The sequence below is a fragment of the Caballeronia sp. PC1 genome (genome assembly GCF_021353155.1).
GTDB classification, from domain to species: Bacteria; Pseudomonadota; Gammaproteobacteria; order Burkholderiales; family Burkholderiaceae; genus Caballeronia; species Caballeronia cordobensis.
The window spans coordinates 797,491-854,751 of sequence record NZ_JAJUBH010000003.1 but is presented as its reverse complement, the minus strand read 5'-3'; the positions used below and the strand labels follow the sequence as shown (position 1 = coordinate 854,751).

Annotated in this window: 49 protein-coding genes (1 of these 49 only partly in view); 15 read left to right on the top strand and 34 right to left on the bottom strand. The window is 63.5% G+C overall.

Annotated elements, in window-relative coordinates:
* Nucleotides 1-389: 389 nt before the first annotated feature.
* The gene (gene dcm, locus LY284_RS28605; RefSeq protein WP_144403625.1) at nt 390-1,730 is read left to right on the top strand and encodes a DNA (cytosine-5-)-methyltransferase; all 1,341 of its coding nucleotides are present in this window, start codon (nt 390-392) and stop codon (nt 1,728-1,730) included.
* 1,874 nt (nt 1,731-3,604) lie between these two features.
* Nucleotides 3,605-4,963, top strand: a complete 1,359-nt coding sequence (locus LY284_RS28595; protein ID WP_008348921.1) for a type II toxin-antitoxin system HipA family toxin — start codon at nt 3,605-3,607, stop codon at nt 4,961-4,963.
* Nucleotides 4,964-5,075: 112 nt separating this feature from the next.
* Here the strand turns inward: LY284_RS28595 and LY284_RS28590 are convergent, their stop codons facing one another.
* Together LY284_RS28590 and LY284_RS28585 are read right to left on the bottom strand one after the other, a co-directional pair.
* The gene (locus tag LY284_RS28590; RefSeq protein WP_144403626.1) at nt 5,076-5,345 is read right to left on the bottom strand and encodes a hypothetical protein; all 270 of its coding nucleotides are present in this window, start codon (nt 5,343-5,345) and stop codon (nt 5,076-5,078) included.
* Between the two features lie 677 nt (nt 5,346-6,022).
* Nucleotides 6,023-9,805, bottom strand: a complete 3,783-nt coding sequence (locus LY284_RS28585; protein WP_008348924.1) for a hypothetical protein — start codon at nt 9,803-9,805, stop codon at nt 6,023-6,025.
* Between the two features lie 1,051 nt (nt 9,806-10,856).
* Between LY284_RS28585 and LY284_RS28580 the strand changes: the two genes are divergently transcribed.
* Nucleotides 10,857-11,243: an ester cyclase gene (locus tag LY284_RS28580; RefSeq protein ID WP_233391049.1), complete on the top strand. Its 387-nt coding sequence runs from the start codon at nt 10,857-10,859 to the stop codon at nt 11,241-11,243.
* A gap of 16 nt (nt 11,244-11,259) precedes the next feature.
* Here LY284_RS28580 and LY284_RS28575 read toward each other — a convergent pair whose 3' ends face one another.
* The 5 genes from LY284_RS28575 to LY284_RS28555 form a co-directional block, all read right to left on the bottom strand.
* The gene (locus LY284_RS28575; RefSeq protein ID WP_233389586.1) at nt 11,260-11,625 is read right to left on the bottom strand and encodes a response regulator; all 366 of its coding nucleotides are present in this window, start codon (nt 11,623-11,625) and stop codon (nt 11,260-11,262) included.
* 66 nt (nt 11,626-11,691) lie between these two features.
* The gene (locus LY284_RS28570) at nt 11,692-12,141 is read right to left on the bottom strand and encodes a hypothetical protein (protein WP_233389584.1); all 450 of its coding nucleotides are present in this window, start codon (nt 12,139-12,141) and stop codon (nt 11,692-11,694) included.
* An 83-nt stretch (nt 12,142-12,224) separates the two neighbouring features.
* Nucleotides 12,225-12,953 carry a methyl-accepting chemotaxis protein gene (locus LY284_RS28565; RefSeq protein WP_233389582.1) on the bottom strand — a complete coding sequence of 243 codons (729 nt, stop codon included), beginning with the start codon at nt 12,951-12,953 and terminating at the stop codon, nt 12,225-12,227.
* Between the two features lie 14 nt (nt 12,954-12,967).
* Complete coding sequence (locus LY284_RS28560) at nt 12,968-15,190, bottom strand: ATP-binding protein (protein WP_233389579.1); 2,223 nt, start codon at nt 15,188-15,190, stop codon at nt 12,968-12,970.
* Nucleotides 15,191-15,423: 233 nt separating this feature from the next.
* A complete protein-coding gene (locus tag LY284_RS28555; protein ID WP_014252751.1) occupies nt 15,424-16,119 on the bottom strand; it encodes a CBS domain-containing protein in 696 nt (231 codons plus the stop codon).
* 245 nt (nt 16,120-16,364) lie between these two features.
* Here LY284_RS28555 and LY284_RS28550 point away from each other — a divergent pair, with 245 nt between their 5' ends.
* Together LY284_RS28550 and LY284_RS28545 are read left to right on the top strand one after the other, a co-directional pair.
* Nucleotides 16,365-17,471: a PAS domain-containing sensor histidine kinase gene (locus LY284_RS28550; RefSeq protein WP_233389578.1), complete on the top strand. Its 1,107-nt coding sequence runs from the start codon at nt 16,365-16,367 to the stop codon at nt 17,469-17,471.
* Between the two features lie 69 nt (nt 17,472-17,540).
* Nucleotides 17,541-18,020 (top strand): universal stress protein, encoded by a 480-nt coding sequence (locus LY284_RS28545; protein WP_014252753.1) that lies wholly within the window; start codon nt 17,541-17,543, stop codon nt 18,018-18,020.
* Nucleotides 18,021-18,149: 129 nt separating this feature from the next.
* Here LY284_RS28545 and LY284_RS28540 read toward each other — a convergent pair whose 3' ends face one another.
* Genes LY284_RS28540 through LY284_RS28530 form a run of 3 tightly spaced genes read right to left on the bottom strand, consistent with a single transcriptional unit; the run spans nt 18,150 to nt 20,186 of the window.
* Nucleotides 18,150-18,590, bottom strand: a complete 441-nt coding sequence (locus tag LY284_RS28540; protein WP_233389577.1) for a universal stress protein — start codon at nt 18,588-18,590, stop codon at nt 18,150-18,152.
* Nucleotides 18,591-18,617: 27 nt separating this feature from the next.
* The gene (locus LY284_RS28535; RefSeq protein ID WP_233389576.1) at nt 18,618-19,124 is read right to left on the bottom strand and encodes an NAD(P)H-dependent oxidoreductase; all 507 of its coding nucleotides are present in this window, start codon (nt 19,122-19,124) and stop codon (nt 18,618-18,620) included.
* A gap of 21 nt (nt 19,125-19,145) precedes the next feature.
* Nucleotides 19,146-20,186, bottom strand: coding sequence for a zinc-dependent alcohol dehydrogenase family protein (locus tag LY284_RS28530; RefSeq protein ID WP_077161172.1), 1,041 nt, complete (start codon nt 20,184-20,186; stop codon nt 19,146-19,148).
* 187 nt (nt 20,187-20,373) lie between these two features.
* Here LY284_RS28530 and LY284_RS28525 point away from each other — a divergent pair, with 187 nt between their 5' ends.
* Nucleotides 20,374-21,213 carry a universal stress protein gene (locus LY284_RS28525; RefSeq protein WP_233389575.1) on the top strand — a complete coding sequence of 280 codons (840 nt, stop codon included), beginning with the start codon at nt 20,374-20,376 and terminating at the stop codon, nt 21,211-21,213.
* A gap of 32 nt (nt 21,214-21,245) precedes the next feature.
* On the opposite strand, the gene LY284_RS28520 is transcribed toward LY284_RS28525, so the two are convergent.
* The 3 genes from LY284_RS28520 to LY284_RS28510 form a co-directional block, all read right to left on the bottom strand.
* The gene (locus LY284_RS28520) at nt 21,246-22,337 is read right to left on the bottom strand and encodes a nitronate monooxygenase family protein (protein WP_233389574.1); all 1,092 of its coding nucleotides are present in this window, start codon (nt 22,335-22,337) and stop codon (nt 21,246-21,248) included.
* Nucleotides 22,338-22,393: 56 nt separating this feature from the next.
* On the bottom strand, nt 22,394-23,308 hold the full coding sequence (locus LY284_RS28515) for a LysR family transcriptional regulator (RefSeq protein ID WP_014252758.1): 915 nt from the start codon (nt 23,306-23,308) through the stop codon (nt 22,394-22,396).
* 179 nt (nt 23,309-23,487) lie between these two features.
* Nucleotides 23,488-25,002, bottom strand: a complete 1,515-nt coding sequence (locus LY284_RS28510; protein WP_045461592.1) for a CoA-acylating methylmalonate-semialdehyde dehydrogenase — start codon at nt 25,000-25,002, stop codon at nt 23,488-23,490.
* Nucleotides 25,003-25,112: 110 nt separating this feature from the next.
* Between LY284_RS28510 and LY284_RS28505 the strand changes: the two genes are divergently transcribed.
* On the top strand, nt 25,113-26,060 hold the full coding sequence (locus LY284_RS28505; RefSeq protein WP_014252760.1) for a LysR family transcriptional regulator: 948 nt from the start codon (nt 25,113-25,115) through the stop codon (nt 26,058-26,060).
* Between the two features lie 52 nt (nt 26,061-26,112).
* On the opposite strand, the gene LY284_RS28500 is transcribed toward LY284_RS28505, so the two are convergent.
* Nucleotides 26,113-26,424 carry a DUF4148 domain-containing protein gene (locus tag LY284_RS28500; protein WP_045462409.1) on the bottom strand — a complete coding sequence of 104 codons (312 nt, stop codon included), beginning with the start codon at nt 26,422-26,424 and terminating at the stop codon, nt 26,113-26,115.
* 265 nt (nt 26,425-26,689) lie between these two features.
* Here LY284_RS28500 and LY284_RS28495 point away from each other — a divergent pair, with 265 nt between their 5' ends.
* Nucleotides 26,690-27,922 carry an NAD(P)/FAD-dependent oxidoreductase gene (locus LY284_RS28495; protein ID WP_233389572.1) on the top strand — a complete coding sequence of 411 codons (1,233 nt, stop codon included), beginning with the start codon at nt 26,690-26,692 and terminating at the stop codon, nt 27,920-27,922.
* 26 nt (nt 27,923-27,948) lie between these two features.
* On the opposite strand, the gene LY284_RS28490 is transcribed toward LY284_RS28495, so the two are convergent.
* Together LY284_RS28490 and LY284_RS28485 are read right to left on the bottom strand one after the other, a co-directional pair.
* Entirely contained in the window at nt 27,949-28,851 is a 903-nt protein-coding gene (locus LY284_RS28490) for a fructose bisphosphate aldolase (RefSeq protein WP_233389570.1), read from the bottom strand.
* A gap of 193 nt (nt 28,852-29,044) precedes the next feature.
* Complete coding sequence (locus LY284_RS28485) at nt 29,045-29,470, bottom strand: hypothetical protein (RefSeq protein WP_233389566.1); 426 nt, start codon at nt 29,468-29,470, stop codon at nt 29,045-29,047.
* A gap of 330 nt (nt 29,471-29,800) precedes the next feature.
* Here LY284_RS28485 and LY284_RS28480 point away from each other — a divergent pair, with 330 nt between their 5' ends.
* The gene (locus tag LY284_RS28480; protein WP_233389565.1) at nt 29,801-31,453 is read left to right on the top strand and encodes a D-alanyl-D-alanine carboxypeptidase/D-alanyl-D-alanine-endopeptidase; all 1,653 of its coding nucleotides are present in this window, start codon (nt 29,801-29,803) and stop codon (nt 31,451-31,453) included.
* A gap of 3 nt (nt 31,454-31,456) precedes the next feature.
* Here LY284_RS28480 and LY284_RS28475 read toward each other — a convergent pair whose 3' ends face one another.
* On the bottom strand, nt 31,457-32,326 hold the full coding sequence (locus LY284_RS28475; protein ID WP_233389563.1) for an alpha/beta fold hydrolase: 870 nt from the start codon (nt 32,324-32,326) through the stop codon (nt 31,457-31,459).
* Nucleotides 32,327-32,441: 115 nt separating this feature from the next.
* Between LY284_RS28475 and LY284_RS28470 the strand changes: the two genes are divergently transcribed.
* A complete protein-coding gene (locus LY284_RS28470) occupies nt 32,442-33,290 on the top strand; it encodes a LysR substrate-binding domain-containing protein (RefSeq protein ID WP_175582561.1) in 849 nt (282 codons plus the stop codon).
* Here the strand turns inward: LY284_RS28470 and LY284_RS28465 are convergent.
* From LY284_RS28465 to LY284_RS28455, 3 genes are all read right to left on the bottom strand, one after another.
* Complete coding sequence (locus tag LY284_RS28465; RefSeq protein WP_233389561.1) at nt 33,268-34,341, bottom strand: phytoene/squalene synthase family protein; 1,074 nt, start codon at nt 34,339-34,341, stop codon at nt 33,268-33,270. The genes LY284_RS28470 and LY284_RS28465 overlap by 23 nt on opposite strands.
* Nucleotides 34,342-34,420: 79 nt before the next feature.
* On the bottom strand, nt 34,421-35,125 hold the full coding sequence (locus LY284_RS28460) for a DUF899 family protein (protein WP_233389559.1): 705 nt from the start codon (nt 35,123-35,125) through the stop codon (nt 34,421-34,423).
* Nucleotides 35,126-35,152: 27 nt separating this feature from the next.
* Complete coding sequence (locus LY284_RS28455; protein ID WP_233389556.1) at nt 35,153-35,812, bottom strand: glutathione S-transferase family protein; 660 nt, start codon at nt 35,810-35,812, stop codon at nt 35,153-35,155.
* Nucleotides 35,813-36,060: 248 nt separating this feature from the next.
* Between LY284_RS28455 and LY284_RS28450 the strand changes: the two genes are divergently transcribed.
* Nucleotides 36,061-36,573: a response regulator gene (locus LY284_RS28450; RefSeq protein WP_233389554.1), complete on the top strand. Its 513-nt coding sequence runs from the start codon at nt 36,061-36,063 to the stop codon at nt 36,571-36,573.
* Here the strand turns inward: LY284_RS28450 and LY284_RS28445 are convergent.
* The gene (locus LY284_RS28445; RefSeq protein ID WP_041733482.1) at nt 36,557-36,799 is read right to left on the bottom strand and encodes a hypothetical protein; all 243 of its coding nucleotides are present in this window, start codon (nt 36,797-36,799) and stop codon (nt 36,557-36,559) included. The genes LY284_RS28450 and LY284_RS28445 overlap by 17 nt on opposite strands.
* Nucleotides 36,800-37,101: 302 nt before the next feature.
* On the opposite strand from LY284_RS28445, the gene LY284_RS28440 reads away from it, so the two are divergent.
* On the top strand, nt 37,102-37,809 hold the full coding sequence (locus LY284_RS28440; protein WP_014252772.1) for an MgtC/SapB family protein: 708 nt from the start codon (nt 37,102-37,104) through the stop codon (nt 37,807-37,809).
* Here LY284_RS28440 and LY284_RS28435 read toward each other — a convergent pair whose 3' ends face one another.
* Nucleotides 37,810-38,514 (bottom strand): glutathione S-transferase family protein, encoded by a 705-nt coding sequence (locus LY284_RS28435; protein WP_233389552.1) that lies wholly within the window; start codon nt 38,512-38,514, stop codon nt 37,810-37,812. It lies immediately after the preceding gene.
* A 90-nt stretch (nt 38,515-38,604) separates the two neighbouring features.
* On the opposite strand from LY284_RS28435, the gene nudC reads away from it, so the two are divergent.
* The gene (gene nudC, locus LY284_RS28430) at nt 38,605-39,531 is read left to right on the top strand and encodes an NAD(+) diphosphatase (protein WP_233389550.1); all 927 of its coding nucleotides are present in this window, start codon (nt 38,605-38,607) and stop codon (nt 39,529-39,531) included.
* Between the two features lie 45 nt (nt 39,532-39,576).
* A complete protein-coding gene (locus LY284_RS28425; RefSeq protein WP_233389548.1) occupies nt 39,577-40,143 on the top strand; it encodes a histidine phosphatase family protein in 567 nt (188 codons plus the stop codon).
* A gap of 663 nt (nt 40,144-40,806) precedes the next feature.
* Here LY284_RS28425 and araD read toward each other — a convergent pair.
* From araD to LY284_RS28380, 8 genes are all read right to left on the bottom strand, one after another.
* The gene (gene araD / locus LY284_RS28420) at nt 40,807-42,504 is read right to left on the bottom strand and encodes an L-arabinonate dehydratase (RefSeq protein ID WP_233389546.1); all 1,698 of its coding nucleotides are present in this window, start codon (nt 42,502-42,504) and stop codon (nt 40,807-40,809) included.
* Nucleotides 42,505-42,586: 82 nt separating this feature from the next.
* Entirely contained in the window at nt 42,587-43,252 is a 666-nt protein-coding gene (locus LY284_RS28415; RefSeq protein ID WP_053571661.1) for a MarC family protein, read from the bottom strand.
* A gap of 98 nt (nt 43,253-43,350) precedes the next feature.
* Complete coding sequence (locus LY284_RS28410; RefSeq protein ID WP_231927976.1) at nt 43,351-43,719, bottom strand: hypothetical protein; 369 nt, start codon at nt 43,717-43,719, stop codon at nt 43,351-43,353.
* Between the two features lie 49 nt (nt 43,720-43,768).
* On the bottom strand, nt 43,769-44,527 hold the full coding sequence (locus tag LY284_RS28405) for a flagellar brake protein (RefSeq protein ID WP_233389542.1): 759 nt from the start codon (nt 44,525-44,527) through the stop codon (nt 43,769-43,771).
* A gap of 232 nt (nt 44,528-44,759) precedes the next feature.
* Nucleotides 44,760-45,740: a hypothetical protein gene (locus LY284_RS28400; RefSeq protein WP_233389540.1), complete on the bottom strand. Its 981-nt coding sequence runs from the start codon at nt 45,738-45,740 to the stop codon at nt 44,760-44,762.
* 268 nt (nt 45,741-46,008) lie between these two features.
* Complete coding sequence (locus LY284_RS38975) at nt 46,009-47,097, bottom strand: alpha/beta fold hydrolase (protein WP_375294315.1); 1,089 nt, start codon at nt 47,095-47,097, stop codon at nt 46,009-46,011.
* A gap of 110 nt (nt 47,098-47,207) precedes the next feature.
* Complete coding sequence (locus tag LY284_RS28385; protein WP_233389538.1) at nt 47,208-48,551, bottom strand: hypothetical protein; 1,344 nt, start codon at nt 48,549-48,551, stop codon at nt 47,208-47,210.
* Between the two features lie 156 nt (nt 48,552-48,707).
* The gene (locus tag LY284_RS28380; protein WP_233389536.1) at nt 48,708-49,340 is read right to left on the bottom strand and encodes a TetR/AcrR family transcriptional regulator; all 633 of its coding nucleotides are present in this window, start codon (nt 49,338-49,340) and stop codon (nt 48,708-48,710) included.
* Nucleotides 49,341-49,522: 182 nt separating this feature from the next.
* On the opposite strand from LY284_RS28380, the gene LY284_RS28375 reads away from it, so the two are divergent.
* Nucleotides 49,523-49,789 carry a hypothetical protein gene (locus tag LY284_RS28375; protein WP_233389534.1) on the top strand — a complete coding sequence of 89 codons (267 nt, stop codon included), beginning with the start codon at nt 49,523-49,525 and terminating at the stop codon, nt 49,787-49,789.
* A gap of 30 nt (nt 49,790-49,819) precedes the next feature.
* On the opposite strand, the gene LY284_RS28370 is transcribed toward LY284_RS28375, so the two are convergent.
* The 4 genes in view from LY284_RS28370 to LY284_RS28355 are tightly spaced (each overlapping or abutting the next) and all read right to left on the bottom strand, a layout consistent with a single transcriptional unit that may run on beyond the window.
* A complete protein-coding gene (locus tag LY284_RS28370; protein WP_233389532.1) occupies nt 49,820-50,677 on the bottom strand; it encodes a hypothetical protein in 858 nt (285 codons plus the stop codon).
* Nucleotides 50,677-53,049 (bottom strand): bacteriophage N4 adsorption protein A, encoded by a 2,373-nt coding sequence (locus tag LY284_RS28365; RefSeq protein ID WP_233389529.1) that lies wholly within the window; start codon nt 53,047-53,049, stop codon nt 50,677-50,679. Before LY284_RS28365 ends, LY284_RS28370 begins: the two co-directional genes overlap by 1 nt.
* A complete protein-coding gene (locus LY284_RS28360; RefSeq protein ID WP_233389527.1) occupies nt 53,046-55,223 on the bottom strand; it encodes a glycosyl transferase family protein in 2,178 nt (725 codons plus the stop codon). The genes LY284_RS28365 and LY284_RS28360 overlap by 4 nt, the downstream gene beginning before the upstream one ends.
* On the bottom strand, nt 55,223-57,261 hold the 3' portion of the coding sequence (locus LY284_RS28355) for a cellulose biosynthesis cyclic di-GMP-binding regulatory protein BcsB (RefSeq protein WP_233389525.1). It continues 199 nt past the right edge of the window; 2,039 of the gene's 2,238 nt are visible here — the last part of the coding sequence; the start codon falls outside the window, past its right edge; it ends in the stop codon at nt 55,223-55,225. The genes LY284_RS28360 and LY284_RS28355 overlap by 1 nt, the downstream gene beginning before the upstream one ends.

Here is a 57,261-nt window from a genome sequence, read left to right as displayed (position 1 = left end):
GTAGCTTTGTGCGGTCACCTAAGTAGTGCTCTCCGTAACGATAGATACGAAGAACTTCGCCGCTGCCAACGGTCCCTCGAGGGAGTCGAGCAACAAAGGATTCCACCGGCAGCCTACCGTTGCACCGAAATCTGAAAGCACATAAACAGCGGCAAGAGCGCCGTCCACCTGCTCACGGATCAGTGCCGCCTCGACGTAGTCGACCGCGATTGAGCCGGTTCACATCGTCACCCGACGTCGAAGCCGCATGCGCAGCGCCTAAAGCTGCTGCGCGGCCGGCGTTTCTCCAATTCTCACCAGTGAAAACCTAAAACCAGCAGCGCGCTGACGACTTGGAGCGTTTAAACACCGCTCCCTTAACTGGACACCTCCCCAACTTTGGAAAAACGGTGTCTTCAGTTAATTCTTCAATTCGTCTCAATACAATGGAACTCTTTGCAGGTGTCGGCGGCTTTAGACTCGGTCTCGAGCGGGTACATGGATGCCCGTTCCACGTCAATCTCAGCAATCAGTTCGAACCCAGCCGCAAGGTACAGCACGCAAGCAACGTGTACAAAGCCCGCTGGTCGGGTGACATCCACCTGAACGAGGACATTGCGACCGTCTTGAGTTCCGACGCAGGACGCGATGCCATCCGCGTTGCGGACCCAGATGTCGTGGTCGGCGGCTTCCCCTGCCAAGACTACTCTGTCGCCAAACCGCTCTCGAAATCGGAAGGCATCGCGGGTAAGAAAGGCGTCCTCTGGTGGTCGATTGCAGAGTTGCTCAAGCAGCGACTTGCCGACGGAAAGCCCGTCAAATATCTCATTCTCGAAAACGTGGACCGGTTAATTTCGTCTCCGGCTCTCTGCCGAGGCCGAGACTTTTCCATGGTTTTGTCCACGTTGTGCCAGCTTGGGTACGCGGCCGAATGGCGTGTAGTGAACGCCGCGGACTACGGATTTTCACAACGTCGACGCCGTACTTTCATCGTTGCATATCACGAAAGTACTGATGTCTTTCAAAAAGCGAAGCGAGATATGAATGCGAACCCGGTTGACTGGTTTGCACGGTCTATCCTCACTCGCGCCCTACCGGCCAATCCTGTAAATCAGTACGATAGTACGGCCCCCGCTTTTCGCGTACGCAACGACCCGTTCCAGGAGCAGATGTCGTATCGAGCGCTTTCGAATGGCAAAACGCGTTTCGAAAATGCTGGCCTGATGCTCGATGGCTATGTATGGACTTCGCAGGTTAAACCTGCCGTGCTTACTGATTTTTCAGAGTTCACCGGCTGTATTGACGCATTGACATTGGGAGATGTCGTTCGTAAGACCGGCCCTGTTCCGACAGATTTCTACGTATCTGACGCTGACAAACCCAAGTGGATGGTAGCAAAAGCGGCGAAGAAGGCTCTCCGCGTCAAGGATGGGTTTGAGTATGAATACTCGGAAGGGGCAATGGCGTTCCCGGACCCACTCAACCGACCTTCCAGAACCATTATTACATCCGAAGGGGGAACCAGCGCAACACGGACCAAGCATGTCGTGGCGAGCCAATCGGGAAGGCTCCGGCGACTAACTCCGGATGAGCTCGAAGAACTCAACGGGTTCCCGCGTGGGTTCACCGACGTCTCCGGTGTCAGCGACGTCGCTCGCGCTATGTTAATGGGCAATGCCTTGGTAGTGGGGCTGGTTACAAGAATCGGGGAAGCACTTTTCCACGGACACGTAAGCGCTGCTCAAAAGTGACCGGAAGGGGTGCGACTAAATTCTTGGACTGAATTATTGTTAGCGGCACTCCGGAATTGATACGCCTTCTAACGGCATCGGCACTTCAGTTTTGACACATTAGGTTGTAGTGTTACTGCGGTGCCGACCGCACTGTGTTCGCGCTGTTCTCCTTCATCGTAGTTGTCTATTTCGACCAGATCCGCTTGTCGCAGGGTCGATAGTTCTTGCGATGGCTACAACATGAGCGTGACACAACAGTCGATCGAGCATGGCGGCGGCGAGCGCTGCGTCATCGGTGAACGTTTAGTCCAATTGCCCAAAAGAATATTGCCGATTAACAAACCCAAAACATGCTCGTGAAATCGAACATTAGGTGAGTTTTGTGCGATTTAACGAGCAATTCGCGCAGTCATTTTGGATGCCGCCTCGATTCGTTTATGGTGTTCGTTTAATTGAGCACACTGGCGTTCCCTGATGCTTCTTCCGTGAACGACGCCAAACTAGCCGGTGCAGCCGCGTCGCGTTGAGCTTTTTTCAGGTCAGCTTGCGTATTTTTCGGGTTCGCCTATAGTGTTGTCACAGCGTGAGTTAACTCACGCCAAACTCGGGCCAAAAAGTCAAACAAAAGACGCTCGGTTCCCCAGCATTCGTCATCGGGCCTCCGGAAAGCATGCATCTCCGCTGTTCCTCCTAGATGACGCCTCTTGCTCTCGTCGTTGATTGCGACGCCCATTGTCGGTCACGCTTTGCATAAAGACTCTTACCCTAAGACACAGCTGGTTTGACGACCAAAGGGCATCTTGCACTCCGAGCATTGAGGGCCGGTTTTATCGCGCTTGCTACGAGTGGCAGTCCGACCAATCAAGAGGTCTTCCCTGCTCACCGTTACCGAAAGGCGGATTCGGGCTGTGCGCGAAGCGCGCTGGCTGCTCGAGATACTCAGTCAAGGCGAACAGCACAGTCACTACCGTAAAGTCTGTCAGCTTGCTGCGGCAACGGCAGCGGAGGCATGCCGCACATTCTTGAAAGTCTTCGAAGCGCCGACAAGATTTGGTAGCCGCCCGAAAGTTGTCCTTTGTTCATGACGGCAATGGAAAGCGACGCTAGACGGCCCATATGGGGTCGCGCGCTCGAAGCGCCCCGTGCGCCGGAGTATTGCTACCCCCATCAGGCGCCCCGGGCGCGGCGGACACTACTCATCCTCATTGAGCGTCACATGGCCGGTCGCGGCCTGGCGGAGGTAGAAGCATGCGTCGACGTGGAGATAGACGCCACTCAAATCCGCGCCACGGTCGCGAGTGAGAGGGAGCACCGTGTGACTCTGCCATCTGAACTGCAAGACAGACCTATGATCATTGCCGAGGTTGCAGACGCTGTGGTCAGCAACCTTGCAGCCCGGAAGTCATTGCCGGATTCTTGAGAGCATGGAGAGGACGCCGACCACGAACCGTCACAAGCACATCGCTGAGCTAGGAGATACACCCGACCCAGAGGCGATGCGTCCAGTGAGGCGAGCGCGACGCCGTCTTGTCCGCACACACTACCTGCTCACGGCATTCCTATTCGAGAGGCAGGCAGACGCGTCATTCGGAGCGCTGCGCGAGCGAGTGCGAGATGGGACTGTCGTCAAAGTGCACATCGGGTGCCGCGCGCTTTATCCCGCGCTTTTTTCTCCGTCAAGACAGATTGGCAGCAAGGATTGCGCGTGTGATCCAAACGATGAATCCTCGACAAGACCTGAGGACAACAATCTTCGAGCTTGTCTACGCGTTCTAGAGTCTCGGCAACAAAACGCTGCCGCAAGTCATGCGGCGCAACGCCGGATATCGAGCCGTGCGTCAGTACGCACGCGCAGTCGGCGCGTGACCGCTGTTCCGATGTGGAGGCATCTAATGAATACCCAAACAAGCGAGTTCGAGGTTATCGCGCACATTGGTGGCGAATGGGAGCCTTGCGGTCAGCTATCGATGACTGAGCAGGCCACGGTACTCACTGGGTCCGCCTTCAAATATGCGCGCCGCTATCTTGAACGCGAAGATGCGTTCGATGTCGACCCCGTCGCCCTATCACTCAGATACGCTACCAGCATCGCCGGAAGGGTGCTCCACCCACCCAATTTCCTGCCGCAGTTCGGCGGCATCCGAGATGCCATGCCGGACGCTTGGGGGCGCCGAGTCATCGAGAACAAACTTAACGCGCCCCTCAACGGGCTCTCAGAGTCTGAATATCTTCTGCATTCGGGCCACGACCGCGCCGGCGCTTTGGACTTCAGACCTGCTATCGCCCCGCTGGAGCTGACCGAGCCAGCTAACCTGGGCTATCTGCCGGAGTTAGCCGAAGCAGCCGCACTGATAGAACACGGGCAGCGGGTCCCGAGCGACCTACGGAGCCTTTTCGATTGCGGTGCGAGCCTTGGCGGGGCTAGGCCGAAAGCGGCCGTCCGCGACAGGGACGGGGTGGAGTGGATTGCAAAATTCCCGAGCGTCAACGACCGGCTCAATGTGCCCGCTATCGAATGGGCAACCCAGCGGCTCGCTACGCGGGCCGGACTCAGCGCCGCTCTGGTCATGCTTCTCGAAATCGGCGACCGACACGGGCCGCTACAGCACGTACTTGACCGGCGCCACGTGATGCTCAGCCGCCGCTTCGACCGACGGCGGATGTATTATCCAGAGTGCCCCGAAGCCAAGACCCAGGCAGGATGGGAGGTTTACCGCATCCCCTATGCGAGCGCGCTGACGCTCGTGGGGTGCGACGAGATGAGCTCGCGGCATTGTAGCTACGGTGACATCGTTAGAGCGATGTATGCGTTCTGCAGCGCAAAGGTGACGAAGTCAGACGTAGAGGAGTTATTTAAACGAGCAGTCTTCGACGTATTTGTGAGCAACGACGACGCACATCTGCGCAACACGGGATTCATCTGGGATGCCTCGGTAGCTGGCTGGCGGCTGAGCCCAGCCTTCGACCTGATGCCACGACCAAGTGTCGCAAGCGACCGATATCTTCACCTCTCGCTAGGTGCCAGCGGCCGTCACGCCACCCTCGACAACGCGGTCAGCGCGTGCGGCGAGTTCGACATTTCGGAGGCTACAGCGTGTGAGCTGGTTTCCGAGATCTGGGAAGTCCTCCGAGGATGGCGACAGAGCTTCGAGCAGTATAGGCTCTCGGCTAGGGACATCGCCGCAGTCGCCCCGGCTTTTCGCCACATTGACGACATAGCGAGTCGCGAGCTACGTCGGAAGCTGCCATGAATTGTATGGCCGTTTCCGTGCAGCCGCGGACGCCAAAGTCAGCGGCGCGCTGGCGGCCCGGCTTTCCCGCGAAACATCACGTCACTCCGCACAATCGCCTACCTTGAAACAGTCACGCGGCCAAGTGGTCATCAAACCGCCGAGGGGGTAGTCTCGAATCCGCAATCAAGTTTGCAACCGCCAAGACAATATCGGAGTCTCCATTTCCGCGATTGAGCACCGAGCGTGGGCTCAACTCTTCGCAGTGCAGGCAGCACAAATAAATAGCATTGAAGGCGGCCACTATTTGTGAAGATGGCAGACTTATGAGCATGCGGCTTTCTTCCAAAAGCGCAGCTGCCCGCGAAAGCCGCGTCGAAGAAAATTGTTCTTTTGCTGTCATCTCGTCCTCTGAGGGCCTGAAGGACTTCATGAACTGGCGACGCCGACCCACGATGTAATTGCTTACCAGGCGGTCCACAACTTTGTCAGACGCCTAGCAGCTCAAACAGGCTGCGGTCATCGATACGCAAGCACATGGATTTCGACGCGAACAGAATTCCCAACAGATCTGATTTCCCGACACATGACAACTAGCCCCAAGCTTGGCAGTGGCATCATCGAAAAAGATCGCGCGGCATCCACTAAGATTGCAGCCTCCATAGAAGGGACGCCATACCTTTCTCGAAATCTGCGTGCAAGCTGCGATCGAAGCGAGAAACACCGCGGCTATCACTGCAATTCTGCTTTTAACTCAAGAATTGGCGCGGAACTCAGCGCGGGCGAAGTATAGACTATCGGTGCGAAATTACCCGATTAGCGTTGCCCATCAGGTAGCCTGCCGATAGCCCACCCCACAACATTGCGCATTGAAGTCTTGGTCCCAATCGTGACGGGTAAAACCTCCTGCCTGTTCAACGCGCGTTTCTCGGCTTTGGCCGCAGCCGTCCTCTCGAGACCGCCCCGATTAGCCCACTGATGTGAGCTTGAGGCTTTCGAGGTCGGCGTCGGCGCATCACATCGCAGCGTCTTTCCAAAGCTCTCGCTGTTACGAACGAGACATCTGATAACGGATTCGCATTACTCGAATCTTTCGTCGCGCGCGCGCTCCTCATTCGTCTCAGACGCTCTCCGATCGACGATTTCACGTGTTAGTGCAGCTTTCGCCTCGACGATGAACGGAATAAGGTCCGTCGGAACAAGATCATCTATTGATTCCAGAAGCTTGGAATTTGCCTCCAGGATGGCCGCGTAGGATCCGCTCCAACTCGTCGGCCGAAAGCGTTCGATAAAGACAGCGACGACTTTCCGAACATCGCTCGCACGACTCAAAAGCGCCTTCGCAGTTCTGGTCCAACCAAGACTGCCATCTGATAGACGCTCGTCAAACTTGATGAGTCCAGCCGCAATCGGGAACCGCTGGTCCGCGTCCTTCTCGGACCAATTGAGCATATCGTCGGTCGACACGGCGTCGAACGGCAATGTATTCCCTTCAACCCAGTGATTGATGACTTCGGGTCTAACTTCCGGCTCTACAGCGAAAAGCGTATCGAGCACCGCTATTGGTTGAGCTTGCAACAGCGCGGTTAGCAACGAAGATGTTTCCAACCAATAAAGCCTCGACTCGGCGACCGCTGCCTTCAACTCGGAGACGACCATGCTCGTGACCTCCGCTGCCTCCTGCCCTTGCAAGCAATGCCTGATGGTCTCGATTACCTCATAGTTTGTTCGCTCACTCCATCTCTGAATCTTTATGTTTGCGAGCAATTCGCGAGCTGTCCAAAGAACGTTCTTGTCGTGGGCATCGTTCGTATAGCCGTCGAGAAACAACCGAGTGTGCAAGACATTTAGCGCGGTCGTCCATCCGTCATGGCGGGTCGCAATCGACTCGATAAGTTCTTTGAACGCAAGTCCGTCTAAAGCCCTCGTCGAATCGCTCTGAGCCAATGGCTCAAACGCCGCAACGGCGGTTCCCAAAGAAAGTGCACGCTGTAACCGACGAAGTCCCCGCTCGTCCAGTCCCACTGTGATTTGCAGCGCTGGCAAAAGGTCGCGCATGCTCGAACGCTCTACAGTGTCGTCAAGCCACTGATTAGCGAGAGCTTGGTCTCTCGCCCAGCAACTCGCCAAAACGCCGCGCGCCAACGGGACGTTCGTTGCCGCTGGCGAGCAATCGCTAGCCGACGTCACCAACCGAAGCCAAAGTGTATTGAGGTCAAGCGTTCCATCAGCGAGCCCAAGCCCAAAATCGAAAACTCTGGGGCCACCCAAGATCAATTCCGGAAGCAGGCTTTCGAAGATTTTCTCATCCTCAGCGACCGCCCGACCTAGCGCCCTCGCCAAGTCAGTCATGCGCGTGATCGCCTCGTGTGCGTCGAACTCGATGTCAAGTTCGTCCTCGCCAATGCCTAGCATGGAACCTCCCGATCCCAGGACGACCGCGCGCACCTTATCTACAAGGTGTGTAGGCGCGAGTTGGCGTTCAAGCCTTTGCAAGCCGGATTTCAGCTCTCCCGTCAGCTTATCGCCAGGAAAAGTCAGAAAACTGCGGCACGCTATCCAACCTTCCCGCCAGAAACCGCGCTTCGCAATTTCTTGGCTGAGCTGCTCAACGGTTTGACTTTGTCCCGTCATCCATAGACCACGGATATTGCTAGCGAGCAGTGACCGTATTCGAGTCGATGCCTTGTGCTCTGGGCGTGAATACCGATCGACCACTGAAAGCGCCTTCGAATACCACGCATCCCGGTCAGCGACATTTTTAGGACAATAGCCAAAATCCCGAGACCGCCCTCCGAAATCGAAGCTTTCGAACGAGGAGAAATGGATACTTTTGAGCATCTTATTCAGCGCCGCAATTCCAAGGTCGATAGCTCTTTCTTCGCGTGAGCTAAGCAAGCGTTCAATAACCGCGATTCGTTGCTCCGCCGTGGCGTGTGTACCAGAAAGATAAAGTGCAAAGAGCGACTCGAAAGTATCAGACGCTTCCTTGACAGCGGCGTGGTCAGTGGATTCGACGGCAACTCGCACCAATAGGGTAACGCTTCTCTCAAACAACTCTGCGTCGTATGCCAAAGACCACAATAGGCGGCGATAGTGATGCCACATCGCTCGCGCAGCGTCTTGATCGCCCTGCCCAAGGCGTTCAAGAGAGCCCAGCGTCGCTTCGGGTACCACAGGCGCGACATTAACGAACATCGCTGAATGGACAGAATCAAATTCTGCTATGTCCCCAAGCAATCCATCGGCCGCAAGCCAGCGCTTGACGATTGAGACGGCGGCTTGCTGCTCATGCAGATATGAAAGCCGCCGCGAGAAGGATTGAGCCAGTCGTGCCGCTCCGTCGGTGAGCAATTGCTCGGCAATCGTCTGGTAAGGTATTTCCGTTAAAGCGCGAGCGGCAAGTCGGTTCGCGATAGCGTGGGGCAAGACGGCTCGCCAAAGTCCGCGCTTTTGCAGGAGTTGGCGTTGATGCAACTCCGCAACGTAGCGATAGGTCTGTCTGGCCGTCTGGTCGGCAAGCGTCGCCAACCGGGGCAATTCCGCTTCTATACCCGTCAATGTCTCTCCGTCGAACGAGTACACGAGCGATAGAGCCTTTGCAGTGTCAAGCAAAGCTTCGTTCGAAGCGTGCCTCTGCCGGAATAGCCTTTCGAACAACTCTTCACTCGTCAGTCCCGCGATGCTCTCCGAAGCTTCGACGGTCTCGGCCAAGGCAATCGCAATACGTGCATTCCCTCCTGAAGCTTCGGCTATGCTGCGCGCATCAACCGCCGACAGGAAACCGAAGCGGCGCTTGACAAGCTTCTCGATAAGCTCGTTTGAAGACGTATCGAGGCGAACGACTCGAGTTCGTTCGGGCTGATCTTCACGAACGTCGTACTCAACCGTAATCACACTGAGCGAACACTCCGGTCCGCTGAACAGCTTGGCCAGCCGCGCATGAAGCTCAGGAGGACAGTTGTCAACAATAAGGATCGCCCGCATCCGTCTCGCCATCAAGTCTGTCGCGAGGCCGATTGGCTGCGGACTAGGATCATCGGCGAGGTCCGTGTAGATGGCCCACGACTGAGGTAACGCGCAATTTCCGACTCTGGAATCAAAGAGCGCTTGGACCAGGCGAGTCTTCCCAACACCAGAAAGCCCGACCAGTCGCACTATTCTTCCGGGTTGTGCAAGCTGCTCGCGCAGCCTGTCGATGCCGTCGGAAAGTTGGCACGACGCGCTCGCCGCACTGTCACCAAAATGCAAACGCAGCTTGTCGTCGAGCAGATATTCAGCGTCTCGGGATTCTGCTGCACCGCTCCAGGCGCCATACGCTTGCCACCCGGTCACCGATCTGCCAATTTTGGCTCTCACCCAAGCAATGACGCCGGCGTGGCATCGAACCCATGACGCTAACCGTGTGCGGTCGTAGAAATCGGTGTGTAGCGCTTCTGCACCGGGAACATCGTTCAATGCTTCCCGCATGGCCGAGCGGCGAGCCTCCAACGCGCTGTACGCGACTGAGCCCTGTGAGCTTACGATGACGTACCCGCCTTTTGCCAAAGCCAGCTTCTCGATAGACGGCCTCACGACGCCTGCAGGACGCATCTCTTTCAGAATTGCCGCTCGGGGCATATCGGGCGTTTTGACCTGGAAGCCCGTGACACCTCGAGGGACAAACCCATCGATTAGCGTCCCGTCCGGCAGGTCTACCTTGACGTCCAAACCACCGTCGGCAGCTGTCTGCGCGCCACCCCAAGTGACAGCCGCTGGCGACAAGCTGTGGAGGGTTAACTCGGCTTCGCACAACCGTGCAACCAGTTCGCGCAAATCAACGTCGTTGAGTTGTTCAACGTCGGCGGGCGAGATATCGAACATGACGGAATTCTGAAATGATGAGGCACGATTTTACGATGCTCGCAGACCGACGTAATCGCTACCTGGCTAGCTGCCCCTCTGCATGCCACCCGACAGCCTCAACATCCAACAAATCGCAACAACGCGGCTTCCCAATTTTGCCTTCACAACCCACGCACACGCTATCGGATAGAACCGCTCGCTTAACTCGAACTCCACGCACGTATCGAGATATTCATCGTCTCCAAACTCTGGCTCTAACTCAAGCCGCCAAGGCTTGATTCAGCGGTCCGTTTCGGATACCGACCAAGCGACAGACAGCAGCGACTTTGCGTGAGAGTGCATCTGCGGGCCTTGCCCCCCAGAGGGTGCGTAGTTGTTCCACGTATTCAAACGCACGTGAGATGATAGCGGCACATGGTGCTCGTCTCGCCGGCATTACGCCGATGACCGGCTCGTAGACCATGCAAGAGATAACGACGCTGGCTCAAGAAGGTAAACGCATTCGAAGAACACGGTGCGATCCGGTCGTCATCGCAGCGGGTCCAACGTCCGAGCAAATGCGAAGATGAACGCAAGCCCCGCTCGCCTTTTTGCGCGATCGTTCCCGGCTCAGCATATCGCACCGTTGAGCCAGTCAATGCTGCACTACTGAGCTAAGGCAGAACCGCGGTATGTAGTTTCTGGTTCTTAGACTGCGTTTAAGCCGTTCGCACCGGCGCGAACGGCTTAAACGCATGGACGTGATGTCATTTGCCTTTTGTCGCGAACAACACGGCGCGCCAGTTGAGCTTGTCTAGGTGAGCCCTATTAAGTTCAGAACAGATTCTGTTTGCAAGTTTGAGCAAGGAAGTGTCAAGGGTGAGTTCAGATTTATTTGCCCAGACAGCTTGCATGCGCTTTTAAAAAGATCAATCAAATCAGCTATCTAGATGTTTTCCGAAGAACAGATTTTGTTTGCACGCTAGCACCGGGCTCTTTTGGGCAGCCGTACACTGCCCTCACGACTTCGACCGCGGGCCGCGCCTCGCGCGAGGCCGCTTATCGCAAAGCTATCGCAGACAAGGACAACATGAACACATCAGCGCTTTCGGATCTCTATCGTGCATACATCGCCTGCTTGAATGCGCGAGACTGGCAGAAGCTCGGCACGTTCGTACATGACAACCTGCACTACAACGGACGTGCGCTCACAGTCGATGACTACCGGGCGATGCTGGAAAGAGATGTCCGCGAGATTCCCGATCTTGTCTTTGACATTCAACTGTTGATTGCACAGCCGCCGCTCATCGCGTGCCGATTGCAGTTCGAATGCACGCCGAAGTCGCGTTTCTTCGGCCTCGACATCGACGGCAAGCGCGTGTCGTTTTGCGAGAACGTGTTTTATGAATTCCGCGATGGAAAAATAGAACGCGTATGGTCAGTCATCGATAAAGCCGCGATCGAGGCACAACTCTAGCGCGTAGCGTCTCTGCTCACGAGGCCAGTTTCGTGAATGTCGCAATCACCGCGTCGCCCTTGAACGGCTTGACGATCCATCCTTTCACGCCCGCTGCCTTGCCACGTTCCTTCATCGCCGGGCTGCTTTCGGTCGTGAGCATGATCACATTGACCGTCTGATTCGCAAGCTCGCCGCGAATCTTCTCGACCATCGTCAGGCCGTCCATGTTCGGCATGTTCACATCGCTGACGGTGAGGCGAATGCCCGCATCCGCGCGCAACTTCGCGAGGCCGTCCTTGCCGTCCACGGCAGTCGCCACGTCGAGTCCGTTGTTCTTCAGGAAGCCCGCGACTTCATCGCGAACCGTGCTGGAATCGTCCACTATCAAAACCTTGGCCATGAGTGCTTATCCTTGCGCCTCGGAGGCGCGTGTCATTTCGAATTGTGTTGCTTGATGTTGCTTACGTCAGAACAGTTCGAGTTCGCCTTCGCCCTGCTCTTCCATCTCGCCCGACGAAAAGTCAATCGCCGCCTTCGCGCACACGCAAAGCGTGACGCCCAGGCGCGCCGATTCGCACGGCCGCAGGTCATAGAACCAGACGTGATCGGGCCTGAGTTCGTCGATGAAGTCGATGCAGCGGCTGCTCAACGCATACGGCGTGGACATGCCGAGATCGGGAAAATGCGCGATCAATTGCTGATTCATCGAGCCGCAGCACAGGTTGACGAGTTCCATCAGACCATCGGAGAGAGACCGGTTATCGTCCGTGCCGGGATAACATGCGCGCGTCGCGGCATCATCCGCGTAGTGCAGAACGAAAAGCATACGGAATGTGAACGACGATATCGTCAGCACCAGCGCATTGGGCTGCAGCGTGTCGCGATGCCGCGCCGCGTCGACTTGTGTGATCTCCATGCCCGCATGTTCTCGCGGACTCAGCCGCGAAACCGCGGCATGCTCGAATATCTGTTCGATACTGCGCTTCGCCTCGTCTGAAATCACGCGGCCGCCTTTTCGATCGTCGATTGAAACCGGCCCGCGAGCATCTCGACGCTACCGAGCGAAGCGGTGATCATCTTGCCGCCCGCCTGAATGTCCTGAAACGTCGCGGCAGTCGTCAGGTCGTTGCGCAGCAGACTGTCGCGATAGCTCTTCGACAACTCCTGCGAACGCGAGGCCAGCGCACGCACTTCGCTCGCGACAATGGAAAATCCACGCCCCGCCGCGCCCGCGCGCGCCGCCTCGATGGAAGCATTCAGCGACACGATCAGCACGTGCTGCACGATCGACGAAAGCTCCTGATTCTTCGTGTGCATGTCGCGGTTCTGCGCCATCAGCGAGATCATCTGTTCATGCCAGCGCTCGAAGGTGAGCGAGAGCGCTTTGAGCCGCGCGGCTTCATCGGCGATACCGGACGCTTGCCGCAGCCATTCGTCCGCCTGCGCATGCGCCGCATCGAGTTTGAGCCGCAAGTCCTCGCGCTCCGCTTGCGCGCGATCGAGCCTGCTTTGCAGCGATGCGGCCAGGCCCGTCATGCCATCGGCGCGCTCGCTGCACGCTTTCAATTCGTCGCGATGCGGCGCATCGATCGCTTCGAGCCGCTGCCGCACCGCCTCCACTTGCGCAAGCTGCTCGCCAAGACGCCTGTTTCTGCCGTGTCGTGCCCAAACCAGAAACGCCACGACGATCAACGCGCCCACGCAGGCCGCCATCCACTTGTACTCCATTGCAATCACCTTCTTTATCCAGTCACGGCTTGCGTGTTTTCAACGGCTACATGCACGGGCAAAGCGACTACGGTTTCGAACATGCGATACGCGGTGCCACATTCCTCGTCCGTAAAGCGCAACGCAATGCGCCCGCCCTCGCGCGCGACGAACTCGCGCACGGCGTCCATGCCGACGCCGCGTCCCGATACTTCGGTCACGCTTTGCGCCGTCGAGAATCCCGCGCGGAAAATGAACTCCGCGAGTGCTTCATCGGCAACGTGCGCGCGCGCGTCGATCCAGCCGCGTTCGATCGCTTTCGCGCGGATCTTGCCGAGCGCAAGTCCACGGCCATCGTCGGCAAGCGCGATGCGCAACGCATCGTCCACGATCTGCGCTTCGATCCGGATGCTGCCCGCCGCCGTCTTGCCGAGCGCGACGCGTTCACTCGCGGTCTCGATGCCGTGGTCGATGCTGTTGCGCAAGAGATGCGTGAAGACGTTCGCGAGCGGGTCCGAAAGCGCCTTGCCGATGCGGCAGCCGTGATCGTCGATGTCGACGCGCGGCGCTTCCTTGCCGAGTTCCCGCGCCAGCGAAGGCAACGATCGAAGCGGCGCATCGAGCGCGCTTTCGACGCTCTCCGTCGAATCGCTCGCCGCATCGTCGCGCGCGCCCGTTGTCTTGCGGCCGAGACTGACCTCGTTGACGGTCGCATAACTTTGCAGCGCCGCTTTCACGCGGTCGAGATCGGCGATCATGTCCTCGCGGTTCCAGTGCGCATTGCCGTCCGGCTGGCGCAGCGCGTCGTAACGCTGCTCGGTATCGTGCACGACGCCCGTCAGATGCTGAAGGCTATAGGTGCGCGCATTGCCCTTCACGGTATGCATGTTGCGGAACAATTGCGCGATCGCTTCCTTGCTCGGAATATCGTGCTCGCGAATGATGCGCTCGTTCTCGCCGACAAAACTCGTCGCGCTCTGCATGAAGCGCTCGAACTTCTCCTGGCTGATCGCGAGCACCTCGCCGATCATGTCGAGCCTGCGCCGCTGCTCGCCCGCTTCGGCCGCGAGCGCTTTCAGCTCCGTCACGTGGCGCACGCACAGCATGAGGCGCGCGATCACGCCTTCCTCGTTCGTGATCGCGGACCAGCTCAGATCGAGCACTTTGCTTCTGCCATCGCCCATGTGCTTGACGACTTCATCGGCGAGCAGATGCCGGTTGAAATCGAAGTTCATGATGTCTTCGCCGAGACATGAATCGATGGCCGCAGCCACTTGCGCCAGCGCGTCGCTGCCTATGTTCGTGTTGCGGAACACGACATCCATCACCGGGCGGCCCGCGAGATCGCGCGTTTCGAAAATGGCTTCGAGAAACGCGGAGTATTCCGGATGAATCGCCGCGCCCGGCACCACTGTGAGAATGCCCTGCGGCATGTTCTGCAACATCGCCTGAATGTCGGCGGTGCGCTGCTTCAACTGAAGCGAGCTTTCCTGAATCTTCGCGATCATGCCGTTGAACGCGACGATCGAGCAGCCGATCTCGTCCATGCGTTCCACCGGCACGCGGCGCGTGAAGTCCTGGCTCGATGCGATCTCGCTCATCATCGTCTGCATGCGCGAAAGCGGCAGCGAAATCTGCCGATAGAGCAACACGCTGATGCCGACGAGAATCGCGACCGCCACGCCCGTCGCCGCCGCGAGGGTCACGCTCGTCGTCGCGAGCGCGTCGTTCAGCGTGTCGATAGCGGCGTCCTTCTGACGGTCCTTCTCGATGCGCAAAGTCTCGACGATGCCCTGAAGCTCGTCCTTGTACTGCGCGACGTTCGCGAACAGAAAGGCCTGCGCCAATGCGCTCTTGCCGGCTTCCTGCATCTGCCCGGTTTGTTTGATCGCGTCGAAGTAATTCGCGAGACTTTCGCGTGCCTGCGCGACGAGGCCCTTTTGCGCGGGGCTGGCAGCGGCCTTTTCCTGAAGATCGAGCGCGCCCTTGAGCGTGTTTTCGCGCGTGGCGAGCAGCTCGCGCGCCTGCGCGGCGATCTGTGCATCGGGCGCGTAGACGAGCGTCATCGTCGCGATCTGCACGTCCTTGACCTGCGAAACGAGATCGGCCGAAGCGAGCGCGCTCGGCACGACGCCTTGCGTGACCTGATGCACTTCCTCTGAACTGTCGCGAGTCTGCTTGACGGCATAGCCGCCGATCGCAGCGAGCGCCGTCAGCATCAGGACGACGAGCAAGACTATGCGATGACGTATGGTCATGTGTGAATCCCCGGTTTCGTGGCGATACGTGTCGCGGTGAGCGACCGGCCCGTTGCTGTGTCATGCGGGTTCGGGCGCCGGGGATTATTCGATTCAGGCGTGACAGGTGCGTGACATGACGCGGGTTTACCCCGCAAATTCCTCTTTAGTGGTTTTCCTCTTCATTCTTATACGCGGCGACATCGCGGGACGCTAAAGAAAGCCCCGGCGATGCCGTTAACTCTTCCGCTCCATCAAAGTCCCGGCATGATCGGATAAGGAATCGTGTGATCCACCACGCGCTTCACGCCCGGAATGCTTTCCGACGCGATCCGCATGGCGTCGAGCTGATCGCCCGACCATACCGTTCCCCACAGATGCACGATGCCGTCCTTCACGACGATATCGCGTCCGGGAAACGCCCAGCCGCGCCCCGCGAGATCGCCCATCAGCATTGCGCGAATTTCGGCGTCGCTGGCCCGCGCGTCGGGCGCGGACTCGACCACGAGCGCCGATGCCAGCGCCTGCACCAGATTCGACCGGCTGACGATGCCGACGAGCCGCCCCTCGCGCAACACCGGCACGCGCTTGATGTGACGGCTTTCGAGCACCGCGGCGATCTCCGCGAGCGAGGTGTCTTCGCTCACGCACACCGGATCGCGGCTCATGATCTCGCCCACCGTGCGCGCATGCGACTTGATGTAGTCGGCCGCGCCGCCATCGGAGAGCATGTCGAGCCACCATGCGCGGCGGCGTACCTCTTTCTCGGTGCCGATCTCTTCGCGGCGTAGCAGATCGCCCTCGCTGATCACGCCGATCACATACCCGTCCTTGTCGACGACGGGCGCCGCGCTGATATGGTGCTGCACGAGCAGCTTCGCCAGTTCATGAATCGTCGTTTCGGGCGCCACGGAAACGACGCTGGAAGTCATTACGTCACGTGCTTGCATCACAGACTCCGGATGGTGGGAATGTCGGTCGAGCTTGTCTGCTCCGGACTTGCGGGAGCACGCAATCACTTTACGGACGCTCGCCCTTTTCACGATTGACCTGAGTCAAACGCCGCGAATTCGCCGCAGTGTCCCGATGTCGCAGCCGCGCGTGACGGATTTTCCCCGTGCGACTACACTGGGACGCAGCAAAAAGTGGCGGCGCTCCCCAGCCCGTGACAGAACCTTGCCACCGGAGATTCGCGATGCGCACGCCTGACGGTACGCCCGACAATCCCGCCGCCGCCTCGCCGCTGCAATCCGACGCGCATTTCCGCCTGCTGGTCGAATCCGTCGAGGACTACGCCATCTTCCTGCTGGACGCGCAGGGCCGCGTCGCGACCTGGAACAACGGCGCGAAACGCATCAAGGGCTATGACGCGCAGGACATCGTCGGCCGGCACTTTTCGGTCTTCTATCCGCCGGAAGATATCGCGGCCGGCAAGCCGCAAAAGGAACTGGCCGCCGCGGCGCTCACGGGCCGTGTCGAGGACGAAGGCTGGCGCGTGCGCCGCGATTCGACGCGCTTCTGGGCCAATGTCGTCATCACCGCGCTGCGCGATGCGCAGGGCGCGCTGATTGGCTTCGCCAAGGTCACGCGCGACATGACCGACCGCCTGCGCCTGGCCGAACTGCAACATGCGCGCGCGTTGTCGGCGCACGTTCAGACGGCGCTGGAAAACGAGCGCGCATCGATTGCGCGGGAGCTGCACGACGATCTCGGGCAACAGCTCGCCGCGCTCAAGATGCAGCTCGCCACGCTCGATGCGAACCCCGGCGCGGACGGCTTCGCGCGGCACGCGCTGACGCAAACGCGCGCGATGGAAACGCAGATCGACACGGTCATCGCCTCGGTCCGACGGATCGCGGCGGGGTTGCGACCGCCGGTGCTCGACGACCTCGGCCTGTTCGCCGCCATCGACTGGCTCGTCAACGACTTTCGCCGCCGTTACGGGATTCGCATCGATCTGGACATCGGCGGTGAGGAGGCCGAATTCGACGCGGCGGCGTCCACCTCCATATTCCGGCTCGTGCAGGAAGCGCTCACCAATGTCGTGCGGCATGCGCAGGCGAGCAAAGTGCGCATCGTCATGACGTGCGCGGCGGATCGCTGCACCTTGTCCGTCGAGGACGACGGGCGCGGTGCCGCGCTCGACCAGCCGCGCGCGGCCAGCGCTTTCGGCCTGCTCGGCATGGGCGAGCGCGTGCGGCAGCTTGGCGGCGTCATCGCGTTTCGCAGCGCGCCGGGCGAAGGCTTTCGCATCGATGTCGATATTCCGCTCGACGGGCTCGCCCCACGCGCGTCCGGTTGATCCAGGTCAACGCCGTCCGATGCGAATCGACGCATCGTCTTCGCATGCCATCCACTCAGGGAGTTCGCCATGTACAGCCGCATACTCGCGCCGATCGATGGGAGCGCGACCTCCGCGCACGCGTTCGACGAGGCGATCAGGATCGCGCGCGCCGGCAATGCGGTTCTGCAGGCGCTCTATGTGGTCGACCTGCACCCGGTCGTCTATGACGCCACGGCCGCGTTCTATCCCGACATCCGCCGGACGCTGCTCGAAGAAGGTCATCGCCTGACTTCGGAAGCGGTGCAGCGCATGGCGCGCGAGGGCGTGTCGGGCGCGCCGCGCATCGCCGAGCTTTCGCTGACGGGCGACGACATCGCCGCGTGCATCGCGCGGTGCGCCGAAGACTTCGGGGCCGAACTCGTGGTCATGGGCACGCACGGGCGCCGCGGCTGGCGGCGGCTCGTGCTGGGCAGCGTCGCCGAGGGCTTCATGCGGGTGGCGCGCTGTCCGGTCCTGCTCGTGCCGGGACGCGAGGCGGAACAGGCCGCTGAAACGTCAGCCGGCTGAGCGCATGCCGCGCATGACGCGCGAGGAAATCGGCAGCTATCCCTGACAGCCGCATGTTTTCCCGGCTGCAGAAGATGGGCGTGGTCGATGCGCGCATCGTCGATCAGGCGGCGCTCAAGAGCGTGTGACTCAGGTTTGCGACCCGCTACGCATGAGCAGCACCGCGCACGTCGAGCGCCGCAGAAACGCTTCGGCGACGCTGCCGAGCACGAGCCGCGTCAGGCCGCCGCGCCCGTGCGTGCCCATCACGACGAGATCGGCGTGCATGTGTTCCGCGCAGCGCTGCAGCGTGAGGGCGATGGAATCGTCCGGCGTGCGGGTTTCCTCCAGCGTCGAATCGCACGCGATGCCCGCTTCGCGCAGCCGTTCCTGCGCGGCGTTCAGCACGCGTTGCGCCGCGCCCTGCACCTGCCGCCGGTAGTGGACCGGATACGACGCCAGCGCCGACGTATCCGAAACGTGCACGAGGCGCACGCACGTGCCCGGCGAGGCGCCGATGCGCAGCACTTCGTCGAGCGCCCGCTGCGACGATTCGCTGCCGTCGAGCGCAACCAGGATATTCCGATACATGACGATTCCGGCTCGCGCGCGTCGCGCTCAAACCGCCCATTCGAGATTGTCGATGCGCGCGAGCTTGCGCCCGATGCGCTCCACGAAGGTATCCATGACGCGGCGCTGATCCTTCGCGCCGTGCGCGGCCGTGAGCGCGCAGCGCGCGACCGGCTGCTTTCCGGCGAGCTGCGCCATTTCCCTGAAAGCGCCGGCATCGCCGCGCATGTGCTGCGTGCAGAGAAACGCGACGTGCGGCAGCCTGCGCCGGTTGGCGGCGAGCCACGCACGCACTGGCGCGCTCACCCGCCCCGCCCAGACCGGCGTGCCGATGACGACGATCTCATAGGCCGCGATATCGCGCTGAAGCGGATTCAAGGCCACGTCGCGCGCGAAAAGCGTATCGAGCATCGCGCGCACGCAACCCGTCGCGCCAGAGCGATCGACCGGCTCGGTGATCGCTTCGAAGTCGGCGTGAAGGCGCACGGCCAGTTCCGTGGCCGCGGCGTGCGTCGTGCCGCCGCGCGAGTAGCACACCACCAGCACTTTCGACATGATTCCTCTCCCTGTGCGGCGTCACGCCATCTCGATGATGACCTTCAGCGCGCCCGTCTCGGCCGCCTTGCTGAAGGTGTCGTAGGCATCGAGCACACGGTCCAGCGTGAAGCGATGCGTGATGAGCTGCTTCGGCTTCAGACGGCCCGCGCGCACGGTCTTGAGAAGCATCGGCGTGCTGACCGTGTCGACGAGCCGCGTCGTGATGGCGATGTTGCGATCCCACAGCGTCTCCAGATGCAGATCGGCCTTGACGCCGTGCACGCCCACGTTGGCGATGGTCCCGCCCGCCGCGACGATCGCCTGGCACAGCTCGAACGACGCCGGCACGCCGACCGCTTCCACGGCGCAGTCCACGCCCGCACCGTCGGTGAGGCGCAGCGTCTCGGCCGCCGGGTCCGTCTGCGCGATATCGATGCACGCGCTCGCGCCGAAGGTCCGCGCGACTTCGAGACGGTGCTTGTCGCGATCGATCATGATGATCTGCGCCGGCGCGTAGAACTGCGCCGTGAGCAGGGCCGCGAGGCCGATCGGTCCCGCGCCGACGATCGCGACCGTGCTCCCCGGCTGAACGCGGCCGTTGAGCACGCCGCATTCGAAGCCCGTCGGCAGGATGTCCGAGAGCATGACGAGCGCTTCTTCCTCGACGCCGGGCGGCACGCGATAGAGGCTCGTATCCGCATGCGGGATGCGCACGTATTCGGCCTGCGTGCCGTCGATCTTGTTGCCGAGAATCCAGCCGCCCGTCGCGCAGTGCGAATACATGCCGCGCCGGCACGCCTCGCATTTGCCGCACGACGAGATGCACGAGATCAGCACGCGATCGCCCGGCCCGAACGCGGACACCGCCGCGCCGACCTGCTCGACCACGCCCACGCCTTCGTGCCCCAGCACGCGGCCCGGCTCGCAGCTCGGCACGTCGCCTTTGAGGATATGCAGATCGGTGCCGCAGATGGTCGTGTGCGTCACGCGCACGATCGCGTCGGTGGCGGCGGCGAGCGTCGGCGCGGGACGCTCGTCGAGCGATTTCTTTCCCGGACCGTGATAGACCAGTGCCTTCATCTTCGAGCTCCTCTCGCGTGGAATGCGGTGAGTGGGACGGGCCCACTCTATTCCCGCGAGCGCTCCGGCGATTGACCTGAGTCAAACGATGCGCGATGCCGCGCGCCGTTGATCTGAGTCAATCGCTTGGCGTAGCCGCGTTCTTAAACTCGACCTCGTTCGAACCGCACTCTCAAGGAGCCGTGCGATGAGCTACAAGACGATTCTCGTGCACCTCGACACCAGCGTGCGCGCGCACCCCCGTCTCGAAACGGCGCTGCAACTGGCCCGGCGTTTCGATGCCTATGTGATCGGCCTGTTCGCGGTCTTCGAGCCGAGCCCGCACGCATTCACGGTGATGGCGGGATCGGCTGAGTACTACCGCGAGCATGCGGCCGTGCGGCGCGAGCAGCGCGGCGCGATCGAGCGGATCTTTCGGGCGGAACTGACGCGCGCGGGGGTTTCGGGAGAATGGATCGAGACGCAGGAACGGCCGGGATTTTTCGTGCCGCGTCATGCGGGCCGCGCGGACCTCGTGATCGCCGGGCAGAGCGACCCGAGCGATCCCGAGTCCTACGTGGGCGAGCACTTTCCGGAGACGCTCGTCATGTCGTCGGGGCGTCCGGTGCTGCTGATGCCCTACGCGGGGTTCTTCGCCGACGTGGGCAAGCGCCCGATGATCGCCTGGGACGGCAGCCGCGAAGCGTCGCGCGCGGTTCACGACGCCCTGCCGCTTCTGAAGACCGCGGAGCACGTGAGCATCGCGAGCATCCGCAAGGTGCGGGACGAGATGACCGGCGAGTGCGTATCCGGCGCGGATATCGCGGCGAGCCTCGCGCGGCATGGCGTGAAGGCGGATGTGTTCGTGGGCGAGCGCGCCCCCGATACATCGGCGGGCGAACTGCTGCTGTCACGCGCCGCCGACATCGAAGCGGACCTCGTCGTCATGGGCGGCTATGGCCACGCGCGCTGGGAAGAACGCGTGCTCGGCGGTGTGACGCAGACATTCCTTTCGTCGATGACCCTGCCGGTGTTGATGTCGCATTGAAGCGGGGTCATGCGGCTGCACATCGCGGACGATCAGCGCGCCCCATACCGCTGCAAGCCCGCGATGCTCTCCTCAAGCTCAGCCTGCAGCCGCGCCATCAGTTCGGCGGCGGGCAACTCGCGCACGAGCGCAGCGGCCTGTCCCGCCCATTGCGCGCCGTAACCGAACTCATCCTTCGCCTTGGCCGCCGCGTGCAGCGCTTTGCCCGCATCGTATGTCACCGGATAGGCGGGAATCGCGGGCGCTTGCGGGTCGCGGCCCAGTTCCGTGAACCTGTTGACGAGACTGCGTGCCTTGCGCCCCGAGATCGCCGACGTGAACGTCGTGCGGTTGGCGGCCTCGCTCAGAATGGCGCGCCGGTATCCGGCATCGATCGATGTCTCCGTGCACGGCACGAACGCCGTGCCGAGCTGCGCCGCCTGCGCGCCGAGCGCGAGCGCCGCCGCAATGCCCGCGCCGTCCATGATGCCACCCGACGCGATCACCGGCACGTCGAACCGGCTGGCGAGCAGGCGCGTGAGCGCGAAGACGCCCAGGTTGTCGTCGTCGGCTTGCGGGTCGAAGATGCCGCGATGCCCGCCCGCTTCGATGCCCTGCGCGACGATCGCATCCATGCCCGCCGCCGCGACCCGTTCCGCCTCGCGAACATTGGTCGCGGACGCGATCAACGTGATGCCCGCGCCGCGCAAGGCGTCGATATACTCCTTCGACGGCAAGCCGAAATGAAAGCTCACGACCGCCGGCTTCTCTTCGACGAACACCTTCAGCATCGCTTCATCGACGACGAAGCTCGTATAGATCTCGTTCAGCTTCTCCGGCGGCGTCGCGCCGAATTGCGCGAAGACAGGTGCGAGCCACGCGTTCCATGCTTTTTCGACCGCGGCGTCGGCCTTCGCGGGCGCGTGACAGAACACGTTGACGTTGAACGGCTTGCCGGTCAGCGCGCGCGTCTCGCGGATCGTCTTGCGCGCGCCCTCGGCGTTCATCGCACCGACGCCGAGCGAGCCGAGCCCGCCCGCGTTCGATACGGCCGCCGCGAGCGCGGGCGTGGTCACGCCGGCCATCGGCGCCTGAATGATCGGCGTATCGATGCCGAGTCGCGATAACAATGCGTTCTTGCTCATGACTGTGCGTCCTGTAATCGTTGCTTGCGTTGCCTGCGTTGCCTGCGTTGCATGAATCAGCGCGTGACGAGCTTCTCGACGATGAAATCCACGAAAGCCCGCACGCGCGACGATAAATGCCGGCCATGCGGATACAGCAGGATGAACGGCCGGCTGCATCCGCCGAAGTCGCGCAGCACTTCGGTGAGCGTGCCCGCGCGCAAATCGTCTTCGACGGTAAAGCGATAGATCTGGAAGAGGCCCGCGCCGCTGCGCGCGAGCGGAATGCCCGCGAGCGCATCGCCGGAGGTGCCGTAGCTCGCGTTCGTCGTCATTTCCACCGGCTCGCCGTTCTGCATGAAAAGCCACGGCACGGGGCGTCCCGTGCTCGGCATCTCGAACTGGATGCATTCGTGATCGATCAGGTCTTCGATCGTCTTTGGCACGCCCGCGCGCTTCAGATAGCCGGGCGACGCCACCACGACGAGCTCCGCATCTTCCAGCTTGCGCGCGATGAGACCGGAATCGCGCGGCGCGCGTCCGCGTATCGCGAGATCGAAGCCTTCGTCCGCGAAGTCGATGTTGCGATTGCTCAGATGCGCTTCGACGGTGACATCCGGGTAACGCGCGCGGAATTCCGCGAGCAGCGGCAGCACGCGATAGTGGCCGTAAGGCGTCGGCATGCTGATGCGCAATACGCCCTTCGGGCTCGTCTGCTGCCCGGTGGCTTCGCGCTCGGCTTCCGCGAGACGATTGAGCGCGTCGCGGCACTGCTCGAAGTAGCGGCGGCCCGCATCGGTCAGGCGAATCTGGCGCGTCGTGCGCACGAAAAGCCGCACGTCGAGCCGCTTCTCCAGCCGCGCGACGGAACGGCTCACCGCCGCGGGCGTCACGCTGGCCGCCGTGGCCGCGAGCGTGAAGCTGCCGAGCTCCGCCGCGAGGCAGAAAAGCTCGATGCTGCCGAGAAGGAGATCGTCGAATTGCCGCTGCATGTCGATTGGCTTCGCGTCGTTGTCGGTGCATCTTCCGCGCTTGGCGGCGCACGGTCAACCGACGCCATCGCACTTGAGTTGTGACGCGCAGGAACAGATGGGCCGCGCCGCGCCAAAAAAATCGCCCGCTTCTTCCGGCGAGGAAAAAGCGGGCGAGCTCGCGTGAACGCGTTCGACGCTTACTTGGCCGTCGGCATGGCGAACTCCGCGCCCTTTTCCGTGCTTTCGGGCCAGCGCTGCATGATCGACTTCTGCTTGGTATAGAAGCGCACGCCCTCTTCGCCGTACGCGTGCATGTCGCCGAACAGACTGCGCTTCCAGCCGCCGAAGCCGTGCCATGCCATCGGCACCGGAATCGGCACGTTGATGCCGACCATGCCCACTTCGATGCGCCGTCCGAACTCGCGGGCGATGTGCCCGTCGCGCGTATAGCATGCGACGCCGTTGCCGAACTCGTGCTCGTTGACGAGATCGACCGCTTCGCTGAAGTCCTTCACGCGCACGCAGGCAAGCACCGGCCCGAAGATCTCTTCCTTGTAGATGCGCATGTCCGGCGTGACGTGATCGAACAGCGTGCCGCCCGTGAAGAAGCCGTCTTCGTGGCCCGGCACCTTGTAGCCGCGCCCATCGACGACGAGTTGCGCGCCTTCTTCCACGCCCAGCGCGATATAGCCTTCGATACGCTCGAGCGCCTGGCGCGTGACGATCGGGCCCATTTCCGCATCGGACTCCATGCCGTTTCTGATCTTGAGCGCCTTCGCGCGCTCGGCGAGTTTCGGCACGATCTTGTCGGCGACATCGCCCACCAGCAGCGCGACCGAAATCGCCATGCAGCGCTCGCCCGCCGAACCGTAGCCCGCGCCGATCAAGGCATCGACGGCCTGATCGAGATCCGCATCCGGCATCACGACCATATGATTCTTCGCGCCGCCGAGCGCCTGCACGCGCTTGCCGTGCTTCGCACCCGTTTCGTAGATGTAATTCGCGATCGGCGTGGAGCCGACGAAGCTGATCGCCTTCACTTGCGGGTGCGTGAGCAGCGCATCGACGACGGCCTTGTCGCCCTGCACGACGTTGAAAATGCCATCGGGCAAGCCGGCTTGCTTCAACAGATCGGCCATGAAAAGCGACGCCGACGGATCGCGTTCGCTCGGCTTCAGGATGAACGCGTTGCCCGCCGCGATCGCGACCGGAAACATCCAGCACGGCACCATGCACGGGAAGTTGAACGGCGTGATGCCCGCGACGACGCCGAGCGGCTGGCGCAGCGTCCAGTTGTCGATGCCGGTCGAAACCTGATCGGTGTAGTCGCCCTTCAGCAATTGCGGAATGCCGCACGCGAATTCGATCACGTCGATGCCGCGCGACACTTCGCCCTGCGCATCCGAAAACACCTTGCCGTGCTCGGCGGTGATGATCGCGGCGAGTTCGTCGCGATGCTTGTTCATCAGTTCCAGAAACTTCAGCATGACGCGCGCGCGGCGGATCGGCGGCGTGTCGCGCCAGGCCGGGAACGCGGACTTCGCGCTCGCGACGGCGGCATCGACATCGGCGGCTTCGCCGAGCACGAGCTTGCGCGGACGCTCGCCCGTCGCGGGGTTGAACACCGGCTGCGTGCGCGCGGACGAGCCGTGCACGCGCTCGCCGTGAATGTAGTGAACGACGTCGGCGGTGTCGTTGAACGCTGCGGTCATGCTCGTCTCCTGAAGAATGGTTGGGCGATGACTGCAGTGTATGAATCCGCGTGCGGCTTGCAAAGACGCTAAGATTGAACTCATTGTTCGCAACCACAAACAATCGGCCGATGGACGAGCAAAAGATCGAAGCGCTCTGGACCCACTTGCACTGGCTGACGGTGCTCGCGGAGCAAGGCAGCTACACGGCGGCGGCGGCGCGGCTGAACGTGTCGAAAGCGGCGATGAGCCAGCGCATCGCCGAACTGGAGCGCGCGGCGGGCGTGCCGCTCGTCACGCGCACGACGCGCAGCGTGCGCTTTACGGAGGCGGGCCGCAGGCTCGTCGACGACACGCGCGGGCAGTACGAGCGCATCGCGTCGAGTTTTTTGAGCGTGAAGGAGATGGCGGGCGTCGCGCGCGGCCTGATCCGCGTAACCGCGCCGATGGCCTTTTCGCGGCAGCAGCTCGTGCCGCGCATGTCGGGGTTTCTGCATGCGCATCCGGAAGTGCGCGTTCAACTGGAAGCATCGGACAAACTGAGCTCGATCGCGAGCGAGGGCTTCGATCTCGCGGTGCGGCACAGCGCGCAGGTGCCGGATACGCACGTCGCGTGGAAACTGTGCGACACGCATTCGGTGATCGTCGCGACGCGCGCCTATCTGAAGCGGCGCGGCACGCCTGCGACGCCCAACGATCTCGTCACGCACGATTGCCTCGTCTATCCGCGTCCGCAGGCGTCGAGCATCTGGTCGTTCCAGAGAAAGGGCGGGCGCAAGAGTTCCGCCGGGCCTTACACGCTCGCCGTGAGCGGCCCTTTTGCGGCGAATAACAGCGAGGTGCTGCGCGATGCCGCGCTCGACGATCTGGGCATTGCGCTATTGCCGGATTTCACCGCGCAAGCCGCCGTGCAGGCCGGCAAGCTCGTGGTGCTGCTGCCGGAATGGCGTCCGGTCGGCGCATTCGCGGATCAGCTTTTCGTGGTGCGGCCTTATTCGCCGCATGTGCCGCGCGCGGTCGCGCTGTTCATCGGCTATTTGCGCGAGACCTTTGCGGGCGGATTTCCGCTCATGCCGTGAAATGCAAAACGCGCCCGATCGTTCGGGCGCGTTTCATTGCTTTCCGCGTTGCTTAGTGATGCGCGAATGTCGGGAAAACGTCGGCCTGAGCCGAGCGTACGCCGGATTGCGCCGAGCCTTCGCTCACGCCGCCGAACGCGCTTTGCGCGGTGCCGTTTTGCGCGGCGATACGCGCTTCGGCAGCCTGAATGTCAGCGGGATACTTCGAATCGCTGACCACGCCGGGGTTATAGCCCGCCTTTTCCAGTTGCACGATTTCAGCGCGGACTTGCGCGCGGGTCACGGGCTGATTCGATTGCGCGAACGATGCGACCGGAGCGGCAAAAGCCAGAGCGACCGCTGCAATACCGATGAGCTTGTTCATGATTCTTTCCTCCATCCATTGATTTATCGAGTTGTCGCTCACGTTGCTTTGCCTTGCTTTGCTCGTTTGCGACCGTTGAGCAAAGTTTAGATATCGCACGCCCTAGGGTAAATACCTAAACGACGAAATCACTTTTGGCGAAATTCGCACTAATCCGGGCATGCGCAATGGAAAGCCAATCGACGCGCGCATCGCCTATAACCAAAGCAGCGGGCTGCTCCGCACGGTTCATGGCACGAACGATCGTTTATTCAGGAGAATGATCTTGAAACGAATCCTGGTGATCGGCGCGGGTTTCGCCGGTCTGTGGAGCGCGCTTTCGGCGGCGCGCAAGCTCGATGAATTGAACCGCACCGAAGAAGCCGAAGTCGTCATCGTCAATCCCGCGCCGTTTCATAGCGTGCGCGTGCGCAACTACGAGCAGCCGCTCGATCCGACGCTCGTGCAGCTCGACACGGTGCTCGGTCCGGCAGGCGTGAAGCTGATTCAGGCGAAAGCGACGGAGATCGACAGCGCGACTCGCCGCGTGTCGATCGAACGCGACGGCACGGCGGAATCGCTCGACTACGACCGGCTGATTCTCGCGGCGGGCAGCGTGCTCGTGCGCCCGCCGATTCCCGGCCTCGACTGCCATTCCTTCGACGTCGATACGTACGCGGGCGCGTGCAAGCTGCAGGCGCATCTGCTGACCTTGCCCGCATTGCCGGACACGCCGGGCCGCTATACGGCGGTCGTGGTCGGCGCGGGGCTGACGGGCATCGAGCTTGCCGCGGAATTGCCGGCGCGGTTGCGCGAGATCGTCGCGGATGCGGATCGCGGCAAGGTGCGCGTGGTGCTCGCGGACCGTTCGGCGACGATCGCGCAATCGATGGGCGGCGCGCAGCCCGTCATCGAAGGCGCGCTGAAGACGCTGGATGTCGAGGTGCGCGCAGGCGTCACGCTCGAATCGCTCGATGAAGCGGGCGTCACGCTCAGCGACGGCACCGCGAGCGAGCGCATCGAGGCCGCGACGGTCGTCTGGTGCGGCGGCATGCATGCGAACGCGCTTGCGAGTCAGTTGCCGGTCACGCTCGATCCGCTCGGGCGCGTGCCCGTCGATACGTTCCTGCGCGCGGAAGGCGTGCCGGGCGTGTTCGCGGCGGGCGACTGCGCGCGCATTCTGATCGACGGCACGCGGCCTTCGGTGATGTCGTGCCAGCATGGCCGGCCGATGGGACGTTACGCGGGCAACAACGCCGTCTGCGATCTGTTCGGGCTGGAGATGCTGCCGCTGTCGATCGACTGGTACACGACCATCTGCGATCTCGGGCCGTGGGGCGCGGTGTACACGGAAGGATGGGACAGGAAGCTCGTCACGCAGGGCGAGACGGCGAAGGCGACGAAGCGCACGATCAATGGCGAGCGCATCTATCCGCCGAAAAGCGGCACGCGCGAGGACATTTTGCGGGCGGCGTCGCCCGTCGTGCAGACGCCGCCGCCTACCGAACGCGCCGGTTAGCGCGTATCGATGCCGATGCCAAGCAATCAGACCTTCTGGACAGACGCGTCGTAGATCTCGTCGATCGACGTTTCGAGCGTCTTGTCGAACTCGCTGTCGCTCATCGACTTCTTCAGCTCGTTGATGAGCGCGCGCGAGAAGCTCGCGATCATGCCGTGGTTCTGCGCGAGCTTCTTGCACGCGTCGCTGCGCGTATAGCCGCCCGACAGCGCGACGACACGCACCACGCGCGGATGCTCGATCAGCGGACGATAGAAATCCGCTTCGTCGGGGATGGTCAGCTTGATCATCACCTGGCTCGATTCCGGCAGCGCGTTGAGGCCTTTGAGCAATTCGTCGCGCAGGAATTTTTCCGCGCCCTTCTTGTCCGGGCTCTTGATCGACACTTCGGGTTCGAGAATCGGCACGAGACCGTGCTTGATGATCTGCGCGCCCACTTCGAACTGCTGCGCGGCGACCGCGGCGATGCCCTTCTCGTTCGCCTGATGGATCACCGAGCGCATTTTCGTGCCGAAGATGCCGAGCTTCACAGCGCGCGCGAGCAGATCGTCGAGACCGGGAATCGGCTTCATCACCTGCACGCCGTCCGCTTCGGCTTCGAGGCCTTTGTCCACCTTCAGAAACGGCACGACGCCGCGGTCTTCCCACAAGAACGTGGGCACCGGCTTGCCTTCCGCTTCGCCGTCCATCGTGCGCTCGAACAGAATTGCGCCGATGACTTTCTTGCCCGAAAACGAAGGCGCGGTCATGATGCGCACGCGCATTTCGTGCATCAGCTTGAACATGTCGGCGTCGCCGTTATAGGCGTCGTCGGGAATTCCGTATTGCCGCAGCGCGCCGGGCGTCGAGCCGCCGCTTTGATCCAGCGCGGCAATGAAACCATCCTTCTCAGCCATCTGCGCGAGCATTTTTTCGTTAGCCACGAACATTTCCTCCTCGAAGTTCAATCACCGGACAGGCACAGGTGCGCAAACCGGGCTTATGGTTCAGCTTCCACAAGTGTAATGGTTTTGCCGGGCGCAAAAGTCGTGCAAATCCGCCATTCGTGCGCAAATGGGGCGTGGAAATCGTGCCGGCGCGGTGCGATCGTGCGGCAACGCACGGCCGGGCGAAAAGAAACGCTCAGGAAGCGGCGGAATTGAGATCGCCCGCATTGCCGGGCCGCCATACGGCATTCAAGGCGCGGCGAAGCAGAGACGGCGCGCGCTGGAAGTCGACGGCGCCGGGCATTTGCGCATGATCGTTCGATGCGTCAGCCGTGGCTTCGACGGCGGGCGATGGTATCGCTTCCTGCTCGACCAACTGCACGACTTCCGGCTCGGGCAGAGGCGCGAGTTTCTCGCGTGCATCGGCGCAGCGCCGGTTGAGCACGCGGCGCATCTCGGGATCGTCGATGAGCGCCTGCGCGGTCGCCATGCCGCGCTCGAATTGCAGCGCGTAGGCGATATCGGTGAAGTCGTCGAAGCGGCCGCTATCGGCCAGCTCGAACGCCAGTTCCACTGTGCGGCGGCGTTTCCATGCGTCGAGATCGTCGTGGCCGGTGTTCACGGATAGCCTCTTCCTGGCGATGAGGTGCGAACGATCTTAGCCTTCGCCAAACGTTTTGCCGTTGTCAGGTCACAACAAGCGCGTGAAAGTCGCTCGAGAAATCGTACAAAAAGCGCTTGCCTAAACGCCACGATTAAGGCTTCGATCTGGCGCCCGATTAGCGATAGTCCGTGCTTGACAAGGCATGCGCATGCTCGTTAATTTCACTCAGCCGCTCCCTTAATAACGGCGTGCGGCCGCCGACGATTTCCTGTCTGCGCTGTGAAGCAGTCCCGACGTATTGGTGTTCGCTCCCATCGGAGCGTGATGTGCCTTTATCGGAGCCGCGTCATGATCCCGCTTTCAGGAAGTCCGGCACGCCTTGCCGCTCTCGCGCTTGGCTGCGCGCTCGCCGCGTCCCTGTCCGCGTGCGGCGGATCGGACTCCAACAACACCGCCGTGCCCGATTCCATCACCCAGGTGATGAAAAAGCCCATGTATCAGGGCTCGACGTGGGCGCTGCGCGTCGTCGATCTGAATTCGGGCGACGTGATCTACGACATGAATTCGAACGCGCAGTTGTATATCGCGTCGGTACGCAAGGTCTTTTCCGTAGGCGCGGCGCTCGATCAGTACGGCGCGCAGCATCAGTTCCAGACACCGGTGTATCGCCTCGGCACCGTCGATGCGAGCGGCACGCTGAACGGCAATCTCGTGCTCGTCGCGAGCGGCGATCTCGCGATGGGCGGCCGCACGAATCCCGACGGCACGCTCGCCTTCACCAACTTCGACCACAACGAAGCCAACAATCTCGGCAATGCGCAGATCACCGCGCCCGATCCGCTCGCGGGCTACGACTCGCTCGCGGCGCAGGTCGCGGCGGCGGGCATCAAGCGAATCAACGGCGAAGTCGTGATCGACGACCGGCTGTTCGACCCGTTCGATTTTCGCGGCGAGTTCAATCTGCGGCCGATCTTCGTCAATGACGACGTGGTGGATACGATCATCGGCCAGGGCAGCGCGGGCTCGCTGTCGCCGGTGGATTACCGGCCGATGTCGTCGGCGTTCACGGTGCAATCCACTTTGCTGACGGGCCCGGCGGGCACGGCCGCGAACATCACCGTGACGCCCGAGGAGCCGGCCTGCTTCGGCGCGCTGCCCTGCGGCGGCGTGCTGGGCGGCTCGATTCCCGCGGATTACGTGCCGCCGATCGTCCCGAGCTTTCCGGTGATCCGCACGTTCCGCATCACGCAGCCGTCGAACTACGCGCGCACGGTGCTGATCGAAGCGCTCGCGCGCGCGGGCGTGACCGTCACGGCGAACGCCGTCGAGGGCAATCCGGTGCAGCTGCTGCCCGCGAAGAACGCGTATTCCGCCGATACGCGCGTCGCGCAGCTCACGTCGCAGCCGTGGGCGCAATATACGAAGTGGATTCTGAAGGTCAGCTACAACATCGGCGCGGACACGAGCCTCATGCTGTTCGGCGTCGCGAACAACGGCTCGACTACGCTCGCCACCGCGCTCGCGGCGGAAAACGCGACGCTATCGAGCGCGCCGTTCAACGTGCCGATGACGCAGACGCATTTCATCGACGGCAGCGGCGGCGGCGAAACCACGGCGACGCCGCTCGCGGTCATCGCCATGTTGCGCGCGATGAACGGCCGCCCGGCTTTCCCGGCCTACGTCGACTCGATGCCCTTTCTCGGCGTCGACGGCTCGCTCGCGAGCACGACCGACTTCGAAAGCGATCCGACGCTCGCGGGCGCGAAGGGCAAGGTGTACGCGAAAACCGGCACTTACGTGGCGGGCACGGACGGCCCGAACGGGCAGCAGCAGATCACGCTGAAAGGACAGGCGCTCGCGGGTTATATCGATGCGAAAAGCGGCCGCAGGCTTGCGTTCGCGCTGGTCGTGAACAATGTGCCGATCAGCGATGTGCCCGACATCATCAACGTGTTCAACGACGAAGGCACGATCGCGGCCAACATCTGGAAGCTGCAATAACGCCTACCACGCCCCGGCAAACGCCTGAACCGCGCGATTGAACGCGCCCGGGCTCGCGGCATTCATGCCGTGCGATGCGCCCGCGATCGTCACGCGCTCCGCGAACTCAACCCATTCTTCGAGCTTCTCGACGTTGTTGCGGAACATGCGCGGGCTTTTCTGACCGTCGATCAGAAGCGTGCGGCACTTGATGTCGCGCGCCGCGTCGCGTGTGTAGGCGGGCAGCGGATCGCGGAACTGCTTGGGCAGCGTGAGCGCGTTGTCGAGCGCCATGCGGCGAAAGCTCTCCGTGCTCTTTTTCCAGAAGCCCGGCATGCTCACCGAATCCACGAACATTTCCAGGCCACGGTCGTACTCGCCCTGTTCGATCAGTTCGGCCACGCGCGCGCGCAGCGCGTTGGTCGCGGGCGGCAGCGTCGCGGGCGCGGACTGCGACACAAGTTCCAGCGGCCCGCCCGGATCGGCAAGCGTCAGCGTCTTGACGAGCCGCGGATACTCCCGCGCCAGATGAAACGCGATGCTGCCGCCGCGCGAATGCCCGACGAGGTGCACCGGCGCGAGATCGAGCGACTCGATGAACTCCGCCATTTCCGCGACGTGCGCTTCCACGCTGAATTCGCCGCGCACGAACGCATCGACGGCGGGCCAGTAATGCGACAGGCTCGGCGCGATGCAGCGGAAGTGTTTCGCGAGCGGCACGACCTGCGCGCTCCAGTAGCGGTAATCGCACAGCGAGCCATGCACGAAGAGCATCGGCTCGCCCTCTCCGCACTCGATGAACGGCACGGAAATGCCCGACGCGGTCGTGGCGAACGACGGTTCGGGTAAGCCTTGCACGGCGGTGAGGACGGAAAGATCGGTTCGCGCGTTCATGGTTCGCTCCTTTGATGCGACTATGCGCCGCGCGGAAGCAAAAGAAAAACGCATAATTTTGATAGAATCGTTCAGATTATCTGATAGCAAACGGTCGTGCTCCATGAAGTTCGCCATGAAAGCGCTCGACCTCGACGTACTGTCGATGATCGTCGCGGTCGCGGATACGGGCAATATCAGCCGCGCCGCGGAACTCGTGCATCGCTCGCAATCGGCGGTGAGCATGCAGATCAAGACGCTGGAAACCGCGCTGGGCAAGGCGCTCTTCGTGCGCAAGCCGCGCAGCGTGGTGCCGACGCAAGACGGCGAGGTGCTGCTCACCTACGCGCGCCGCATGATCGCGCTGCGCGACGAGGCCTGGGCGGCGGTCGTGCGGCCGGACGTGACCGGGCGCGTGGTGATCGGCGTGCCGGACGATTACGCGTCGTCGCTTTTTCCGCCCATCCTCAAGAAATTTTCCGCGACGTATCCGAAAGTCGAGATTCAGGTCGTCGGCTTGCCGAGCCTCGCGCTCGCGCCGATGGTGAAGGACGGCACGGTCGATCTCGTCTGCGCCACGCGCGTCAAGGGCCTGTCGGGCGAATTCCTGCGCCACGAGCCGATGGTCTGGGCCGCCGCGCCCGGCACCGAAATCTGGAAGGAGCGGCCCTTGCCGATCGCCGTGTTCCTGCCGGGCAGCGTCGCGCGCGAGAACGCGATCCGCAGCCTGGAGCGCGCGCGCATCGGCTATCGCACGTCGTATGAGAGCCCGAGCCTGCTCGGTCTGTTGACGATGGCCGAGGCCGGTCTCGCCGTGACGCCGCTCGCGAAATGCGCCGTGCCCGCGCATTTCACGCTGCTCGGTCCGGCGCAAGGCTTGCCCGATATCGGCACGCTTGAAGTGGTGCTGGCGCGCAGCGCGGCATCGAAACGGCCGCCTTGCGACTTTCTGGCCGAGCGGATCATGGCCGAACTGCGGCGCTGAATCCGGCGCCGATTTCCGCTTCGATCGCGCGCATGCGGCGTGAAGTCCACGCGCGCAGCATGCCGTTCGATGCCACCATCGGCAGCGACGCCGCCATGATGCGATACACGTCGTTGCGGCGAACCTTCGAGATGCGGCCGGGATCGAGCCATGCCTCATTGCGCGCGAGCAGCACGAGCGTGTCGAGCCCGATCATGATCGGCCACAGACACGCGAGCCGCAGGCGAACTGCCGTCGCGGGAATCGCGAGCGTGTAATCGACGGCATCCTGAAAGAGCGCGATCGACGTGCGCAGCAGGTCGAATAGCACGGGCCGCGCGCGCGCCGACGATTCCGGCTGCAGCAGATCGCGCGGCGCGAGGGCATGACGCGCGAGCAGGGTTTCGGGCAGATAGCATCGGCCGATGCGCAGGTCGCGCGCGCAATCGCGCAGCACGTTGGTCATTTGCAGCGCCTTGCCGAAGCGCACGCCGAGCGCGAGCATCGTCTCGGGCGCGGCCTTCAGCGTGCCGGGCATGTGCGCGTAGGTCATCTTGGTCCAGAATTCGCCGACGCAGCCCGCGACCAGATACGTATAACGATCCAGTTCGCCGAATTCCCGCAACGCGACGATATGGCCCGAGGTTTCGTCGGGAAACGTGCGCAGATCGAATTCCATGCCGGTCGTCAGCGTCGTGACGATGTCGCGGACGGCGGCCTGATCGTCGCGGCTCAGTTGCGGCAGGATCGCGAGCGCTTCGGCGAGGCGTTCGAGCAGCGCGCGCTCGTCCGGCTGCGTCTGCTGGCCCGCGACTTCGCCCGCGATACTGGCGAGCGCGCCGTCGTCGGGCGCACCGTTGACCTGCCGGCGCAGCGAAAGCAGCCATTCCAGACGGCGCTGCGGCGAAATCAGCGAGGTATCGGCGATGGTATCCGCCGCGCGCGCGAGCAGATAAGCGAGCCCGATGGGATCGCGCATCGCGGCCGGCAGAATGCGCAGCGTCAGATAAAACGACCGCGACACGCTCTTGAGAAGCGGGCCCAAAAGGAAGGCCCGGGACGAATTGTTCATGAGTTGGATCGGATAGCGTCAGCCAGAAGCGCGATGTTCGCGCGCCGCCGCATTGTATCCGTCCGCGTCAACCGCCGAATTACTCGCGCGGACCGTAATCCAGCTTCGGATACCAGTTCGTGCCTCGGCCCTCCGGCGTCATGTCCAGCACAGTCCACAGCGGCATCAGGTCCGGCGCACCGCGCGGGTCTTCGCCCGGATCGGCGGTGCCGAAATCCATCTCGCCGCTCCAGAAATGACGAATCACGCCATCGCGGCGCGTGAACACGTTGAGCGCGGGCTCATCGCCGCCTTCCTTCGAAATCGCGTGATAGTCGCGGCTGAAGTCGCCGTTCGTATCCGAAAAGAGCCGCAGGTCGCGCCAGCCGCGTTCCTTTTTGAAGGCGGCCAGCTTGTCGAGCGGCGAACGCGCGATCACCGCGAGCGCCACGCGCTGTTCGATATCGCGCGCCTCGCCTTCCCATGCAGAAAGCAGCGACGTGCACATCGGACACGGACGCTCGCGTTGCGGCCCGAACATGTAGCTGTATGTGACGAGCGTGTCCTTGTCGCCGAAAAGCCCGGCGAAATCGACCGGCCCGCGCTCGCCGTCGAACCGGTAATCGCCTGTCACTTCGCCGCCGGGCGGCAGCGCGCGACGCATCTGCGCCACCCGCTCGATATGCCGCCGCAGTTCGATTTCTTCCGCCAGCAATGCGGTACGCGCGCGCCGGTAGTCGGCGCTCTCGTTGGGGAAACGCATCGTCGCGCGTTGCGCGAGTTCGTTCGCGGAAACGTAGTTCATGGTCGATCTCCTTTGGCTGTGGGCGATTCAGTCGCGCTCCGGCGCGCCGAGCGGAAACAGCGGCCGATACGGCCGCGCCTCGTCGACCGCGCGCGCGAACGAAGGCCGCGCGAGCAGGCGCTTGCGGTACGCGATCACGTTCGGATACGCGTCGCCGATGCGGTGCGTCCAGTCTGCGTAGAAGAGAAACGGCGCCGCGCCGCAATCGGCGAGACTGAAGGCGTCGCCCGCGGCCCATTCGCGCGTGGCCATCTTGCGCTCGAGAAATGCATAGGACGTGTCGAGCATCGCGCGGGCATCGGAGACGCCGCGCGTATCGCGCTCTTTCGGATCGCGCATGGCGTCGAAGATGATTTTCTGCTGCGGCGTAGACACGTAGTTGTCGAAGAAGCGATCCATCCAGCGCGTTTCGAGCGCGGCGCGCGGGTCGTCGGGCACGAGGCGCACCGGGCCGGGATGATGAAGTCCCAGATATTCGATGATCACGGTCGATTCGATCACCGGCGTGCCGTCGTCGACGAGCACCGGGAAACGCTTCATCGGCCAGATTTCGGCGAGTTCGTGCATGGACTGCGGCGTTTCTGGCGTAAGCGCGCGCCATTCGAAGGGCGTGCCGTTCTCGTATAACGCCACGAGGACTTTCTGACAGTAAGATGAAAACGGGTGCGCATAGAGTTGCAAGCTCATCGGACAGCCTCCGGGTCGTCGAACGGTTTCAGGACGTGGCGCGCTTTTGCTACCGCTTTACAGCGCCTTTGACGGAACGACGAACGGCGGACGTGCAAATCGACACGTAATCGATATATTTTGTTGTGCGGCGCAGCGAAATGCTGAGAAATGCAGCGATAAGGCAGCCGATTTGTTACCGTGCGCGATCCAGGGAAAACGTGAGCGCGGCAAGCGTCGTTCACGACCCGTGAAGGCAGACAAGAAGAATGATGCGCGAAAACAAGATCGAGATCATCGTCGCGGACGATCGCCCCGTGGTGCTCTACGGGCTGCAAAGCTGGTTCGAGTCGCACGAGCGAATTCGGATTACCGCGTGCGTGCGGAGCATGGATCAGCTGCTCGGGCGGCTGAAGTCCGCGAGCTTCGACCTGATCGTGCTGAGCGGCGGCATCGAAGGATCGTGCGCCGACGGTTTCGCGCCGCTGCGCACGCTGGCGCAAACCTTTCCGGCGATGCCGGTTATCGCCTTCACCGAAGAAACCGACGCGCACGCGCTGGCCCGCATACAGCTCGCCGGCGCGGCCGGCCTCGTGAGCACACGCGACGAAGCGCGCGCGTTCGAACGCGTGTGCGAGCGGACGCTGTCCGGCGCGAAGCGTGTCGTCTCGCCGCGCATCGCCAGTTATTGCGACGCGCTTGCGCGCCCGAATGGCTTCGATGCGGCGGCGGATTATCGCGACGTGCGGGTGAGCGTGAGGAAATTCATCGGGCAGGTTTGATGGCGATGCTTTCCGCGGACGGTCCCTTGGCAAACTCGATCTGCGGCTTCAGCTTCGGCAGCGCCACGTCCCGGCCGTCTTCGAAACCTTTCGCGTAGGCGTGATGGTCGAGCGCCGTGAAAAGCGGCTCCAACTGATCGACTTGTACGCGCAGCAGTTCCATGAGCGGCTTCACGAGTTCGCCGCTTTGCTCATTTAGCTTCGCATTGCTGACGACTTGCACCATGGCACGCAAGGTTTTTGCGCTCTGAAAGCAATAGTCGCTCAGAGGCATTGAATGGGTAACGACTGCCTGCCCTTTCTCATTGATCGAAACGCTTGTTTTCGACTCCATCGTGCGACTCCCTTCCGGACAATTGAAGTTTCGACTTTAGAAGCGTCCGGACCTTCGCGGCCACTAGAGAAATCCGATTCACGCGCCGTGTGCCGGTAATCCATGCGCTCACGCAATTTTTCATACCAGCGACATGTTTGCGTGACATCGTTTCCGGTTTATTTAATTCCGGGAATGGCTTTGCCACTGTCACGATGAGCGTCGATTTCGCCTTGCGCCTCTTCGCCGCGTTCGCCTGCGGCGTCGCGATCGGCCTCGAACGGCAGTTGCGCCAGCGCACGGCGGGTTTGCGCACGATCACGCTCGTCGCGAGCGGCGCATGCCTCTTCGTCACGCTCGGCATCCTGACGGGCAACGGCGTCGCGGGCGTCACGCAGATCGCGGCGTACGTCGTGTCGGGCGTCGGCTTCCTCGGCGGCGGCGTGATCATGCGCGACAAAGGCTCGATCCAGGGCATCAACACCGCGGCGACGCTCTGGTGCTCGGCGGCCGTCGGCGTGTTGTGCGGCGCCGGGCATTTCGGACCGGCGATCGCGGGCACGGTCGTCGTGCTTGCCACCAACACGGTCCTGCGCGAAGTGAGCCGCGCGATCAACGCGACGCCCGTGTCGAGCGCGGATATCGTGCGAGAGTATGTCCTGACCGTCATCGGGCGAGAAGAGGACGAGATTCACATCCGCACGCTGCTCTCCAACGCGATGGACGCGCAGCCGCTCTCGTTTCAGAGCCTCACGAGCGAAGATGTCGAAAGCGAACCGCCGCGCATCAAGGTGACGGCGACCGTGCGCATGCATCCGAAAGATCAGGCGAGGCTCGAACGCATGGCGAGCCGCATGAGCATGGAGCGCGGCGTATCGAGCATAAGCTGGTCGGCGAAGGATGTGGAAACGGCGCCGGAGTGATTACGGCGCGGGGCTTTGCCCCATGCGCTCGCGCATCGCGGCGCAATGCTTCACGAGATTGCCCTGCGCGGCGACGAAGCGCTTGAGCGGCGTATCGATATCGTAGAAATAGATGCTCGCGACAAAGCCATACAGCGCCGCATCGGTGCTCGCGGGCGCGTTGCCGAACAGGAACGGAGCGTCGCCCAGCAGATTCGCTATCGCCTGAAGACTCGCTACGCCGCGCGCATAGGCGGCCTCCGGCTCGTACCGCCCGATACCCTGATAACGATACCGCTCGAAGTTGTATTTGCGCGCGCCTTCCAGCGCCTCCGCGCCGATCTCCGGATGCTGCGCGAGCAGTGCATCGCGGAATTGCGGCCAGAAGCGATCGTCGCGCCAGCGCGAATACGACATCACCCAATACAGATCGTCGAGCGTGCGCCGTATCAGCAGATCGAGATCGCGCTGCGGCGCGGCAAGCGCTTCGTCGAGCGTGAGCGTGTATTTGCGCTTCAGATGCGCGATGATCGCGTCGCTGTCGCCGATGGTTTCGTCGTCATCGACGAGATACGGCAACTGGCCGCGCGGCGCGGCGCTCGTGTCGAGCACGTGGCGATGCTCGAACGGCAGGCCGGAGAGCTTCAGGAACGCGAATACCTTCAGGCCGAAAGGATTGTTGTCTTCGAGGCCGAACAACTGAGGATACGAGTAGAGCGTGATCATCGATGTCTCCGGGAAAAGCGCCGCCTGCAAGGACGCGCCATCTTCGCTACGATGCGTGATCGACCTTTCCGCCACATACGCAAAAATACTATGCCCACGCCGCCTCATGCCATCGGTTTTACGCTCGATCCGCTCGATCGCGTGTCGGAAAAGCGCGACGACGACGGCTTCGTCGCCGGTCTGAGCGCCGATCCGGCCACGCGTTTTCTGCTTTTCGTGAACAACGTGCCGCTCTTCAAGCGCGCGGGCGGCCACGATCCGCTTTTCAGCGCGCAGGAAGCGGCCACGCTCGGCGCGCCGCTGCAAACCGTGTTTCTCGGCCGCGACGCGCAAGCACGCGCGCTTTTCGCCCTGTCTTTCGATAGCGGCGCGCAGAGCCTGCCCGAAGAATCGGCGATCGAAGCGATCGAGTTGCGCCCCATCGCCATGCAAGGCCTCGTGTCGCCGCCGATGGTCAGCGCGCTCGGCGAGGCGCGTTCGATGCTCGACTGGCATCGGCGGCATCGCTTCTGCGCGAACTGCGGCCAGCCGACCGATTCGGGCGGCGCGGGCTGGCGGCGCATCTGCGCGAATTGCAAGGCGCAGCATTTTCCGCGCGTCGATCCGGTCGTGATCATGCTCGTCACCGATGGCGAGCGCTGTCTGCTGGGCCGTCAGCCGCAGTTTCTGCCGGGCATGTACTCGGCGCTCGCGGGTTTCGTCGAACCGGGCGAGACGTTCGAGCATGCGGTGTATCGCGAGGTGCTGGAAGAAGCGGGCATCCGCTGCACGGACGTGCGCTATTACGCATCGCAGCCGTGGCCGTTTCCGTCGTCGCTAATGATCGGCTGTTTCGCGCGCGCCGCGAGTACGGAGATTGTCGTCGACAAGAACGAGCTGGAGGATGCGCGCTGGTTCACGCGCAAGGAAGTCGGCGCGATGCTCGACGGCACGCACGAACACGGGCTCTCGGCGCCGAAGCCGTTCGCGATCGCGCATCATCTGTTGAAAGCGTTCGCGACGGGCGAACTCGACTAGGCTATCTTCAGACATCGGGTGAACGACATGAACACGAAAAGCGGTGTGCATATCTGGCTGATCCGGCATGGCGAAACCGAATGGAGCAAGTCTGGCCAGCACACCGGCACGACGGACATCGCCCTGACCGAGGCGGGCCGCACGCAGGCGCGCGCGCTGGCGCCGGTTCTGGCGGCGCAACGATTCGACCTTGTGCTGACGAGCCCGATGGCCCGTGCGATCGAAACATGCGAGCTCGCCGGACTCGGTGATGGCGCGCAGGTCGAGCCTCAGCTTCATGAGTGGAATTACGGGATTTATGAAGGGCGGACCACGGCGGATATTCGGCGCGAGGTGCCGGACTGGTCCGTTTGGACATCGCCGATTCCGCAGGGCGAGAGTCTCGCGGATATCGGCGCGCGCGCGCAGGCGTTGATCGATAAGCTGATTGCTACGCAGGCGCAGAATATCGCGCTCTTTTCGCATGCGCATTTTTCGCGGGTGTTCGGCGCGCAGTGGGCGACGGGGGTGGCTTCGTTTGGCGCGCATCTTGTGATGGATACTGCTGCGATGAGTGTGCTCGGGTTTGAGCGCGATGCGCGTGCTATTGTTAGGTGGAATTTGTTGCCTTAGGGCGTTGTCGATTGATTGGGTTTCTATGGAATCCTGATTTCTTGTCGGTCTATTTGCACTGCCCCTCCCCGGGGCGGGGGTAACTTTCTTTGCTGCTGCAAAGAAAGTCACCAAAGAAAGCAGCTTTCTCACCGCCCGCGGTCACACGCAGTTTGGCCACTCTTCTCCTCCAAGGCGGCACTCGCCTAAGTGTCGCCCTCGAAGGACCCATCGGGCTTGGATCGCGCACGGTCTGTCACATCGCGCCACTTAACGAACCGGTACAGCCATTTCAAGCTCCGGCCCGCTTCGCGGCCGATGGGTCAATCGGGTATGCGTGGGTTTCCCTTGCATTCCCAGCGGCAGCGCGCAGCGCTGTGCCGAAGCTATTTCGTGCTGAACCAGCGCGTTCAAAGTTATGGTTTGTCAGACCGTGCGCGATCCAAGCCCGATTGGGCCTATGGGGGCACTCTTTAGGCGAGGGCCGTTCCCCGAGGAGAAAAATGGCCAACGTGCGTGTGACCGCGGGCGGTGACAAAGCTGCTTTCTTTGGTGACTTTCTTTGCAGCAGCAAAGAAAGTTACCCCCGCCCCGGGGAGGGGCAGTGCTAATAGACCAACGAGAAAGCAAGTTCCACGAAACCGAAACGAAAATCAAAAAACCAAAAAAACAAAACCCACCTCACTACTCCAAAAAATCAAAATCACACCCCTTATCCGCCTGCATCACATGCAGCTGATGCATCACCCCAAACCCACGTTCAAACCGACGCTTCGGCGGCCTCCATTCAGCCCGCCGCGCGGCAAGCACCTCCTCACCGACATCGAGATGAAGACGCCGCCCAGGCACATCCAGCTCGACGATATCGCCATCCCTCACAAGCGCGAGCGGCCCACCGACGAATGACTCCGGCGCCACATGCAGCACGCACGCACCGTAGCTCGTGCCACTCATGCGCGCATCGGAAATGCGCACCATGTCGCGCACGCCCTGCCTCAGCAGTTTCTGCGGAATCGGCAGTTGCCCCCACTCCGGCATGCCCGGCGCACCGACCGGCCCCGCATGCTGCAACACGATCACCGAATCGGCGGTGACGTCGAGCGATTCATCGTCGATGCGCGCGGCCATATCGGCGTAATCGCGGAACACCACCGCCGGCCCGCGATGCTTGAGCAAACGCGCTTCCATCGCCGCGGGCTTGATGACGGCGCCATCCGGCGCGAGATTGCCGGTCAGCACGGCGAGTGCATCGTTCGGCACCAGCGGATTGCCGCGCCGGCGAATCACGTCGTCGTCGAAAATTTCGGCGCCCGCGATGTTCTCGCCGAGGGTCGCGCCATTGACAGTTAGTTGCGAGCCGTCGATCAAATCGCCGAGTTCGGCGAGCAGCGCACGCAGGCCGCCCGCATAGAAGAAATCCTCCATCAGATATTTGCCCGCCGGACGGATATCGGCGATCACCGGCGTCACGCGCGCCAGTTCGTCGAAGCGCGCGGTCGTGAGCGGCACGCCCGCGCGCCGCGCCACCGCCACGAGATGCACGATCGCGTTGGTCGAGCCGGATAGCGCGAGCACGGTCGTCACCGCGTTGTCGAAAGACTTCGGCGTGAGAATGTCCGACGGCTTCAGATCCGTCCACACCATCTCGACGATGCGCCGCCCCGTCTGCGACGCGTACTGCGCGTGACGCGAATCCACCGCCGGAATCGAGGCGAAGCCGGGCAAGGTCATGCCGAGCGCTTCGGCGGCGCTCGTCATCGTCGATGCGGTGCCCATCGTCATGCAATGGCCGGCCGAGCGCGCGATGCCGCTTTCCAGGCCCTTCCATTCAGCCTCGGTGATCCTGCCCGCGCGCAGTTCGGCCCAATATTTCCACGTATCGGAACCGCTGCCGAGCGTGCGGCCGTTCCAGTCGCCGCGCAGCATCGGGCCGGCGGGCAGATAGATGGCGGGAAGATTCATGCTGATCGCGCCCATCAGCAGGCCGGGCGTGGTCTTGTCGCAGCCGCCCATCAGCACGCAGCCGTCGAACGGATAAGAGCGCAGCACTTCCTCGACTTCCATCGCGAGGAAATTGCGGTAGAGCATGGTCGTCGGCTTCTGGAACGGCTCGGCGAGGCTCATCGCCGGCATCTCGACGGGAAAGCCGCCCGCCTGCCACACACCGCGCTTCACTTCCTCGACGCGTTGCTTGAAATGGGTATGGCAGGAGTTGATCTCGCTCCAGGTGTTGATCACCGCGATGACCGGCTTGCCCATGTAATCGGACGGGTGATAACCCATCTGCGCCGTGCGCGAGCGATGGCCGAACGCATGCAGATCGTTCACGCCATACCAGCGGTGACTGCGCAGTTCTTCGGGCTTTCTGCGATTCGAAGTCAAGCAGCGTCTCCTCGATGGTAGCGATACCAGGAAAATCGCGAAAAATGGTAACGACGCCATCCGGGGGCGTCGCTTGGGGTTTCTACCGGATGTCGAGTTTCACGGAAGCGAGCAGTTCCGACAGCCCGAGCCACAGAATCTGCACGCCGATACAGAAGATGACGAACGCGAAGAGGCGCATCGCCACTTGCGTGCCCACGGTGCCGAGCAGCCGTTCGAGATGCCCGGCGAAGCGCACGCACGCGTAGATGCTCACGCACAGCAGCACAAGGCCCACGCTCACGCCCGCGAGATGCACCGGCTGCAGCCCGTGACGCGGCGTGCCCGTGCCGAGCGCGATGGCCACCGCGATCGCGCCCGGCCCGACGGTGATCGGCAGCGTCAGCGGATAGAACGCCTTCGCGCGCAGCGTCGCGCCGGTGCGCGGCTTCGGCGCAGATTCGGCGGCGTCGTCGTCATCGGGCTTCTGGAGCAGGCTCCAGCCCGCCATCGCGACGACGATGCCACCCGCCACGCGCAGCACCGGAATCGAGATGCCGAAAAAAGTCAGCACATACGCGCCGATGGACAGCGACGCCAGCAATATCGCGAAACTGTTGATGGAAATGCGCCGCGCCAGCTCCGTGCGCTCAGCGTCGCTCAGATGCGGCAGCATGCTCAGCACGACGAGCGCCGTCGCCGGCGGATTGATGATCGGAAACAGCCCGGCAACGATCACGAGTACCGTCTTGGCGAATTCGTTGAGCATGCGCGTCGTCGTCCCGTCGTCCGTGTGTCGTTGGCTGCGTTGTTTTCGCCCGGCAAGCCGGGACATTGTGCACGCTTAAGCCGCGCGACGACGAACAATCAGGCGAACGGGGCCGCGAGAATCAGCGCGCATTCGGTGACGAACGAGCCGAGCCCGACGCCGATCAGCACGCGCGCGACGATCGTCCAGACGCGCCGGTCGACGTTGGCCGAACATCGCCACGCCAGCATGCACCACAGCAGATAGACCGCCGAGCAGAGGGCGAACACGCCCAGCATGCCGGGCCAGAACCAGACGGTGATGAGCAGAAAGGTCTCGGGAACGACGCCGCTCGTCCAGAGGTCGAGATAGACGAACCACCATGCGAGATGGATGGGCACGCCCAACAGCCACCAGACTTTCCAGAAGCGTTCTTCTCCGCGCCAGGCCTTGCGAAACATGAGGTGCGATGCAGTGGAAGGAGGCACGCATTCTACTCCACGCATGCCTCGCGCCCGCACACCGACTCGGGCCAACTCAGGCCGACAGGCTGCGGCGCTTCGCCTCCATGCGCGTGATGAGCCGTTGCAGCACGTTTTCCGCCGCGCCTGAAAGACGCACGAAGCGAAACCCGACGACATAGCGGACATCGCCGCGCGGCGTGTTCACGGTGCGCGGCGACACGAGTTCGAGATCGACGGGAAACGCCGCGCCCGGACCGAAATGCAGGACGACATCGCTGAACAGGGTGCCGAGTTCGGTTTCGGCGAGACGCGGCGACTCCATGCGCAGCGCGATGCCGCCGAGCGACACATCATGCACTCCGTAGCGGAACGGTTCGCCGTCCGCGAAAGCGCCTTTCGCATAGAACGGGTCGAGCACCGGCGCGGGCACGCGGAAATACTCGCGCCGCTGGAACTGATAGAGCTTCTCGGGAAAGGAAACCTCGAACGCCTGCCGCCCCTCGTGCGTCACGGCGTGCGCGGCCTGCGTCGTGAATTCGACGCGCACGCCATCCGGCGCGCCCTTGAAGTACAACTGCCGGGCTTCGAGCAACGCGCGATTGTCCGACTCGACGCCGCCCCAGTCGAACACGATGCGCGCCTCGCGCACGTCGATTTCCAGCAGTTGCGTCACGATCTGCCCTTGCCCGCTCGTCACGGTGAGCATGTCGCGGCGCTGCACGAGACTGCGCAGCACGATCGAGATTTCGGATGGCGTATGGCGCGCGAAACGCTCGTGATCGTCGGCGAATTTTTCGATGTCGGATGTATGCGGCAACGGTTCGGCGAGCATGGTGGTCCAATCTATTTATCAGTTTGGGACAGCGAACGGCGACAGCCTGTGACACACATCTTGCACGAAAAAATTCCGGATCAGTACGCCAGTAACGACTAGATTTCCATGGCAATTCAGCGTTTTGCAGAGCAGCAAAGCGTGTTTCTTGCGTGTTTTTTACGAATCGCCTTCGAAAACGAAGAAGGCCGGACGCCTCCGTCCGGCCTTTTGGGCATCGCAAAAAACTCAATCAGGCAACGGCATCGGGCTCGCTTTCGAGCGCGAGGCGGCGCATGGGCGCGAGCGCCGCGCCGAGCCGTTCACCCTGCCGCTCGTTGATCACGCTCGAGAGGATTTCGCCGAACCGCGGCTCGTCGACGCCCGAGATGATGTACTGCCAGCGGTACGCGTCGACCAGCAGCGCGTGCACGCGCGCTTCTTCGTCGTCCGACAGCGCGCGGTCGAGCATCGTGACGAAGTAATGCGCATCGGCGGCGGCCTGCGCCTGCATCATGCCGTCGATGGCCGCGACGAGATCGATCAGGTCGCCGACCGCCGTGTCGCGCGCGGCGTCGTCGAGTTTCGCGTCCTCGCGCATCCACTCCAGTTCGTCGATGATCGCGTGCTGCGACTCTTCCTTCCAGTGAAACAGGAAGATGTCCTTGAAGAGCGGCGAGAGGCTGCTGTCGCTTTCCATGCTCTGCCGGTAATGCACCTGCGTGACGATCTCGACGCAGCAGGTCAGCGCGAGAATCGACCAGGTGGATTTGCCGAGCACGAAGGCGGCGACTTCATCCGCCTGCGGAATGAAGCGGTAGCCGGGCGGCAGCGCGAGCGCCGCAAGCGCCTCGACGCGGCGGAATAGCTCCTGATGCTTCAGTTCCTCGTCGGTGAAACGGACGATCGCTTCGAGCGCGGTCTGGTCGCCGAGCGCGTGATCGCGGCCGACCTCCAGCATCTTCGCGCCGACGAACCGCTCGATCATGCCGAACATGTTGGCGTACGTGCGGCCCTGAACCTGCGACATCAGGCGGCGCTCGCGCGCATCGAGAAACGGCAGGCGGTTCACCTGCGAAAGCCCGTCCGGCATGAACTTGTGGGCGGGATCGAAGTACCGGCCGCGCAACACATCGCGATCGATATCCCAGCGGATGCGCCGGGACACTTCGATGCACTTCGCATAACGTTGTTTCGGGCTGATTCGGGTGGACTCGTGCTGAACGGCTTGCATGTGCGAACTCCGTGCTGACTTTGCGTCGATGACTGCGATCAGAATGGGCGCCATGGTGAGGCGCGCCTCGTCGAACAGGTCGGCGTGAAAGTCGGGGGTCAGGCGTCGCGTCTCCGTTCTGCGATGCATTCTCGGGACAGACGCGCGAGCGCACATGAGGCGTATGTCCCGGTCGTGATCGGGAATCCTTGCTTTTGGCGGCCAGGAAGGGGGACGCATGTCCCGAAGCCGTCGAAGCGAACTCAGACGGTGCAACCGACGAAGTGCTTCAGACGGCGGGCGCGTCGAAACCCGCGCGGCGCGCAAGCACGATGGCCTGCGAGCGGTTTTCGACTTCGAGCTTCGCGAAGATGCTCGTGATGTGATTGCGCACGGTCTTCTCGCTCAGCGCGAGGCGCGCGGCGATCTGCGCGTTGTCGCGGCCGCCCGCCAGCAATTCGACGATGTCGCGCTCGCGCCGCGTCAGCGCGGAAAACGCGGGATCGGTCAGATGCGCCGCCGACGGCAGAAACCCGCGCACTTCCTCGCGCCAGCGCTGCCATGCGGGTTCGCTTTCGAGCGTGAGATGGTTCTCGCTTTCGAGCGGCACGAAGCGCGCCCCCGCGATCTGCCCGGCGATCAGGCGGCTTTCGTCGAACGGCACGCGCGCGTCGCCGCTTGCGTGCAGCACCAGCGCCGGGCATTGCACCTGCGGCAGCAGATCGACCACGTCGATATTGTTGAACACGCGCATGATGCGCGCGGCGTTGCGCGGCGTCGTGGTCAGGCGCTCCAGTTCGTTGAACCAGTGATGCTGCTCGGGCGTCCCGCCGGGGATGAACTGCGTCGTGAAAAACTGCCGGAACGCCGGATTCTGCTTGCCCCAGCCGAGTTCGGCGAGTTTCACGAGCATTTCGGCTTCCTCGTGCAGCGCGGGATCGCACGTGCGCTTGAGCCGCCCGCGCGCGTAGCCGCCATGCAGCACGAGATGCGTGACGCGCTCCGGATGCGCCACCGCGTAGGCGACCGCGATCGATGCGCCCTGCGAAATCCCGAGCAGCGGAAAGCGTTCGAGACCGCTCGCATCGACGACAGTTTCGAGATCGCGCAGCCAGGCATCGAAGGAAATATCGCCGACGTCGTGATCGGAGAGCCCGCAGCCGCGCTGATCGTAGCGAACGAGCGTGTACCGGCTGGACAGTTCGAGCATCAAGTGGCTCCACACCGGGCTCGAGAAATCCAGCTCCAGATGGCTCAGCCAGTTCGCCGCCTTGATGAGCGGCGGCCCCGAGCCGCAAGTCGCATACGCGATGCGCACGCCGTCGCTCGCCGTGCAAAGGCGGATTTGCTGCCGTGGTGTGGACGGGCGCGTCACCATCGGAATGATGTGTAAGTAGGGACTACGTACAAAGACGACGGCCGCGCGACAGCCCGCGCGATGGCTCATGCTCGCGCGTAAACGAATGGAAAGTCAAGGATACCGAGCGCTCAGGGACGCCGCGCCCCGCGCGTCTGGCTCGTCAGGTCGCCGTGATGCATGGCGAGCGCGCGCAACGACGGCCAGATATGCATGTAGTGCACCATGAAGCTGTCGGCGCTTTGCAACTGATACGGCGTGTTGATCGTGGTGCAGTCGAAAAGATCGCGCTCTTCAGCCAGGCCGTGCTTCTCCAGCACCTTGATGAACACGTCCTGATCGCCGCCGCTCGCATACGTCGATGATTTGTCCGCGATCGCGCCGATGCCCGCCTCGATTTCAGCCAGCAAGTCGCGGTTTTGCTGCGTGTTGCGAAAGCCCATGATGCCCGAGTTGAAACGCCAGCTCACGTCCATCGCGATCACGCGGTCGCGGCCTTCCAGCAGCGATTCGAGCGGCTTGCCCTGATCCATGACGAGGACGTCGGCATCGATCCAGAACACCCAGTCGTGCTCGTGCAGATGACGGCAAAGGACCCACGGCTTCACCCAGTTTCCGCTCGCGCCCCCCGCTTCCGGCGGCACGTCGCGATAGAGGTACAGGGCGTAGCCGTGCCGCTCGCAATAGCGGCGCAAGTTGCGCTCGGCGATGGCGCCGTATTCGCGGATGTTCGGCGTGTAGAGCATCGCGAACGCAATGGGCGCGTGACGATTCAGCGCTTCATGGCTCGCGGCGTTTGTGCCCACGTCCGGCGGCGGCAGCGTGAGATACGGCAGCCCTTTCGACTGGCACGCGTTGATGTGCTCCGCGAACAGATCGCGCAGATGCGTGAATACCGGCTGATTGCGCGGCGCGTCGGGCAAATCTTCGAGCGTGAGGGCGAATGCCGGCCAGTCGGCCCAGATCGGGGAGACATGCAGCGCGGCGGGCACGACGGGCACGTAGCCTTCGATCGTCACGTTGAAGTGCGGCGGATCGAGCGCCCGCAGCAATTCGGATTCGCTCGCGAGCGCGCCGCCGAACTTCGCGCCGCGGCAGAGGCGCTCCACCTGCTCGCGCGCGGCGGCCGTGTTGCGCCAGAGCTGGAACGCCGCCATCACTTCGACGGATTCGCCCACGTAAGTGAACGCGACGATCCAGTCGCGGCTCGCGTCGCGCATGAAGGTTTCGCAGGGAATGTCGCGCAACAGCATGCTGTCCTGTGTCAGCAGCAACACGAGATCGCCCTCGGCGCGCTCGCGCAGCGCGCGCAACAGCACTTGATACTTCAGCAACATGCGCAGATGCGGCCAGCCTATTGCGCTGGCATCGACATATTCGTGCGGATAGGCATGGCGCGCGCAATAGCGGCGATGATTGTCGAACGACGCGCGCGCGCTGTCGTCCGCGAAAAAACTGATGACGTGAGTGGTCATGGCAATGCTCCGTGATGCCGCGTGCCGCGATTACACGTTCCGGCCGACGGATTTTGTTCCGGCATTCCATGTGCCGGCAAGCGCGACGACAGTTTGTTTCATCATCGTGAGCGTGCGCCGCGATCGTTGCAGTGAACGATGCATGCACGTGGCGTCTCAGCGCTTATTGCGCACAGGCAGCGTTTCGATGAACTGATCGATTGCCGCGAAGAGTGTCGCCTTGCGCACGCCGTCCTGCGCCTGAATCGATAGCCCCGCGAACAGCGTCATGCACAGCGCGGCGAGCGCGGGCGCGTCGGCGCGGGCGTCGAGTTCGCCGTTTTCGATCGCGCGCGAGAGCCGCGCTGCGACGATCGTCGCCACCTTGCGCCGGTGCTTCTGCATCTCGGCGCGCAGTTGCGCATGCTCGGCGCCGACGGACATCGCGCCGAGAAAGATCATGCAGCCGCGCGGATTCGGCGCACGCGTGAAGAGCTCGGTGCTCGCGCGCAACATCGCGCGCAAGCCGTCGCGCACGGATTCGTGCGCCTGCAGCTGCCGGAGCGCCGCGCCGCCCTCCGCGTCCACATAAAGCCCGATCGCCTCGCGATACAACGCTTCCTTGCTGCCGAACGCGGCGTAGAGGCTGGGCGAGTTGATGCCCATCGCGTCGACGAGATCGGCCATCGAGCAGTTGTCGAAACCTTTGGTCCAAAACAGTTCCATCGCGTTTCGCAATGCCGCCTCGCGATCGAACGCGCGCGGCCGGCCGCGACCCTTGTGCTGCGTGCTCTCCAGTTCCGACGACATGTCTCGCTCCTCGCGCGCGCCGGCGATTGATGCGCGCACTGCAATTCAGAATTATGTGTCGATCGTAACAAAAAGACTGGACGTTGTCCCGGGCCGATGTTCCAATATGTATATCGATCGCTACATAAATATCGGATAAGTCCTGTCCGGCATTGTGCGGCGAGCAAACAGGAGATTCGTTCATGAAAAAAGCTATTTCAGCTATTGCCGCCGCGCTGTTGCTGGCGACCCCGCTGGTGTCGTTCGCGCAGACGGCCGCAGCCGCATCGCCCGCGCCGTACTCGGTGTTCGTCGATCAGCCGACCGGCTTCACGTTCGTCAAGTTGCCGTCGGGATGGAAGTTCGTCGGGGCGGTATCGAAGGAAGACGCGCGGCATGTGCCGGCGAGTGTGCTGACCTCGGTGTTGCCGGGCGACGCGGGGCGCGCGGTGGAAACGGCATCGAAATAAGCGGCGGGGCGCGCCGCGTCGATGCTTCGTTCAACGCGGCGCGGCCGGACGGCGGTAAGCGTCCACCAAACCCTGCACCAGTTCCGGCGACACGTAATGCGGCCCATCGAAGAGATAGGTCTTGTAACCGCGATACGCGTCGATCTGCGGCTTCAGTTCATCCACCGTCGCTGAGCGAAAGCCGCCGCCCACTTGCGGCCGGAATGCCTCGGCGATGATCCTCACGCGCGAGTGCCCGAGCTTCGCGGCAAGCTGGTCCGCGTACTCGCGCGCGACGCGAGGCTCGCGCGCATACACGCCGCATCCGTCCTGCAGCAGCACGCCGACGTCGCCTGGCAGCCATTGATCGAGCCATTGCGCGAGCGCCGCACCGCCGACGTTCGCGCGGTCGTACACGCTGATCCACAAGGGCCGCGGTAACGCATCGAGCAGGGTGCGCAGCGCGCTCGCGTTCTGCCACGTCGGATCGATCTCGACGGGAAAGTAGTAGCCCGTCACGTGCACCGGTGGACGAATCTCTGCAAGCCGCATCGATTCGATGAACAACTGCGCCGCATTTGCGCGCGCGGCGGCTTCGTCGAAACGGCCCGCCAGTCCGACGATCACGTTGCGCGCCCACGGCTCCTGCCCGATGCGCTCCCAGTCCGGCATGCGCGGCGCGGCGCGCAATCCCGCGCCCGGCACGAACGAGATGCCGTCCACCGCGGTCCATTGCACGATCAGTTCATGCGCGCCGAGTTTGTCCCAGTCGCCGCGCGGATCGGCGTGCGCGTTGTCGGGCTGCCAGACGATGCCATCGACAAGACGCATGCGCGGCGTCTGCGCATGGACGACGCCGCACGCGCACACGAGAACGACAAGAAACGAGGAAAGGAGCGAACGCATCATCAGTACGAGAATACCGCGCCGAAAAACACGCCTCGCGCGCGCTCGTCGCCAGCGAGACGAAAGCGGTACTGCACCGACACATCGATGAACGAGCGCGGCGCGTCGTACGGGCCGCCGCGAAACCACCAGCGCGCCGCCACGCCCGCGCCGATGCCGAGCGGCACGCTGTGATCGACCGCCGAATCGTAGTCCATACCGATGACGGCGTGCGGAAACACCGTCAGCCGCGGGCTCAGCGCATCGACGCGCCAGGTGCGGCCCAGACGCGCGTTCGCCGTCGCGTAGGTCGAATCGTTCACGATGTAATGACCCGCTTCGCCGTAGACCGTGCCGGTCCACCAGTCCGGCACGTCGAGGCGGCGCGCGTCGCCGAAACCGTTGGAATACGCGGCGCGGGCGAGCCAGTCCGAGCGCACGTCCGAGCCGATCGGCACGATTCGTTCGATGGCGAAAATCGCATTCGCCGAGGCGAACGGCTTCACGCGCGCGCCGATCGCCGCCTGCAAGGTCGATACGCCCGACGGCCCGCCGCCCGCCACGCCGAAGTTCTCGTAGCCGCGCGCGTAGACCTCGAACATGCGGTCGCCGAGACTGCCGAACGGACGCCAGTACGCCTCAACGCCCGCCTGCCAGTTGTTCGACAGGCCAGGCGTCGGCGCGAACGCGAAACCTTGCTGCGCACCGTTGCCGCGATAGTTCACCGTCGCGCTGAAACCCCAGTTGCGCGTCGCTTCGGCGTGGGCCGCGCGCGCATCGCTCAGGGCTTGCGGCGTCAGCGTGGCGTCGTCGTGATCGATCGCGTGTTCCAGATAGCGCGCGCCCTCGTCGTTGCGATGCAGACTCAGCGCGGCATAGCCGGCGTCGGCCTGGGCGGATGCGGGTAGCGTGCCGCCGCGTTCGGCGCGCGCGAAGTAATCGAGCGCGAGCGCATTGTCGCCGGCGCGGCGCGCGATGAACGCCGCGTGCGTGTCGGTCATCGAATCGAGCAGATTCGCGTCGATAAGCGCGCGCGCCTCGTTCGACGCCTCGCGCGTGCGACCCGTCGCGGCGAGCGCATCGATCAGCGCGATGCGCGGTTGCGGATCGTCGGGCGCTTCGGCCACCGCCGTGCGCCAGTAGCCGATTGCCGCCGTGCGATCGCCGCGCCGCTCGGCAAGCCGCGCTTCGCGGGTCGCGGCCAGCGCGGGATCGTGCGCGTAGACATCGCACGATGCGCCGAACCGGTCTTCACGGCATTCGAACGTCGGCCGCGCTTGCGGATCAATCTGCGCCGCTTGCGCCGCGCCCATGCGCAACATCTTTTCCGCGCGATGACGCCGCAGGATGACGGCGGCGCCGGTATCGTCGGGCGTGGGCGTATCGACACGCGGCAGCACATCGAGCGCGGCTTGCGGATTGCCTTGTGCGAGCCGCACGTCCGCGACGATCGTGCGCGCTACGCGCCCATCGCGGGCCGGCTGCGCAAGGTCGAGCGCGCGGGCGAAATCGGCATCCGGATCGGCGCCGCGCGCCGCGCGCGCATAGCCGTGCAGCGCCCGCGTGAGCGCGTCGCCGGCATCGCGCGTCGCGTTTTCGACGCCCGCGAGATCGCCGCGCGCGAACAGGATCTCGATCCACTGCATGCGGAAATCGGCGCGTTCCGGCGCATACGCGACCGCCCGGCTCGCGAACCGCTGCGCCGCGTCCATGTCGCCGCGCGCGCGCGCCGCATACGCCGCTTTCGATTCCGCGGGCGCGAGCCGGTCGCCGATGAAGCGCCTGCGCTCGCGCAAGCCCTCGCTGTCGCCGAAACGCTGCTGCGCGTCGATGACGGCGTCGTACGCGGCGGCATCGTCGCCGGATGCGGCGAGCGAGTCGATCAGCAGCATGCGCAAGCGCGCGGCCTGCGGAGCGAGGCGCACCGCTTCGCGGCTCTCGGCGGCCGCCGCCGCGTAATCCTTGTTCGCGTACGCGCGATACGCGGCGCGCGCGGCCGAAAGCGCGGGCTCGGGCACATCGCTGGGCACGCCGCCGCCCGCGCCGCCCGAGGCGATCAGCACGTCGATCTGCCTGCGCCGCGCGGTCAGCGCCGGCAGCGGACCGAGTTGCGCGATGGCGTCGGCAAGCGCGCGGCTCGCGTCCTTCAGACTGCCGCGCGCCGCGAGCGAATTGGCGAGCAGCAGACGCAGATCGGCCACGTCGGGTCGCTGGCGGATCGCTTCGCGCGCGCCGGCGATGGCATCGGCATAACGGTGCGCGTCGTAGGCCGCGAACGCCTCGCGCGCGACGCGATACGCCGGGCCGCTCAACGGCAGCGGCAAGGTTTCGTCGGCGCGCGCGGCGAGGGTCGCGCACAGGCACAGCGCCGCGGCGGCGGCATGGCGCGGCGTCATCTGATTCCCGCTCGCGCGAGATAGCGGAGGCGCTGCTCGGCGATCGCGGCGGTCAGCGCGCCGGGCGTGATGATCCGCTCCGCCACCATGTAATCGCCGATGCGCCCATGCCGCTCCGGCCGATAGTGGCGCAACGCCGCCTCGAACGCGCCGCGCGTGACGAGTCCCATCTCGATCATGATGTCGCCGAGCAGCGGCACGCCGCGCGCGGCGTCGGCATCGTCGAGCGAGGGCGATTCATCGTCTCCCGCATCGCTCGTGAAGACCGCCATGCCGGCCGCGCGCAGCATGCGCAGCCCCGCCGCGATCTCGCTCTCGCGCACGATATGCAGCGCGACCGCGCGGCCCGACGCCTCGCCCAGTTCGGCGAGCGATGCATCGTCGAGCAGGCTCGCGCAGATGAACACGGCGTGGCCGTTCGCATCGACGCCCTGCGGCAGCGCGCGCAGCCGCACGAGCGTGTCGGGCGTCGCGACGCTCGTCGCATCCATGCGCGCCGCGTCGAAGCGTCCGCGCGGCAAATCGGCCTGAAACGCGATGGCCTCCGCGAGCGTTTCCTCGTCGAGCCAGCCGCGCGTGATGAGCACGCGGCCGATCGGCGCTTCGCGTGCGTGATCGGTGCGGCGCGCTTCTTCGAGCCGCTCCGGATCGATCGCCTGCCACGAAACGAGCAGGTCGCCGAGTTCCTGCCGCGTGTCGCGCAGGCCGTCGTTGCTCGGGAAATCGTGCATCGTCTTGTCCCACGCGAGCCGCCGCCCCGTCGTCACATGCACGATGAAAAGCCGCCACGCGCGCGCCACCGCCATGAAATTGATGACGTTGCCGATCACCATGCGCGGCACCGACAACACGCCGTGCTCCCAGCCGTAGAGCCGCGTGGTAAAGACGATGCGCTGCGTGACGCGCAGCACGAGCGCAACCGAGTTCGCGACGAGCAGCGCCTGAAGCCATGCCGAATCGATGAACGGCGACGGAAAGAAGTCCTTCGCGAGTCCGAAATACGACGCCGTCGCGAACAGCATGAACTGCACGGCGAGCAGATACGCGAGCATGCCGACGAACGCCGTCACGACGCCCTTGCGGTCGCGCATCAAGAGATAGCGATTCGCCAGCGATCCGCTCCAGCCGGTCAGCGCCCAGCCCTGCAGGCCGATGCCGAGCGTCCAGCGCGCGCGCTGCCGGTAGGCGGTGCGAAAGGTATCGGGGAAAAATTCGCGCACGCAAAGCGGCATCGTCATGCGAATCTCGCGCTCGGGTCCGAGGCCGAACCAGCCCTTGCGGCGCGTCGTGAACTCGACGGGAAAGAGCGGAAAGATCGACTGCATGCCGAGCCTCGTGATGCGCGTGCCGATGTCGTAATCTTCCGTGAGACTTTCGGTGTTGAACGGCTGCTGCTGCGTCTCGTCGACGAGCGCGAGAATCGCGCGGCGCGAGAAGCACGTGCCCACGCCCGCCGACGGCACCGCGCCCGCGAGACTCTCGCGCACGACGAGATCCTTCGCGTGCCATTCCGCGAACTCGTCCATGTACGTGCCCGCGACAAGCTCGAACCAGTGCCGTTCGAGTGACGCCACCGGCAACTGGATCATGTCCTTGCGCGGCAGGAGATAGTTGAAGAACTTGAGTTCGACGGGGTGCAGCACGTCTTCGCTGTCGTGCATCACGATGCCCGCGAATTCGATGCCGGCTTCGAACTCGTAATGCAGGATCGCCTGCACGAGCCAGTTGAGGCAGTCGGCCTTGCAGGTCGGCCCGTCGTGCGGCACTTCCACGCGATGCAGATGCTTGTAGCGATGCCGCATGCGCTCCACTTCGCGAATCGTCGCGGCATCGTTCTGATATGTGCCGACGAACACCGTGTACGCGCGATAGTCGAGCACGCGCACGAGGTCTTCGATCATCGCGGCGATCACGTCGTCCTCGCGCCACGCGGGCACCATGATCGCGATGGGCTGCTCGTCGCGCGCATAAAGCTGCTCGACGGTGAGCGGCGCGTAACGGCGCTCCACCGTCATGCGCCGCCAGCACTTGCGCGTCCAGTACCAGATGTCGATGAACAGATCGTCCAGGCTCGAAAGCAGGATGATGGCCGCGACCGTCGCGGCCACGTATTCCAGTCCCTGATAGTACTGGGCAAGCAGAATCTCGCCGTACCATCTGAGTGCTTCCGGCATCACCCGCGATCCTCGCCGCCTTCGCGCGCCTTGCGATGTCGCCGGCGCGCGTGTCCCGCGAGCGCGATCAGCGCGAGCAGCAGCACGACGAGCACCGCCGGAATGCCCCAGCGCGCCCAGTGCCGCGTGACCCAGTCGGTGCTCGTCGCGGGTTCGTCGGTCAGCGCTTGCGGATCGGCGGTATCGAACTGGCGCAGCACGCCGCTTTCGCCGACGACGGCGATGTTGCCGCGCGAAAGCTGCAGCTTGTCGGTCAGCACGGGCGCCGCCCCCGCCGACCGGTACACGACGCCGCTCTGCCCGCCCGCGCTCGCCACGCTCACGACCGCGACGCGCGAGAGCCCCGACATGTCGAGCAGCGTATCGCCGGACGGTGCGGTCAGCACGAGGCGCTCGGCCGAATAGGCGGCAGGGTTCTTCTCGTCGGCGAGCTTGACGTCGGCGGCGAGGAACGGGCCGTCGGGCTGCGCCGTGTCCTGCGCGCCTGTCACCGCGAATTTCGCCGAGACCGGCGCGATGCCCGTCGCGCCCGTCAGCACGGCGAGGCGCGGGACGGCGTTCAGCGCGTCGTCGAGATAGGCGCGCGGCACGTACACCGTCGCCGACGACGCATAGCGCGCCGCCATGCCCGCGAAGGTGTCGTCGGGCGTCGCGGTGCCGAGACGCAAATGGCTCGACGGCAGCACGGCGACCGGATACGTCTGACGCGCCTGACAGCCCGCATCGGCCTGGCGGCGGAAGGTCACGCGCAAGTCGTTCGTGCGCGCGAGCGCGTAGCGCGGAATCGGCGCGACGAGACGCTGGCGCGCGCCGTCGACATTGATGAGCTTCGCGCCGATCATCACGTCGTTGAAATACACCGTGGCGGTCGCGCCGCCGTTGGAGAGTGTCGGCGACGCCGCGAGATCGAGCACGACCTGCTCCGGCAGCCGGCCGTTGCCCGAGGCCGCCGCGAGATCGAAGCGCGCGCCCCACGACGCGGCGGTCTGCACGTCGATGCTGCGCGGATCGCCGCCGAGATCGGCCAGCGCGATGGTGTCGCCGCGCGCCGGCTGCGCCAGGTCGATGCGATGCACGATCACGCGGTTCGACACGTCGATGGGCCGAAAGCCCTGCGCGAGCGCGCCGATGCCGCGCGCATCGCCGACCACGATCAGCGCGCGCCCGCCGACATGCGCGACGCGCGTCTCGCCCGCCGCGAGCGGCTCGGTCAGTTGCGCCGCGCTGCGCTTGCGCCACGCGTCGAACGCGGGCAGCGCGTCGTTGGCCGCGTTCGCGATTTGCGCGCGCAGCGCGTCGAGCGCGCCATCGATGCGCCGCCGCATCGTATCGTCCGCGACGATCACGTCCGGGCCGAACGCCGCGCGCGGCGCGAGCGCCAAGAGCGCGCCGAGCTCAGCGTCGTCGGCGATCGCGTGCTGGCCGCCGGCAGCCAGCGCCGCGAACGCCGGAATGGCGCGCAGCGGTACGGGCACGTCCACGCCCGTGAGGTCCGCCGTCTCGCCGACCGCCGGCAGCGCCTGCATCACGGGCCGCTTGCCGTCGCGCTGCAGCAGCGCATCGATGCGCCAGGCGGTGTCGAATGCGCCCGCCGAAAGCTTGCCGCCGGAGACCGCCAGCACCGGCGCATACGGCAACGCGCTCCACGCGGTGCGCAGGTCGCGCACGTCGGCGGGATTGAAGCGGAACGTGAGGCGCGTGGTCGGATCGACGCGCAACACGTTGCCGATCGCCGTCTGATCCGCGCACTCCGTCTGGCTCACGACCGAGGCGAAGCCGAGGCCGAGCCGCACGAAGCCGTTCGGGCGCGGCGCGCCGTCCACGCCGAGATTCGCCGAGACGCCGCCCGCGTCCTGCGTGAACGCGCGCGCGAGCACCGGCGAGCCGTCGAGGGAAAGCAGCATCGTCTCGCGGCCGCCGTCGCCGCGCACATAGCCGCCGTCGAACTGCAGCGTGGCATCGCTGATCGGCACGCCCGCGGGCACGGGCAGGAAGAATTCGCGGCGCGTATCGGGCGCGTTGAGCGTGACGCTTTCGA

Excerpts from the sequence above, each read along its gene's own strand:
- LY284_RS28580 (WP_233391049.1), top strand. The coding sequence starts at position 10,857 with ATGAACACATCAGCGCTTTCGGATCTCTATCGTGCATACATCGCCTGC.
- LY284_RS28585 (WP_008348924.1), bottom strand. The coding sequence starts at position 9,805 with ATGTTCGATATCTCGCCCGCCGACGTTGAACAACTCAACGACGTTGAT.
- LY284_RS28540 (WP_233389577.1), bottom strand. The coding sequence starts at position 18,590 with ATGTATCGGAATATCCTGGTTGCGCTCGACGGCAGCGAATCGTCGCAG.
- LY284_RS28475 (WP_233389563.1), bottom strand. The coding sequence starts at position 32,326 with ATGAACGCGCGAACCGATCTTTCCGTCCTCACCGCCGTGCAAGGCTTA.
- LY284_RS28560 (WP_233389579.1), bottom strand. The coding sequence starts at position 15,190 with ATGACCATACGTCATCGCATAGTCTTGCTCGTCGTCCTGATGCTGACG.
- LY284_RS28405 (WP_233389542.1), bottom strand. The coding sequence starts at position 44,527 with ATGCTCGCCGAACCGTTGCCGCATACATCCGACATCGAAAAATTCGCC.
- LY284_RS28450 (WP_233389554.1), top strand. The coding sequence starts at position 36,061 with ATGATGCGCGAAAACAAGATCGAGATCATCGTCGCGGACGATCGCCCC.
- LY284_RS28360 (WP_233389527.1), bottom strand. The coding sequence starts at position 55,223 with ATGCCGGAAGCACTCAGATGGTACGGCGAGATTCTGCTTGCCCAGTAC.
- LY284_RS28400 (WP_233389540.1), bottom strand. The coding sequence starts at position 45,740 with ATGCAAGCCGTTCAGCACGAGTCCACCCGAATCAGCCCGAAACAACGT.
- LY284_RS28480 (WP_233389565.1), top strand. The coding sequence starts at position 29,801 with ATGATCCCGCTTTCAGGAAGTCCGGCACGCCTTGCCGCTCTCGCGCTT.
- LY284_RS28555 (WP_014252751.1), bottom strand. The coding sequence starts at position 16,119 with ATGCAAGCACGTGACGTAATGACTTCCAGCGTCGTTTCCGTGGCGCCC.
- LY284_RS28550 (WP_233389578.1), top strand. The coding sequence starts at position 16,365 with ATGCGCACGCCTGACGGTACGCCCGACAATCCCGCCGCCGCCTCGCCG.
- LY284_RS28365 (WP_233389529.1), bottom strand. The coding sequence starts at position 53,049 with ATGACGCCGCGCCATGCCGCCGCCGCGGCGCTGTGCCTGTGCGCGACC.
- LY284_RS28375 (WP_233389534.1), top strand. The coding sequence starts at position 49,523 with ATGAAAAAAGCTATTTCAGCTATTGCCGCCGCGCTGTTGCTGGCGACC.
- LY284_RS28470 (WP_175582561.1), top strand. The coding sequence starts at position 32,442 with ATGAAAGCGCTCGACCTCGACGTACTGTCGATGATCGTCGCGGTCGCG.
- LY284_RS28545 (WP_014252753.1), top strand. The coding sequence starts at position 17,541 with ATGTACAGCCGCATACTCGCGCCGATCGATGGGAGCGCGACCTCCGCG.
- LY284_RS28455 (WP_233389556.1), bottom strand. The coding sequence starts at position 35,812 with ATGAGCTTGCAACTCTATGCGCACCCGTTTTCATCTTACTGTCAGAAA.
- LY284_RS28595 (WP_008348921.1), top strand. The coding sequence starts at position 3,605 with ATGAATACCCAAACAAGCGAGTTCGAGGTTATCGCGCACATTGGTGGC.
- LY284_RS38975 (WP_375294315.1), bottom strand. The coding sequence starts at position 47,097 with ATGGTGACGCGCCCGTCCACACCACGGCAGCAAATCCGCCTTTGCACG.
- LY284_RS28380 (WP_233389536.1), bottom strand. The coding sequence starts at position 49,340 with ATGTCGTCGGAACTGGAGAGCACGCAGCACAAGGGTCGCGGCCGGCCG.
- LY284_RS28590 (WP_144403626.1), bottom strand. The coding sequence starts at position 5,345 with ATGACAGCAAAAGAACAATTTTCTTCGACGCGGCTTTCGCGGGCAGCT.
- LY284_RS28505 (WP_014252760.1), top strand. The coding sequence starts at position 25,113 with ATGGACGAGCAAAAGATCGAAGCGCTCTGGACCCACTTGCACTGGCTG.
- LY284_RS28415 (WP_053571661.1), bottom strand. The coding sequence starts at position 43,252 with ATGCTCAACGAATTCGCCAAGACGGTACTCGTGATCGTTGCCGGGCTG.
- LY284_RS28570 (WP_233389584.1), bottom strand. The coding sequence starts at position 12,141 with ATGGAGATCACACAAGTCGACGCGGCGCGGCATCGCGACACGCTGCAG.
- LY284_RS28435 (WP_233389552.1), bottom strand. The coding sequence starts at position 38,514 with ATGATCACGCTCTACTCGTATCCTCAGTTGTTCGGCCTCGAAGACAAC.
- LY284_RS28385 (WP_233389538.1), bottom strand. The coding sequence starts at position 48,551 with ATGACCACTCACGTCATCAGTTTTTTCGCGGACGACAGCGCGCGCGCG.
- LY284_RS28370 (WP_233389532.1), bottom strand. The coding sequence starts at position 50,677 with ATGATGCGTTCGCTCCTTTCCTCGTTTCTTGTCGTTCTCGTGTGCGCG.
- LY284_RS28460 (WP_233389559.1), bottom strand. The coding sequence starts at position 35,125 with ATGAACTACGTTTCCGCGAACGAACTCGCGCAACGCGCGACGATGCGT.
- nudC (WP_233389550.1), top strand. The coding sequence starts at position 38,605 with ATGCCCACGCCGCCTCATGCCATCGGTTTTACGCTCGATCCGCTCGAT.
- LY284_RS28530 (WP_077161172.1), bottom strand. The coding sequence starts at position 20,186 with ATGAAGGCACTGGTCTATCACGGTCCGGGAAAGAAATCGCTCGACGAG.
- LY284_RS28515 (WP_014252758.1), bottom strand. The coding sequence starts at position 23,308 with ATGCAGCGGCAATTCGACGATCTCCTTCTCGGCAGCATCGAGCTTTTC.
- LY284_RS28445 (WP_041733482.1), bottom strand. The coding sequence starts at position 36,799 with ATGGTGCAAGTCGTCAGCAATGCGAAGCTAAATGAGCAAAGCGGCGAA.
- LY284_RS28500 (WP_045462409.1), bottom strand. The coding sequence starts at position 26,424 with ATGAACAAGCTCATCGGTATTGCAGCGGTCGCTCTGGCTTTTGCCGCT.
- LY284_RS28510 (WP_045461592.1), bottom strand. The coding sequence starts at position 25,002 with ATGACCGCAGCGTTCAACGACACCGCCGACGTCGTTCACTACATTCAC.
- LY284_RS28490 (WP_233389570.1), bottom strand. The coding sequence starts at position 28,851 with ATGTTCGTGGCTAACGAAAAAATGCTCGCGCAGATGGCTGAGAAGGAT.
- LY284_RS28520 (WP_233389574.1), bottom strand. The coding sequence starts at position 22,337 with ATGAGCAAGAACGCATTGTTATCGCGACTCGGCATCGATACGCCGATC.
- LY284_RS28440 (WP_014252772.1), top strand. The coding sequence starts at position 37,102 with ATGAGCGTCGATTTCGCCTTGCGCCTCTTCGCCGCGTTCGCCTGCGGC.
- LY284_RS28465 (WP_233389561.1), bottom strand. The coding sequence starts at position 34,341 with ATGAACAATTCGTCCCGGGCCTTCCTTTTGGGCCCGCTTCTCAAGAGC.
- LY284_RS28565 (WP_233389582.1), bottom strand. The coding sequence starts at position 12,953 with ATGGAGTACAAGTGGATGGCGGCCTGCGTGGGCGCGTTGATCGTCGTG.
- LY284_RS28575 (WP_233389586.1), bottom strand. The coding sequence starts at position 11,625 with ATGGCCAAGGTTTTGATAGTGGACGATTCCAGCACGGTTCGCGATGAA.
- LY284_RS28535 (WP_233389576.1), bottom strand. The coding sequence starts at position 19,124 with ATGTCGAAAGTGCTGGTGGTGTGCTACTCGCGCGGCGGCACGACGCAC.
- LY284_RS28525 (WP_233389575.1), top strand. The coding sequence starts at position 20,374 with ATGAGCTACAAGACGATTCTCGTGCACCTCGACACCAGCGTGCGCGCG.